This window comes from Nocardia sp. NPDC055321 (assembly GCF_053645575.1).
In genome coordinates this window covers 230,687-287,052 of sequence record NZ_JBSHMS010000005.1, presented here as the reverse complement: position 1 = coordinate 287,052, position 56,366 = coordinate 230,687, and the positions used below count along the sequence as shown (strand labels likewise).

Below are 56,366 nucleotides of genomic sequence, written 5' to 3'. Positions count from 1 at the left end.
GCAGAACGAGGCCACCTTGCGCAGCGGCTCCTGTAGGTCGTGGGAGGCGACGTACGCGAACTGTTCGAGTTCGACGTTGGAGCGCCGCAACTCCGCCGCCTGCGCGTCCAGGTCGGCGGCCTGGCCCGCCAGCACGAGTTCCTTCACCCGCGCGGATTCGAGCTCGGTGACGATGCGCTCGCGCATGGATTCCACCGCCCCGGCCACGTTCGACACCTCCGCGGGCCCCTGCACGGAGATCCGATGGCCGAAGTCGCCGTCGGCGACCCGGCGCGACGCCTTTTCCAGCGCGGTCAGCGGGCGCACGACCAGCCTCCGCACCAGGATCGTCAGCATCACGGCGGTGATCAGGAAGGCCACGAGCATCCCGGCGAGCGCGGCGTCGCGCTGGCCGCGCTTGTGCACCAGCTCGGCGCGATCGGCCTGCGCGGTGGCGGCGAGATGGGTGTTCTGGGTGGCGAAGTCGGCGCGCAGTTTGTCGAACGCCGCTTGGCCCTGGTTGATGATCGCGATGTTCACCGGCCGCGGCGAGCCGGGTGTCACCGCGGCGACACGGGGTTCGGCGTAGTCACGCCGCCAGGCCGTCGCGGATCGTTCCACGGCATCGAGGTCGGCGAGCAACTCTGGCTTGTCCCGCAACAGATTTCGCAGCCGCTCGGTCGCCCGCGTCTGCTCCTGGGTGCCGAGGGTGAAGGGCTCGAGGAAGGTCGGGTCCGCGCCCAGGATGTAGCCGCGGACCCCGGTCTGCTGATTCACCAGCGCGCCCTGGAGTCGATAGGCTTCGGTGACCGCCGGCTGGATCTGCTTGTTGAGCCGGTCCGATACCCGCGCTGTGTGCGAGGTGGCGACAGCCGACAGCGCCGCGCCGGTGCCCACGACCAACACCATCGCCAGCAGCACCAGCCCGAACCACGACTGCACCCTCCAACGCCGAATTCGGTTCGCGGGTGTCGCGGGTGTGGTCATTGGCTGCTCTTCTCGTGCCGAGGCTGGTCAGGCAAGAGGTACAGGACTCGACCGCCATACGCCAATCCCCGGGGTGCCCCCCCCGGCCGACGCGGTCTCGGGTCCATACTCACGGACGCTGAGACCGAGTCGGGGCGCAGCCTCAGCCGTGCCGGAGCACGGTCAACGTCGCCATGAGTTTGTCCACCGCGGCGGTGCGGGCGAAGCTTGTCAGTTCCAGCACCGCCGGAAGCCTCCGATGCGCCACGGATTTGGCATAGGTGAACTCCTTCAGACCGTCCGGGCCGTGAATCCGGCCGAATCCGGAATCGCCCACCCCGCCGAAGGGCAGTGCGGGCACCGCGGCGAACAGATAGACCAGGTTCACCCCGGTCATGCCCGAGCGGATGCGACGCGCCAATTCCTGACCGCGCCGCTTGGCGAACACCGCGGAGCCGAGACCGTAGCGCGAGGCATTGGTCAGCTCGATCGCCGCGTCCATATCGCGAACCTTGTTGACCGCCAGCGTGGGACCGAAAGTCTCCTCGACCATAGCGGGTGCGTCCTCGGGAACGTCGACGAGAATGGTGGGCTGAACCACGCGGTCACCGACCGCGTGCTGCCCGCCGATGATCGCACGCGCGCCCCGGCGCAGTGCGTCCGCGATGTGATCGGCGACCACCCGCGGCTGGCTGGGCATGGTCATCGGCCCGATCGCGGCTTCCGGATCGCTACCCGCACGCAGGTTTTCGGCCTGTGCGGTCAAAATGGCGAGAAAGTCGTCGTAGACCCGTTCGTGCACGTAGACACGTTCGGTTCCGATGCAGGCCTGCCCGGCGTTGGAGAGCCCGCCCCAGAGTGCCGCCGCCGCGGCGGCTTCCAGGTCCGCGTCCGCGTCGACCAGCAACACGTCCTTGCCACCCGCCTCGACCAGCACCGGGGTGAGCGTGTCCGCGCAGGCGCTCAGCACCTTCTTGGCGGTGGCCGTCGAGCCCGTGAACGCGATCTTGTCGACTCCCGAACGGCACAGTGCCGCACCGGTTTCGCCCAATCCTGTCACCAGTTGCAGAACGGGGTGCTCGGGAACCACCTGCGCGAACGCGTCCACCAGCCACGCGCCGACGCCCGGCGTGTACTCGCTCGGCTTGAACACCACGGTGTTGCCCGCGGCCAGCGCGTAGGCGATCGATCCCATCGGGGTGAACACCGGGAAGTTCCACGGGCCGATGACACCGATCACGCCCAACGGCAGATACTCCACCGAGGCGCCGAGGTCCACGGCCATGAGACCCGTCGAAACTCGCTTACGCCCCAGTACTTTCCGCGCGTTCTTCGCCGCCCATGCCAGATGATCCAGGGCCATGACGATCTCGAGCTGTGCGTCCGAGGTCGGCTTGCCGGTCTCGGCGTGACTGAGCTCGGCGAGCTGGGGCAGTCGGCGCGCGATGATGCCGCGCCACCGGTCCAAGCGCTCGGCGCGTTCGGCGAAGCTCAGCCCGGCCCACCAGGCCGCCGCCGCGCGCGCCCGGGCAACGGTGTCCCCGACCTGCTCCGCGGAGTGCACCACGTGGGTGCCCACGCGGTCTCCGGTTGCCGGATCGAGTGAATCGAAGGTTGCGACGGCCTCGGTGCTCACGAATTCTCCCTGTGCTTCTCGGATTTCGGTCTCGGAGTTCACGAGCGGTCACCCCGGATCAGGTCCGCGGCCTTCTCGCCGATCATCACGGTCGCGGCATTGGTATTGCCCCGCGGCACGACCGGCATGACCGAGGCGTCCGCGATGCGAAGCCCGTCGATGCCGTGTACCCGCAGGCGCGGGTCGACCACCGACATCTCGCCGTTGCCCATCGCACAGGTCGACACCGGGTGATACAGCGTCTGGGTGGTGGTCCGAATGTGTTCTGCCAGTTCCGCGTCCGAGGCCGATTCGACCCGTCCGGGCAGAAACGGCCGGTCGAGCAGGCGCGCGAACGAGGGCGCGCGCACGATATCGAAGACGCGGCGGGCGCCCGCGATCACCGCGGCCATGTCGATCGGATCCTCGAAGTAGGCCGGGTCCAATTCCGGCTTCCAGGTCGGGTCCGCGGAGCGCAGGCGCAAACGGCCTCGACTGGCCACGTTCACGAGCGTGACTCCGGCGGTGAACATCTGCCCTATCGGCTCACGGAACCCGTTGTCGTAGAAACCACTGGGGGCGACGTGGATCTGAATATCCGGCGCCACCAAACCGGCACGGGATTCGAAGAACGCGCCGCCCTCGCCCACGTTGGAGGACAGCGGACCGCGCCCGGTCAGCTTCCACTGCATCAGGCGGGCAGGGGTGGAGAAGTCGGCGAGGTCCGAGGTGCCGCGGGTGTGCCAGATGAACGGCGTCACGGGATGATCGTGCAGGTTCTCCCCCACGCCCGGCAGATCCAGTACCGGGTCGATTCCGTGTTCGCGCAGCTGAGCGGCCGGTCCGATGCCCGAAAGCATCAGCAGCTGCGGGGAATTGATCGCACCGCCGGAGAGCACCACCTCGTGGTCCACGAAGACGGTGTGTTCGGCTCCGCGTCGCCGATAGCGCACTCCCACCGCCCGGGTTCCGTCGAGCACCACCCCGGTGACCAGTGCGTGGGTCTCGACCGTCAGATTGGGCCGGTCGAGCACCGGACGCAGATAGCCGTCCGCGGTCGACCAGCGCCGGCCGTTGCGGCAGGTGACCTGATAGCGGCCCGCGCCGCCCTGTTCGGCCCCGTTGAAGTCGGCATTGCGCTTCAACCCGCCCGCCACCGCCGCGTCGATCCACTCGTCGGTCAGCTCGTGGGTGTAGCGCCGATCCTCCACGTGCAGCGGCCCGGTGGAGCCGTGGTAGCTGTCACGCAGACTCGTATTCGTCTCAGCGCGAACGAAGTACGGCAGCACGTCGTCGTATCCCCAGCCGGTCGCGCCGAAATCGTCACGCCAGGAGTCGAAGTCGGCGCGATTGCCGCGGATGTAGATCATGGCGTTCATCGACGAACAGCCGCCGAGCGCCTTCATCCGCGGCCAGAACGCGCGGCGGCCACCCATATGCTTCTGGGCAACGGTCTCGTAGTTCCAGTCCCACTTGGTCTTGAACAACTGGGGGAACGCGGCCGGAATCTTGATCTCGTCGGCGTCGTCCGTCCCGCCCGCCTCGAGCAGCAGCACCGACACCGCCGGATCCTCCGAGAGCCGCGCGGCCAGCACAGCGCCCGCGCTGCCTGCCCCGACGATCACATAATCAAAGCGTCTTTGCCCGCTCACCGTTGTCCTCGCATTCGCCGCCCACGCCGTGATCCCGATCACAGCCCTACCGTCGAAGGCTAAAGCCGCCGGTCAACAGATCGACAGGTCCGGCCGGGCCGCTTTTTTGATATATTCGGCCAGTGCGCATCCTCGTATCGGGGCGCGCGTGAGCGTCCTGACCGCGCTGCGCGCACCCACCAGCGCCCTGCTGGTCACCCGCCTCGCCGCCGAGCAGGGCCTCACCGAATCGGACTGCCTGCGGCACAGCGGCCTGAGCGCCGAACACCTGCGCCGCCCGGGCGCGCTCATCACCGGCGCGCAAGAGATCGCCATCATCACCAATCTCCTCGACGCACTGCCGGACACACCGGGCCTGGGCTTCGCCGCCGGGCTGCGGTATCACGCCACCGCACATGGCATCTGGGGCTACGCCCTCATCTCCAGCCGATCGCTCCGCGACGCCATCGATGTCGGGCTGCGCTTTCTCGAACTGTCCTACTCGTTCTGCCGCATCTCGACCACCGAGTCCGGGCGCGAACTCGCACTGGTGATCACCCCGGAGGTCGACGATCCGCGTGTGGCCCGATTCGTCGCTGAACGCGACATCGGCATCATCGCCACCCTGCATCGTGATATCACCGGCCCGGAGGCCGAAATGCGCGGCGTTCGGCTGCCCTATGCCCGGCCGAATCCCCGAACAGCTCGTGAGATTTCCGAAACCCTCTCCCTCACACCGAATTACGGCCAGGACGGTTATGCGGCAGTATTCGACGCCGCGACGGTCGACGCGCCCCTCCCACAGGCCGACCCTTACACCGCCGCCCTGACCACCGATCAGTGCAGCGACCTACTGAGCCGGCGCCGCGCCCGCACAAGCCTGGCGGGCCAGGTCCGCGAGGTCCTGTTCGCCGGCCGGCGCGGGGCACTGAGCGAGACCGAAACAGCTACCGCCCTACACCTTTCGACCCGAACGCTGCGCCGGCAGCTGGCAGCGGAAGGCCAGTCCTACCGCACACTGCTCGACGAAGGCCGCAGCGCCCTGGCCTTCGAGCTGCTCTCCGGCACCGATCTGCCCACCGCCGCCATCGCGGACCGACTCGGGTACTCCGAGGCTGCGAGCTTCACCCGGGCATTCCAACGCTGGGCCGGGTCCACGCCGCTGCGCTGGCGGCACGCGCAACGGCGGGGAGACATCACGAGCTGATTCATCACCCCGCACAGCCCGCTTCGCAGGCGCCGACGCATCGCGGGCCGCTCTTCTCCTGCGCGGCCGGTCAGGCAACAGGTACAGGACGCCACTCCTCTCTGCCATCCCCGGGGCGCCGCCCGGTCGGCCGACGCTCCGGGGACCCGACCCGCATGCGCGGTACGACCGGTTTCCGCGAGCGCCCACGCCCCTCGCTACGGCGACCACGGGGACCTGGGTTCGTAGAGCACGGACACGCGGATTTCGGGACCGTTCTCCGGGTGACAGGGATGCGCCGGTGTCGGCGACCATGAATCCCGGAGGTGCGCACCGCGTGGACCGCCGACGTTCCGCACCATCCAGCAATCACTCCGCGACACCGCATCGCCCGCGACCGCGATTCGATCATCGGATCGTCCATGGACAGCGACCCAGAGTTCGCGCAGGCGAAGCCCGGCCCGAATGTGGCTTGCGCCGCAGCACGCGGCGAAGACGTTTTGCGACCCTCGTCCGGGGTAAATGTGAACAATGATTGTCGACGATCGACGACAACGACTGTGGTTGCGGCTACTTCGCGGCACACGGTTCCGGCTGGCGGTGTACACCCTGCGAGCTGCGTGGTCCGACCGCCTGTCGGACTGGGCGGCGAGCCTGACCTTCTACAGCATGCTGGCGTTGTTCCCCGCGGTCCTGATCGCGGTGGTCATTCTGGGGATGCTGGGAACCGCGTCCGGGAACCTGGCGTCGGTGCCCGGTCACCTCGGGCCCGACGAGGCCCAGACGGCCCTGACGGAGTCGCTGGAGAAGCTGCAGGCCGCACAGGCGTGGTCGCTGCCCGCGATCATCGTGGGTGTCGCGTCGGCGATCTGGACCGTGTCGAGCTACCTCGGAGCGTTCATCCGCGCGACGAACGATCTCTACGGGGTGCGCGAGAGCCGCTCGGCACGATCGACGCTGGCCCTGCGGCTGGTGCTGACCGGTGTGGTGGTCGGTGCGATCGTCGCGGCCGTCATCGGTTTCGCCCTGACCAACGGGTTCATCACGCGGTGGGGTGAGTTCGGCGCGACCGGCATCACCCTCGGGGAGATCTGGCGGTGGTGCCGGTGGCCCGCGCTGGCCGCCGCGATGAGCGTGGTGCTGGCGATCCTGTATTGGCTGGCGCCCAACGTGACCGGGCAGCGCTTCCGCGCGGTGACCGCGGGCAGCCTGTTCGCGGTCGGCGTCGGGATCATCGGGTCGACGGGCCTGTCGCAATATGTCGCGCACGTCGGGTCGTTCAATCGCCTGTACGGCACGCTGGCCGCCGCGGTGGTCGTGCTCGTGTGGATGTGGTTGGTGAACTTCGCGATTCTGCTCGGCGCGACTCTCGACGCGCAGATCGCCCGGCAACGCCTGCTCGCCGGTTCGGCGCAGCCGGACATAACGGAACCCTCTACGGTTCCCGCACAACCCGCAACGGCTCCGGCGTGAGAGCCGTTGCGGGACAACGGCTCAGCCGAGCTGCTGTTCGAACACCTGTGTGCCGCGGCCGGTAGCCGGATCCACCGTCACCACACGGAGATTCGCGGCGCTCGGGGTGAGGTCCAGCACCATGAAACCGAGTTTGTCCTGGCTCTCGTACAGCGCCTTGGTGCGATTGCGCGCGCCACTGCCGCTGCTGCCGCTGCCGCCCGCACCCGAGGTCTTCGCGGCCGCGCCCGAGACGATCTGGCGGGTGCCCTTGGTGGCGGTGGTCGGCTCGAGCACCTGGAGCGAATGGTCGTGGCCGGACAGGATGAAGTTGACCTTGCCGACGACGTGCTGCTCGAAGAACGTCTTGACCGCGGCGCCGGAGAACGGCGCGGGCAAGCCGTCGTAGCTGCCCGCGTTCCCGTGCCCGCCGTTGCTGAGGTAGGGGTGGTGGGTGCAGACGATCTTCCACTTGGCGGTCGACGCGGCCAGCGCCCCGTCGAGCCAGGCGCGCTGGGCGTTCATGTACGGGCCGTCGATGTTGAACTGTGGGTCGAGCACCGGCGGGATGATGGCCGCGAGCGGGGTGAGGTCCAGGACGAAGAACTCCACGACGGGATCTATGCGCAGCGTGTAGTAGCGGCTCGGCATCCACCAGCGCGGCGAGAACGCGTGGTAGGCGACCTCGAAGTTGCCGCGCGCCAGCCAACTCCCGTCCCCGGGGAACACCGAACTGGTGTCGTGGTTGCCGAGCGCCATGGCCCACGGGAAATCCAGTCCCGCGTTGGGGTTCTCGAACTTTGTCGCGAACTGGACGTCCTGATCGTCGTTGGGCCCGCTGTCGTAGATGTTGTCACCGAGTCCGACCGCCATCGAAAACGGTTCGCGCGCATGGAATTCGCGAGCGGCGTTGGCGACCGCGAGCTGGGTGGCGGACCCGGTGCCCGCGTCGCCGGTGACCAGAATTCGGGCGCCGCCCGGCCCCGGCAGCGGAAACTTGGTGACACCGGCCGCGACCGGCACCGCCTGCGCGGGACTCAGACCCAGTAGTGACGCTCCCGCCACCAGCCCGGCGACCCCGGCCGCGCCGGCCAGCAGTTCGCGGCGACCCATGTTCGGACCGTGGGCGGTGGAGTTGTGTGCTTGCTGCATATCTGGCAGACCCTTGCGACGTTGGAGTTCCTGCTGGTGGAGCGGTTCGACAGCCGGACTGGTCGTGCGTCCAGCGCCGAAAACGAGCCCATAGTATCGAGATGATCTCCGCGTGATCCGCGAATGAACAGATCCGGATCGCAAGTTGAAGCGTTGACATTTCAATTCGCACCCGGCCGGACGCCCGCCCCGGTTACCGTCGGAGCGGCACCCGGGTGCCGCTGACGACAACTGCGACGGAAAAGTACAGATGAAGCAAATGAGTTGGGCCGCAGCAACAGTGGCGATGCTGGCGATACCCGTCGCCACGGCGGCGACGGCGTCGGCCGCGGTCGACAATGTCAACCTGGTCCAGATCTACACCGGCGCCGGCGACTGCGAGGGATCGGGCAATACCTGCACGATCTTCGTGTCGACCAGCGGCGCGGACGCCCTGGCGCCGGTCACGATCACCTTGAACGGACAGCAGGTCGGCACGTTCACCCCGCAGGCCGGGTCCGAGGCCGGCACCGGGCTCGTCGAGCACATCCATCGCACGAAGCTGCCCGAAGGCATCTACAGCCTCACCGCCACGCAGGGGTCGTCGAGCAAGTCGACGACGGTGCAGAACTGCGGCAGGCAGCCGACCGGGAGTTCGACCGCCTCGGCCCAGTGCACGGGGAACAGCGCGCTCGGGGCTTTGCTGATGCCGCTGTTCATACTCAGCGGGTCCGGGAAAGCACAGCTCTGAGTTCTCGTCGAACGCCCTTGGCGGAGTTGCGCACTTGAACGTTCGTCGACCCGACCAGGTCAGACAACCGGCCCGCAGTGCACACCGAAACGCTCGCCCATCGTCTCGAGAGTCCGCCGGTTGTGTTCGCGGTCGCGCCGATGCGTCCGTGCGAAGTGCGCCGTGTCGGCCATGCGCCGGTGCATCGGGTACCACCGGTCGAAATCGAGCCCGCACCGCAGGAACACGGACGCGCCGAGTGCCTCGTAGATCAGGCTCAGGTTGTGGAGGTGCAGCGCCAGGCCGGAGTACGCGAGCGGAGCCGCGGTGCGGGTCCTGGCCCGCATCTCGTCCGCGTCGACCGCGTACAGCGGCACTTCGCGGAGCTTGTCACGGAACATCAAGTGGGTCAGGAAGTATCCGCCGAAGGAGAGGAATCCGAAAGTCGCCGAACGCGTTTGAATCGAGAGCACGGATCCGCTCGGCGACACGTACGGTTCGTAGGGGGTATCGGTGTGCAGTAGGTAGCCGGTGCAGTTCACGATCCAGCTGCCCGGCGGTGTCGTGACGGTGTCGCCGTTGCGGAACTCGAGCTCGACGCCGTTCGCGCTGTCGACCGCGTCCCGCAGGTGACCCATGACCACCGTGTGCAGTCCCGCGCGGATGGTCCGCTGCTCCGCTTCCGACAGCAGTCCGGCGAAGAAGTTGTCCGCCCGCGGGGTCACCGACAGCCCGGCGTGGGCCAGCAGCCAGTCCTGCACCTCGGCTTCGTTGGTGCCGTCGAATTGCCTTGCGATGTCCATGAACAGGCGGTTGGGCATGACACCGCCCCACCACCGGCGTGCGCCCGGCGGCACCATGCGATCGCGATCGAGGAAGACGGTCCCTGGCCCGGCGATCAGGTTGACGTCCCGGTTCGGGCTCGCCGCGATCAGCGCGGCCGCGGTGTCCATGGCGGTCTTGCCGCCGCCGACGATCCAGACGGGTGCGTCGCCGGCGGCGATGTCGCCGGCGCGCACATCGCAATAGTTGGGCGACACCGACCGCACCCGGGCGCTCGACACGGTCAACGGGTCCATCGGCGCGACGTTCACCCCGAAGGCCTTGATCAGCCTGGTGGCCCTTATCTCCAGCGGCAGCCCGTCAGGCCCGGTGCAGCTGACCCGCACGCCGTTCCCGGTCTCCTCGTGCGAGAGGTAGTCACACCCGAAGAACTCCTCGACGCGCACCCGCTGCCCGATGACATCGACGCAGTGCGCGAAATGGTCCAGAACCTCACTCCTGCTGGCGAGGTAGGACCGATCCTCGTGGAGAGTCCACTTGATATCGCCCGCGGTGAACAGCGAGTGCGGCTGATGCAGCCGGACGTACGGGTAGGCGTCGACCCACATGCCACCGGCCCGCGGGTGCCGGTCCACCAGAATGATCGTCTGGTCGCGGCTCAGATATCGGCTCGCGACGAACAGGGCGTTGAGTCCCGCGATCCCGGCGCCGACGACGCACACGTCGCAGGAGTGCGTGGGGATCGGATTCACGTCGGAAGATCTCATGGCAAACTCCCTGCTATCAGTAATGAGACCACCGGGTAGCAGGGCTGTCAACGGCGCGAATCGCCTGTTCAATGGCTGGCGGGATCGTGCGGCGTCGAGGCGGGTTGCAGTGTCCGTGCTCCGCGGTGAACGGGTTTCGAACCCACCCGGATTTGATGCTCAGATGCGCATATAGACCTACAGGCACGCAGGTCGAGGCACTCCCGGCTCGGCGCGCTGCCGACGAATGCGGTGTTCGAGCGCTCACCGCTCGAGATCCCCGATCGTGTCCACGCGATCGCCTACACGGCCATCCTGGTCGTCGTTCTGATCGCGGTGGTCACGACCACGGTGCTGTGACGACGGTGTCGGACCGACCTCCCGCTCGCTGACCCCTCGATCGGCCCGGGCGCGGCGGCGGTGTATGAGTGGCATCCATGACCGACATCTTCCTGTTCTCCTACGGAACCCTGCGGCTGCCCGAGGTCCAGCGCACGATCTTCGGGCGCGAACTCGACGGGCAGTCCGACGAGATCGTCGGGTACGAGCTCGGCGAACTCGTCATCACCGACCCCGCGGTCATCGCCACCAGCGGCAGCGACGTGCATCCGATCCTGCTGCCCGCACCCGACTCTCCCGGGGTCGCGGGAACCGTGTTAACGGTGTCGGAAACGGACCTCGCGGCCGCGGACGCCTACGAGGTCGCGGACTACACGCGGGTGCTGCTGCCGCTGCGGTCCGGCCGCAAGGCGTGGGTGTACGTCCTCGCCTCCGCCGCCGGCGGGCTGTAGCTCAGGGCCACAGCCGCTCTCGCGACCACGCGCCATCCACGAGGCGATAGGACAGGCGATGGTGACGGCGCGCGGGATCACCCTGCCAGAACTCCACCTCGGTCGCCTGCAACGCATACGAGATCCACTGCGCGGGAACATGACCGGGTGAACCCGCGAGAGCGAGCGCGGCGACGGCGAGTGCGTCGTCCAGTTCACTCGGATCGGTCATCGGCCCGCTCTGCCGCCCGGTCAGCGCCATCGCCCGCGAGCCGATCGGCCGTGCACGGAAGTCCGCCTCCGCGACATCCCTTCCGTCGGCGACCACCGGCCCCGACACCCGGACCTGCCGGACCAGCTGTGGCCAGTAGAAGGTCAGGGACGCCACCGGACGCTCGGCGAGCTCGCGGCCCTTGCGGCTCTCGCCGTGCACCGCGAAATGCCAGCCCGTGCTGTCGAGATCCTTCAGGATCAGCACACGGGCCGAGGGAATACCCTGCTCGGTCACCGTGGACAGGGTCATCGCGTGCGGCTCGGTGACACCGGATTCGATTGCGGTCCTGAGCCATTCGACGAAAAGCCCCGCCGGGTCGTCGGGAGCGGCAGACGTATCGAACGGTGGCGCTTCGCCTTTGAGTACCGGAAGCTCGCGCAACAGCTGTCGCACTCCGACCGGCGTCCCCAGAGCCGCTGTCCGAGAATTCCTCACGACCATATAGACATCTCCCCCGGGGCCGGATTCGACCGTCGAGCCGTCCCCACGACGATCATGCTCGCTGTCGCGGCGAAGCGCACCCCGGGCTCGGCGGTCTCCGGCCCGGAGGCAGACGCCACCGCTCCTCCAGGGGTTCGGAGTTCGATAGGTAGCGCGAAGGCCTCAGCACGCAATGATGCTGGTGCGCAACGATAATCGTGACTGATGCATCGGTACCGATCCGTCAGCACCCGATCACCAGCGGTTGCGCGCTTCCTCCGCCCAGCCGACGACATCGGACAGGTCCAGCCACCCGGCGTCCGCGCGCACCCGGCCCGCGAAATGACCGAAGCACTGGTGCGTCTCGCCCGCGACGACGATCAGGTTCGACGTCGCGACCCGCTCGTGGAACGGCCGGAACTCCACCTCGACCCGCTCCCCCGTGATCGACCACGGCGCCAGCCAGTTCGAGGTGTCGTACTCCCAGCGCAGCTCCTCACCGATCTTCTGGACGCGACCGTCGACCATGATCGCGTTCTCGGTGCTGCCCGTCCCCTCGGTCCACTTGCCGCCGAACTGGATTCCCAATCCCGGCCGCCAGCCCGCCGCCCAGTTCCACGTCATCGAGTACGGCCACTTCCCGCGGCCGTGGTCGAGCACCGCGAAAGCCTCCTCGATCGGATACACCTCCGACCCGAGGGTCAGCGTCCCGGACGCGGGCCGCCCGACATCCTTGACGGTGTACTGGAAACGCCGCTCGCTCCATGGCACCACCACACCCAGCGACTCGTGACCGGCCGGCCGCGGCACCCGCACCGAGACCCGCACGCCGCGGGCGCTCGCCTCGACGGCGCTGCCCGCCTCGTCCTCCCGCAGTTCGATCTCGACCCCGCCACCACGCGCGGAGGTCACACCCACGCCGCTGCGCTCGGCCAGCACCGTGCCCCGGGCCAGCGGCACCACCGCGTCCCGCACGGTCTCCTCGCCGGTCTCCCGGTCCAGCACGTAAATCCCGTGCACCCCCGCGTAATCCAGCGAGGACGCAACTATGCCGACGATGTGGCTCGGCGTGACGATCCCCCAGTACTCCCACCGTTTGCACCGCCCCCAGCCCCGCAGGTTGGCCCGGTGCAACGGCTGCCGCGTCCACCCGACCGCCGCCGGGTTCAGCCCGCCGTCGGGTCGACACAGGTCGACCGGCGCGGTGATCTCACGCTCCAACTGTGCCTCCGACCGCTCACGGCGCTGTCACGCGCACGATGTGTGGACACGTCCGCGTGTTCGAGGACCGCGCCCGTCTCGCACAGTACGCGGCGCTACGCCTGGCCCGAGGGCTCGCCCTTCGTCGCCGACGGCACGCGCTCTCACGGGAATCGCGTCGGCTTCGGGGGCTTGGCTTCCGTCGGATGGAAAACGTTGTGCCCGAGAGGGCTTCATGAGGTCCGGCGTGGCTCAACTGGGCTGTAGGCGGCCAAGAAGAGATCGATTGCCGCGTCGGCCGCGTTGGCGGGTGGGGCATCGGCATCGAGGATCCGGGCATTCAGGGGCGCGCCCACGACCAGCCAGGTGAGCTGTTCCGCTGCCGTCCCGGGGTCGGGGATCCGCAGCATTCCGCGCGCGTCCAGTGCACGTAGCGTCGCCGCGAGGTCGGTGAGGTTCCTGCCCCAGCTCTCGTGCAGATAGGTCTGCCCGATCTCGGGTCTGCGGGCGGCCTCGGCGGTGACCAGGCGGCGCATTTCGACCACCACCGGCGAGAGCACGCCCGCCAGCAGCGTTCGCGCCCAGGCGAGCAGGCCCGCGCGGATGTCCTCGGCGGACTCCAGCGCGGTCAGCGCGGGCCGCATCGCGTGGCGACCGGCGGCCGCCCAGTCCTGCACGACCGCGGCGAACAGCCCGGCCTTGGACGGGTGTTCGCGGTAGAGCGACGCCTTGGAAATCCCTGCGCGGGAAGCGATCTCGTCCATCGACGCGCCCGCGAACCCGAATTCCAGGAACACCTCACGGGCCACGGCCAATAGTTCGGTGCCGGATTTCCCGGACGGACGGCCACGGCGTGCACTGCTCATGACGGGCATTTTAGTACTTGACAGTACTCAGAAGGAATTCTATTTTAGTACTACCCAGTACTAAGGAGTGTCGCCATGATCGTCGTAGCCGGCGTGGTAACCGCAGCGATCGTCTCGTTCCTGGTCAGCGCGATGCTGTACGCGGCACCGCCCGTGGCCGCGCTGATCTCGCGAACGAGCACCCCACGGCCCGGAATCGGCGTGCCGGCACAGATCGGATTCGTGATGCTGCGCGGACTCGCCGCGGCCGCGGTACTCGCGACGTTGCTCATCGTCGGTGACCGGCATGGCGTCGGATCCGGGGCCGCGCTGGGCGCCCTGGTCGCGGTCCTGCCGGTGACCATCCTCAGTGGCGCCGTCGTCCACGAGAACGTTCCCATCCCGACCGCGCTGGTTCACATGTCCGACTGGATCCTCAAGCTCGTGATCAGCGGCGCGGTACTCGGACTGTTCATCTGAGCCGAACTCGACAGGAGCATCATGACCACCGCACCTGGACCACTCGACATCACCTTCAACGCCGTCCTCGGAAAGGTTCGGGCGGGCGACACGTGGACGTGTGTGCAACTCCCCGACTCGGCCCGCATATTCGGGACCCGGGGGTTGGTCAAGGTGAAAGGGACGGTGGACGGTGTCGCATTCACCTCCTCGTTCATGGCGCTCGGCGACGGCACCCACAAACTTCCCGTCGCCGCCGCTATTCGACGGCAGATCGGGAAGGGTGACGGGGATGAGGTCACCGTGCGGCTGACCGAGCGATTATCTTGAGCGGCTGTTTATTTCGTGGTTCAGGCGCTCATCAGGGTCGAGCAGACACCGTCCGCGCAATGATGTCCGCAGCGACGCGGTCTGGAACTTCGATGTGCGGGCAATGACCTGCGTCGGCGTACTCGACCAAGTCGACATCGGGTGGATCGCGCCGCAGTTCGGTGGCGATCGCCGCGCCGGAGACCGGATCTCGCATCCCCCACAGGAACGAGAGCGGAACATCGGTGGTGGCCATCGCGGTTTCGAGGCGCTCACGGTTCGCCGCGCGTTCCGGGATGTACCGCAGCAGGCGACGGTGAATGTCCCGGCCAGGAGTGCCGGTGCGCAGTGCTCGGTAGTGCAGCGCCGCGACGGCGGGGTCCAGCGGGTGCGAATCCGAGAACACCTCGCTCCACGACCGAATGAACAGTCGCTCGTTGAGCGCGTATGCGAGCAATTTGCCGATGCCGGGTACGAGGGTCAGCTTCTGAATGGGTCGCGGGCGGTACAGCCGGGCATACAGCCCGTGGTTCAAAAGCACACACCGCGTGATCGTGAATGTCTTGACGGTGCGGGCCACCAACTCGGCGGCGACGATCCCGCCATAGTCGTAAGCGACCACCGACGTGTCCTGGATTTCGAGCTTGGCCAGGAGAGCCTCGACAAGGTCCGCCTGCTCGAAAATGCTGTACCGGTGATCGGCCGGTTTCTCGGTCGCGCCGTAGCCCAGGAAGTCGAAGGCCACGACGGTATGCCGTTGGGCCAACCCCGGTTCCAGCTCCGCCCATTCGAACGACGACGCCGGAAATCCGTGCATCAGCAGTAGCGCGGGCCCGCTGCCCGAGACACGGACGAATACTCGCCGCCGTGCCCCGCGAACAATCAGTTCGATCATCTCGCCGCCGTCGTGCCACCGGCGCAACGCATCTGGTTCGGACACCATCACTGCCTCTCCCACCGCGCACGACACCGTGTCGGGCGCGCCCGTATCGTCACAGTCATGGGTGGTGGGGCGCTTCCAGAAACATGTGGTCGATCGTGACGCCTATGGCATGGGTGCGGGACGGGCACTGCCTCTACCTGGGTCCGCCACCGAGGGGCGACTTCCATTCCACCGCGACCGCGCAACTTGTCGTCGGTGTGGACGCGCCGGTGGTTTTGCAGGCCGACGGACTACCGGATATCGCTGTCGGCAGCGCGGTGATTCCGGCTCGCACGACCCATCGGGTTCATGCGCTTGGCGATTGCGTACTGCTCTGCTATTTCGACCCGGCAGGGAACCGGTCCGCCCGAGATTTCGCGAGTCTGCGGGATATGCACGGGCCCATGGGAATCGGCCACCCGCGGGAAGAATTGTTGATCGACGCGGTTTCCCACAGGGCGGTCGACGTCGATGCCTTGCTGGGGTTGGCGAGCCTGCCGGACGGGCGCCCGATCGACTCGCGAATCCCGTTGGTGGCCGGGCTGATTCGAGCCGATCCCGCGCTGGCTCATCGCGCTGCGGCCCATGCGGCGGATCTGGGTCTGTCGACCTCCCACTTCCTGCGGTTGTTCGGCGAACAGACCTCGACCAGCTACCGCCGATACATCCAGTGGGCTCGGATAGTGCACGCCGCCACCGCGGTATCGCGCGGCTGCGACTTCTCCCGCGCGGCGAGCGATGCCGGGTTCTCGTCGCCTTCGCACTTCAGCGATGTCTTCCGAGCGGTGTTCGGGGTCACCCTCAGTTCGTTGGTGGGGTCGGGTCTTCAGTTCGGGTGATCAGCGTTATGGACTTCGAGGTTCGCCCGTCGACGTGTCGGTCCGCACTCCCGGCCGTCGCGAACCTGCCGAATCGGCCGTGCCGAAGGGGCCGCGATGCCGAGGAGACTGGCGATCCGTACGGTGATCATCCATGGACCTCGGACTCGCCAATCTGATCAATCCTCGCCTCCTGCCTCTGGTTGACGACTCACGCTCGTTCTACGAAAAGCGCACCGCCGGAAGAGGTCCCAATGGCGTGGAGGAGCTGCGCGCGATGCGGGCCGGCGCCGCCAAGCCTGCCGTCGCGAGTCCGCCGCCTGCGGAGGGGCTCGCCACCGCAAACGGACGCACCGTCCCGGTGCGGATCCACACTCCGGTGAACGCCGCGCCGAAAGGCGTGTTCCTGGAACTCCACGGCGGCGGCTTCTACATGGGTTCGGCCGCCGGCAGCGACGTAGCCAACCGCCGCCTCGCCGATGCCCTCGACGTCGCGGTTGTCAGCGTGGACTATCGCCTCGCCCCCGAACATCCCTGGCCGGCCGCTCCGGACGATTGCGAGACCGCCGCACTCTGGCTTGTCGAGAACACGCAGGACCGCTTCGGCACGACGAAGCTCGCCGTCGGCGGGTTCTCTGCCGGTTCGACACTCGCGATGACGACTCTGCTGCGCCTGCGCGATCGCGGGGTAAGCGAATTCACCGGCGCCGTACTGCAGTTCGGGACCTACGACCTGAGCGCCCAGACGCCGGCCGGACGCCTGATCGCCGACGAATACTTCCTCGCGGCCTACGCCGGGTCGGCTCCGGATCGCACGCACCCGGACATCTCACCGATCTACGCCGACCTGTCCGGCCTGCCGCCGGTCCTCATGGTCGTCGGAGACGGCGACATCCTGCTTCACGACAATCTGGCCATGGCTGCACGATTGTCGGCGTCCGGGACGGAGGTGGATCTCCGCGTCTATCCTGGCTCACCCCACGGGTTCACGGGCCACCCGACTCGGATAGCGCAGGCGGCGCTTGATGACATCCATTCGTGGCTCGACGGGCGTCTAAATTCGACGCTCTAGCGGCTGCGGATTACTGTGCTCGAGAGGGCCTGACCGAAATTGATTGTCTGCCGAGGAGTCTCGTTTGCTCGAGCTTCAAGCGAGCGAAGCGGTCCCTTGTGTAGTCGTGTAACTCCTGTGCCGGGAACTTGATGTTCGAGGCATAGCTTCCCAGGTCGCCTTCCGACCAACGAGCGAGCGCGACTTCGTACCCGGACACGTGAGCACAGAGCTCGAGCAGAACGGGGGGCATCTCGGACTCGAGAAGAAGATCTGCTTTGGTGACGACGACTTCGCGCATCGCTTTGATGTTGGGTATGAACACGGTTGTCGCCCACGATCGCCACTCAGCCAGATCCTGCTCGGCGGGCACATCCACGTCACAGATGGGGCAACGGCCATCCGCCAGTGCGAAACCGGCGTGAAAGGCGTCGAACGTGCGTTGATTCGCCTCCATCAGCGCAAGGAGGGGGCCGTAGAACTCGCTCAGCTGCTGGTTGATTCGCGTCAGGCGAGCCTGCCGCTGACCCATGCGAAGGCTGTTCAAGTACGTGGCCAGATAGCCGACGAACGCCAGCCCGACGGTCATTCCCACTTTGACCATAGGAACAATGATAGAAGAGTTCAGCACAGACAATCCTCACGATTTGCACTGCGCCGCAACGATTTCGATCGAGAAGCTGTGCCGCATCGGCCATTGAAGCGGAGTGACCGCGTTTCAGGCCGTGCGGGCTTTGCCCCCTGGTGCGGCATCTGCAGCTGAGACCATGGACACATGAACGAGCACGGCGCCCCGGTCCTGTACGCCCTCGTAACCGGCTCACCGCCCGCACGCGACGTCGGCAAGCTCGTCGCCATCGCTCAGGCCGACGGCTGGGACGTCTGCGTCATCGCCTCGCCGGATGGCAAGCGGTTCATCGATGTCGACGCTCTCACCGTCAAAACCGGCCACCCCGTGTACAGCGAGTACGCGGAGTTCGAGCAGCCCGGACTGCTGCCGGCGGCCGACGCGATGATCGTCGCACCCCTTACCTGTAACTCGCTGGCGAAGTGGGCGGTCAGGATCGTCGCACAACATTATTCGAGGAGTGAGAACTCCTTGCGAGCCGAAGATGCCGAGATCATCTGCACGGGTGCAGTATTCGCACGCAGCTCCGTGATCAACCAGTGGCGCTATATTCGGCGCGACTCGATCTGACGCAACGCGTCCACTACATCCGACGCAATCTCGGTATCCTCAAGATGCCGCTCGATCACAGCACGAGTTCGGTCATCCCCGATCGTGCTCAGTGCATACAACAACCCGCGACGTGAACTCTGCATGTGTTTACCCACAGCAGAATTCAACTCCACCCAATGGTCCAGCGCCCATTCAAACAGTGCTTGGAGCTCAAGTGGATACACCCGCTCCAGCATCTGATAGGCAGACGTGCGGCCGTTTCTGGACCAGCTCTGCGCGGTGTGCAGTCGCAGCAATGCGTCGACGGCAGTAGAGCGAAATTCACCTTGCAATTGGCGCCACACCTCTGGATCGGGGCCAGCCTCAGCCCCGACGAGCAATGGGAAGATGAGCTCATCGATCAGGCGCCATGTGCGGGCAATGTGGTCATCGGCTGCTGATGTGGAAGCAGGAAGGCTATCCTCGATCACCGCCCATCCTCTCATCGCTTCCAGATGTGCGCGTACGCCCTCATGCGAGACAGCGCAATCACTCGGCGGGCTCGCAACGATATGCGCGATCAGCTGCACGTGCGCAGGCTCGGCAACGTCAATATGGTCCGCAATTCGCGCAACGGCCCAGTCCCGCATGATCGAACCGAGAGAATCCTCATTAGCCAGAGCAACTGCGCACAGTTGTATCAACTGCCGCGGTGGGAGCGACCCGATCACTTCCGACACCGGACCGAAAATCGCCTCGTCCTCGAACTGCCGACACAGGATCGATCGAGCCAAGCCGCTGGCATCAGGATTGTCGGGATCGTTCAGGACACTGTCAATCTCCGCCAGGATATCCTCCTCGGTGCCGATCGGCTCGATCGCACCACACGCAGCCAGCGCCTCCACACGCAAGCTCGACAAAGCCCAGTTGCCGCGAGTATCTATCTCTTCGAGCAGCTCGAGCAAGCGCCTCCGCGCCGACTCATCGTCGGCCCGGCGAGCACCCGAGCCTGCCGCCTCCAGCGCCTCCAGTCGCAAGTGATAACCACCGACGGTCCAGGCATCGGAGAAAAGATCTGGCAGGATCTCCGAGTCCTGCTCGCTGACCGGGTTCAGAACAATTAGCGCAGCCGACAAGCGGCACCAGCGAGGTGGCGCCGAAGTAGCGAATCGAAGCAGACACGCACGCGCCGACTGGTCCGAGCGACCCCACATCTGATGACGCACCCCGTACAGCGAGCGCAACACGATGGTTCCCGGCAAGTCTCCCACCACCAGTGTCTCGCTCGATGCACCTATGCCTCCCGCGAGGGACAGTCCAGGGGTACAGGTGCGAGCCACGACGGGCGAGATTGGGTCGGTAACGCCGTCGCGTTCCAAGGCTATGATGGCTTCGGCAACAACGGAATCAGTCGTATCCAGCAACGCGCAAACTTCTTGAACCAAAACACCTTCGAACAAACACCGACCTGCCGCTTGCAGGAGCGCCGTTTGCGTCGCATCGATCGGCGGCCGCTCCCAGTGGCCACCGAACATGGCAGACCTATCCGTGTCGTGCTTGAGAAAGAAGCTCGCCGCAGTGGTGACCGCGGTCAGTGTGCTCAGCACACGTCGAATCTCGCCGAGCACGCGCAGTTCAGTCGCCGGACCATAGCCACCGCAAGCGGCTTTCGCGAGCAGGTCTGCTCGATGGCTGGCGACCAGCGCCTCCACACGCCGTGCAGGGTCAGGTTCAATCTCGAATACCAGGTCACTCAGGTCGGTCAGTGAGGCCAAGTGCAACGCCTCGCCCAACGCGTGTCCATCGTTCGCAGCATAGGTCAGATGCTGCGCAGCCAGGAAACGCGCCAGGCTCTCATGCGTGAAGGACACACGTTGGGGACCAACCCGTAACAGCTTGCTGCGCAGCAGAATATCGACTTCGCTGGCAGTCACAGACCGCCCTAACTCGGCGAAGGTGGCCGATCGTAGTTGGTTGAGGTGCAGGGACAAACGCATCCCTTTGTGCATTGTCACCGCCAACGCCCGCAGTTGATCACGTTCAACCTCAGAGCCACTCAGACGCCGCAGGTAGGTGTCGACGACATCGACCGGCCCGGCATCGGGGGCAAGCTCGCTCGCGCATTGAGATGCCATCGCAAGCTCCCACGCGGTAGTGAACCCCTCAGTGCCGTGCAGTTGCGGCGCACCGTACGACTCAAGTAGGAGATGCCGTTCACGCTCGTCAGGAATCTGACTGATCAATTGCCGAGAACTCTCGATCGGCGGCTGATGCTGATCAGTGACAACCACCGCGCAGGGATGGAGGTTCCGATAGGCACGCACACCTTCGAGCAGCATCCTTTGCTGATCAGCAGTGCATTCCCCGAGGCCGTCTAGAACAACGACGGGAACCTGACCGTGGCGCTGCGCCCAAATGAACAAGTCGTTCCACCGATGAGAGGTAAATCGTGCGACCGCCTTCGCCATCGCGACGCTGAAAGTGTCACCCTCGTAATCCCGACACGAGAGCCACACCGGCACAGCATCGATACGCGTTCGTTGAAGCACCGCGTGCCGCACGGCGTGAGTTTTCCCAGTACCACTGGCTCCGCTCACGGTGACCACGTCCCCCGCAGCTATGCATTCGCCAAGAACATCGACCGCGCTGATATTGTGTCCGGACTCGTCGCACATGCGTAACGGCACCAGACCATGCAAGTCGCGCTCCAGATCCGCATAGAGCCCGCTACGATAACTTGCCAGGGCATTCACGTCCGCCACAGTGGCGTTGGCCTCGTCGCGATTCTGTTGCTCGGCATAGAGTCCCAAACTTTGGGCAACGACCTCCATCTCAGCAGCGTTCCAGCCCGGCGGACAGACACCATTGAGTTCGAGCCTGTCGAGCAGCTCGGCATAGGAGCACATCGAGACATGCCCGAGCGGCTGTATGCGGGACGCTCGTGGGATGTGTGGCTGAAAGCAAACGACGGTATCGATATGACGGAAAAACGCCGACTGCGGCATGGGAAGCTCTGCCGCACGGGCGATTCGCCGCAGGTGATCACTGATGGCGAACGTCGTATCGAGCGCTTGCCGCGATGCATTGCTTACCGTACGAGACTGTCCACCAGGTAGATGCTGCGTCCAATGCCCGTTCGCCGGCCCATCGAGAGGCGACCGCGTGTCCCAGGTCTTCAACTCCACATGAACGAGGCGGTGCCTGGTCCAGATAACGCAGTCCACCTGGCGAGACAGTCGCTCAGGGTCGGCGATAAAATTGGCCAGTACGATCGCTACTACGCCGCGGGCCTCCAGATCAGCACGAAGCCGCCGGAAGAAGCGGGCCTCACCGGGCTCGCGCACAGGTGCGCCAAGAAAGAAGCGTGTCATGTCGCCATTCGACCGGGGTAGCACGACGCTACAGGACTGTTGCGCTAACGGATGACAGTGTCTCACCCACCTATGACATGACGCTCAGATTCCCTCACCAGGAACAACTTTCGCGAACCGTCTGCCGCGATCGGTCCCCGAACCAGCATCAGCCCAGCTGGGAGAAGAGGGCATCCGACTTGCTGACAGCTACATGGGTTCGATGCCCTGCCCGATGGGTGGTAGCCGAGGTGAAGTACTTCGACGCGAGGTCTCAGACGCGGCGTGGCAGCAAGACGAAGAGAGCATCCACACGCTGGCGAGACGGTTCGGGTGGTCGATCGTCCTGAGGCGCGTTCGCTTTCGCACCTGTCTCCCACGCCCGCGACTTCAGGCAGGGTACGACACTCTGGTCCGCAACCGATACCGCGTCGCTTCCATGATCAATCGATTGTTGCCGACACTACGGCATACAACGATCGTCCCTAGCTCTGCCGTCCCGTTTCATCGTCGAATAGCACTGCGTCATACAGCTTTTCGGGGCGGTCGGTTTCCACAGCCGTTGTACCGTCGGATGATATGGGAACTGCGCTTCTGGCAGCGTCATTTGCGATGGCGGGGATCGTGATCGGTCGATTCTGGGATACGCGGACCGAATCGGTGCGCTGGCAACGAGATCAGCGGGCGGCCGGCTACCGCGCCCTGGCTGAACAGTTCCAGCTGGTATGCGAAATGCTGCGGGCGTTGGCACTTACCAATCCGGCCGCCGTGGGTTACACGGACCGAATCGACGAGATTCGCCAGAGCGTGTATCAAGGCTGGGACAGCGCCTACACGGCTGTCTGGCTATACGGATCACCCGACGTGGTCACTGTGGCAGCCGACCTGGACGCCGAGGTGACCCGCCTGTTTTACCGCGTCGGCGAGCAACACCTTGATGTCGCGGAGTGGCAGCAAGCACGAACGGCGGCGCGTGAGGTGTTCGAGAAGTTCATCTTCGCAATTCGCCGCGAAATCCGACTGCCACAGGTGGATGCTCGCTTCTTCTCGTACGTCCACAACCCCGCTGGATCCGGCTAGAACCCCGGGACTCGCTCCAGACTCAGACCGGAAGCGAACTGGTGCGAACCCTCGCCGCCCTGGTTCGACACCTATCGCGGCGCCGGGCCGACCTTCGCGGTGGTGGTCGCACCTTGACGAGCCTCGACACGCGCAACATGCGGTTCGCTAGTGCACGTATCTGGCACGAAAAAGGCTGGCCAGCCACGAAACCGTGTCTGACCAGCCTTTTATCTGTGGTCCCAGCTGGGATCGAACCAGCGAGAATAAGGTTCGCGAATCTGATCGCTATCGGTAGAATATGGCCCTGAACAGCACATATAGGTGTCGCACAACATTGCAGAGGTAGGTACACGTAGGCAGGTTTGGGCTACGCTATTGCACGTATATTGCACGCGCATCGCACAGGATCAGGACACGGAGGGACCATGTCACCGGCAGCGAAGAAGCCCAAAGCTCGCGCCCCGCGGCGAGACTTCGGCCGCATCCGCAAGCTCCCGTCCGGGAGATTCCAGGCCGGATACCTCGGACCGGATCTGCAACTGCACAACGCCGAGAACACCTTCGATACCAAGGCCCGCGCGGAAGGATGGCTTGCGGACGAACGCCGACTCATTGACCTTGACATCTGGAAGCCCCTGAACGCGCGCTCCCCCGAGCCGGCCGAGATCGCCGACGCGATCCTGTTCGGAGAGTTCGCGGAGAAAGTCATCGATACACGGGTCTCACGGCAGGGCAAGCCCTTGGCTCGTAGAACCAAGGACTCCTACCGCTACCTGCTGCGCACACACTTGAATCCGACCTTCGAGCAAACCCCGATCACCGACATCACTCTTGAAATGGTGCGCGACTGGTATGTCGGAGTGTCGCGGATCCGCACCACGGGCCGGAAGGCCAAGCCCGAGACCAAGGCAGCCAGTGACGTTCCCACCGCGCGGGCACGCGCGTACGAAGTCATCCGCATGGTCATGAACGTCGCCGCGGACGACGGCCTCATCGACAAGAACCCCTGTCGGATCAAAGGCGCCACCGCGATCCAACCCGCGCACGACGCGACGGTCCTTCAGCCTCAGGAAATCTCAGCACTGGCCAACGCCATGCCTGCCGAGCTCCGAGCATCGGTGTTACTCGCGGCCTGGTGCGGGCTTCGCCCATCGGAAACGTTCGAACTGAGGCGCCGGAACTTCAACGCCGACTGCTCCATCATGTCCGTCTCCCACGCTGCGACCTATCGTGAACGCCAAATAGTGGTCGACCGCCCCAAAGCCGGATCGACCGGCGAAGTTGTTGTCCCCCAGCACATTCGCTCCGCGATCCGTGCTCACTTAGCGGAGCATGTCGACAACAAGCCGGATTCTCTTCTGTTCCCGGACCCAGACAACGGTGCCACCATGCGCGAGTGGATCTACCGCCGCATCTTCACGAAAGCCTGCGCCCAAATCGGCCGCAAAGGATTCCGTCCCGCGGAGCTCCGGCACACGGGTGGCACTGTCGCGGCGCAGGCAGGCGGCACACTGCCGGAGGTTATGGAACGCCTCCGGCATAAGACACCACAGGCCGCCATGCGGTACCAAAAGATCGCAGCCGGTCGTGCCCAAACACTCGCCGACAACATCTCCAAGCTCGCCCTCGGCCCAAACACCGTACCCGCGCGGAACGAATGAGCCCCCAGCCACCAAAACAGGCGGCCCTGCGTTAACGCGGCTCTACGGTCGGCCGCGCCGCACTCCTGGTGGAGGCTGGCGGTCGTAGCCGTGAAGGAACCCGCCTCCAACGGAGGTAGGGGGTCCATAGAATTTGAGCGTCAACCCGTCTCCTCGAAAAGTACCGACGCTTGCGATCGACGGACTGAACACTGCCGACGGCAGGAGCACGAAGGGCGTGTAGACCGCAGGCGGTGGAAGGAGTTTATCGGGATCGTCGCTCGGGGACTCGACTGCGGGCCCGGCCCCTGATAGGTGGAAGTAGATCCCGATCTCCGGCTCCTCGGGCGCGAGAATCACCGACACAACGTTCTCACCCACCAGTTTTGAAATCGCGCCCGTTTCCCGCACAGCATCAACCATGATCGACCGGAATCGCTCCGGCGACTCGTCTCCCTCCGCTTTGATCCGCTCCCGGGCCCGCTCGATAATTGGTTCGTGTCTATCACCGGCGGCGTTCAGCGCGTAGGCATTCCACGATGGTCTCCGCCCGGGGTCTCCTACGCTGTCCCACCCATTCTTGTTGAATTCAACCTGGAAGGTGATGTGCCGCCACGTCGGCTTGGTGAACTGGAGCCCGGAACCTATCAGAATCAGTTTGTGCTTCTGAGCGGCCGAAGGCAGCCGCTTGAAGGCAGCGTCCACGCCCTCGACAATCCGTCGACCGATCTCCTCGAAATGGATCGATAGAAGCTGGTCACGCCCCCGCATCAGAAACCCGCCATGCGAAAGATCGCTGACACCAGACACGGCCTCAGCAATGAACTGATCCGTTGGGCGACCGTCGAGGTATGCCACTCCTGTGTACCCCAGTACGAGCCAGCAATCAGAACCGACGATGACGATCGTCTTGTTCGCCCGCCTATCGTGCTCAACAACCACGCCGCCGCGTCCGTACGTCACAAGTTGATCGCTTGCGTGAAACGCATGATTCCGAGCCACAGCGGTCAGAAGAAGGGTCACTCAACGATGATAGGAGGACAGGGACGTCCTCCACGGGGCGCGGCCCGGTCAGTACCTGCTCCAGGCGAAGCCTAACGGCCAGCACGCTCGACCAGCCCGAGAGTACGAGCGTAAGTGACCGGTACGAGCCGTTTCGCTCCCCAAACAACTCTCGCATCGAGTTGCGGGAGGACGTACAACTGCCCGCGATCGTGGCCGTCAAGGGCTATGCGCGCTACCTTCGCTGGAGACATCCCGATCCACTTCATCAAGGTCGCCGCCAGCTCGGCGGATCCCGCTGCGATGGCAGGGTTTTCGTTGATCCTGGTCTTGACCAGAGTCGGGCACACCGCGGTGACTGTGATGCCGGTGCCGCTGAGTTCTGCGGCGAGGGTCTCCGACAGGGCGAGTACGCCGGCCTTGCTGACGTTGTAGGCGGCCATCCGTGGGCCAGCGGCGAAGCTCGCGGCGGACCCTACGTTGATGATGCCGCCGGTGCCGAGTTCGTGGAGGCGGGGGACGAAGGTGTGGCAACCATGGATGACGCCCCACAGGTTGATGTTCAGAGTGTGGTGCCAGTCTGATAGCGGTGTTTCGCCGATAGGTGTTCCGCCGGTACCGATTCCGGCGTTGTTGATCACCAGTGCGGTGGGATTGTCGAACCATCGTTCGGCGGCGTCGGCCAGGTCGACGACCGCATCCAGGTTCGATACATCGCAGGGGTGTGCAAGTGCGCGGCCGCCCGCGAGGGTGATGAATGCGGCGGTGTCTTCGGCGCGGCGCGTGTCAATGTCCGAGCAGACGACTCGGCAGCCGCGGCGAGCCAATTCCAGAGCGAACGCGCGCCCGATGCCGCTGCCTGCGCCCGTGACCACAGCATCGATGTCGCGAGTGCGGTGTGCATTGCCGGCGAATGGAAAAAGTCTCATCGAATACCTCAGGTGCTGTGACATGTGCTGGGCCATTGCATATTTCGTTGATCAGCGTGAAGGAAGGGCACCTTCCATGCCGCCGACGTCGGTGATCTGCCACGAAGAGTTCTTGTCCACGGTGACGGTGTAGGTGACAGTCGTTTGCGTGCTGTCCGGAGTTTGCGCACTCGTCGAGGTGACGTTGAGGAAGACGTTGACCTTGTAGATTCCGTTGGTTTCGGAGGCGACCGCGGCGTCGATCGCCGAACTCGTCGAGGTCCATTTCAGAGGTACCAGGAGCTGTTGCAGCTTCGGCGCGGTGGCATCGAACTTATTGGCCAGCTGTGGCGCTGTATTGGCTTTGAGCTTTACCAGCCAGGGATCGACGTCTTGGTAGTTGATGCTCGAGGCGCCGACGGCGTAGTCGGTGGCAACCTGTTCGGCACGCCGCTCGTCGGCGGTGCGGTCGTTTTGGCTGTTCAACTCACTGCGGGCGGACCACAGAAACCCACCGAGAACGCAGGATGTCACTATCAATCCAGCGATGAGCATCCCGAGGATACCGGTGGACCTGTGGAACGAAATGGTCTTCTCTGCTGCCATGTTGTGCTCCAACCTTGTTGCGCCCCAGTACAGCTCGGAGCTATTTCACGTTGATCTGCAGGTGAACGGCTCCGTCTGCGGATGTCGCGTTCAATGCCTGGGCTATCAGGCTGCTCAAGTCGATCGGCGGGATCGCCGCGGTGGTGGTTGCGGCGAGCGGCTGGATGACCGGCGCCAGTTGTTTGATGTCGGGGCCGACTTCGTCGATGTAGGTGGTGAGTTTGTTCAAGAACGGGATGACGCCATCGCCGGTCGTGTAGTCGTCCGGGACGTTGCCGATGACGGCGAACCGGGCGATGGCGTCGACGACTTCGCTGACGCGTACTCCGAACTTGCCCCAGCGAGGGCCGGCCGCATTCAGGGAGGGACCGGTCCATTGCATGTCGGATCCGATGGCCTGCAAATCGGTTAGCAGACCGCGTATTTCGGGGGTCCGGCTCAGTATGGTCGCGGCGAGCAGGTTTGTGGATCGGGACAGGGCAGGCATGACGGTGTCGAGTCCGGACAGCCCGGAGCTCACCGTATGCACCAGCGAGGTAATGGCTTCGGGGTGAAGTTGGTTCATCAGATTGGTGACTGTGCGCGCGACATCGGGGATCGACAGCGGCATCTGGATTGTGGCGGTGTCAATACGCTGGCCGTCGGTGAGGAACGGGCCTCGGGAAGTGGCTGGCCGGAAATGGACGTACGGTTCGCCGAGCGCCGAGAGGTTCTCGATGGTCACGGTGCTGGCGGTGGGGATCCGGTAGTGGTCGTCGATACGCAACTCGACCTGAACGCCGACTGAGGTGGTCTCTACCGAGGTGATTTCACCGACCTTCACTCCGGTGAGCAGTATCGGCGAATGGGGGCTGAGGCCACCGGAGTTGGTGAGCTGCATGGTGGCGTGCGTGTAGTCGGTGAACCAGTCGACGCGCGCAACTCCGAAGGTGAGATGACCGATTCCGGCGGTCAGGATCACCAGGATCGAAGTGATCGTCAGCGCCGAGGTCGGCTTGATCGGCCGCAAGCGAGCCACAGCGCCCTTCATCGGACCGCTCCGACCATGCGCAGTGTCTCCAGGATTCGGTCGATCTGATCGTCCTTGGAGACACCGAGGTCGACGGAGACGATGTTGACAGCAGGGCGCTCGGAGAACGGGATCACTTTGTCCCGCAGCAATGCAACCAAAGCGTTCAGGTTCGACGGGGCGTTCAGATCCAGTGGATGGTTGGTGAAAGCTAGTGGCACAAACGCTTTCGCTGCCGCATCGCCCGCGGTGACGAGCGGGGTGAGCCACTCGAGCGAATGCGCGACTTGACCGAGTGCACCGAACATTCCCAGCGTCGCGACCAGTGAGTTCGTCGAAGCGAGAGCTTGCGCGGCGCCGGCATCGGTGAGCAGCGCCGCGAGCTCGGGCCCGGTGTCGAGAACGACACCGGTGTCGGCCTGCAATCCGTCCAGGAACGCATCAACCTGATCGAGGTTCGCCGCGACGTCGATGAAATTCGCGCCCAGCGCGGTGGATATGCGCGCGGTTTCGGAGGGCTGCTGTGGCAGAACCACATTCACGCGATTGACGATGTCCTGGGCTTGGTTGATCGCGCCGCCACCGACGAAGGTCGCGATGCTGGCCATCGCGTCTTCGATCTGAGGCGCGGGCCGGGTCTGCTGTAGCGGGATCGTGGCATCGGGCTGCAAGGTTCCGGCGCTCGCGGGCGGGGCAGTGCTGAGCGCGATGTACGTGTCGCCCAGGACGGTGGCCTGCCGCAACTGGGCGGTCACATTCGTGGGAAGCCGGACCGATTCCTCGATATCGACCGCGGCGACGACAAAGGCTTCGCGAGTCGGCGAGGGGTCATGCAAGGTGAGGCTGTGCAGTATCCCAATCTGCACACCGTTCGACGCGATCTTCGCGCGAGCAGGCAGGTTGAGGACATTCGCGAATTCGATGTGGATCCGGTACGTCGGCCCCGACACGGTCGTGCCGGGCAACGGAATCGACGACGGATCAAACGCACAGCCGCCAAACAGAAGGGCCGCGGAGGCGATCAGCGCGGAACGTGCGAGTCGGCGGTTCATGGATTACCTGCCAGTCCGAGAACGAGGGGAATGAGAGCAAGTCCGGCGAGTCCGTCCGCGGCCGAGGAGCAGCGCCCGGGCGTGAGGGCGTTGATCGCAGCGCACACGCTCTCTGCCTGCCCTGGTGGAAGAGATAGCCGCGGGAGCGCATAGGTCAGGACGGGGCGACCGGTGCCGGGATCGATGCTCCGATCGAAGGCGCCTGCAATCGGCGGGATCATCCCGACGATGCTTTGCAGCGAGCCGACATTGGCCGCGAGTAGCCGCAGGGCAGGAACGCTCGCGTCCAGGACCTCCCGGATCGGCGCACCGAAAGTGGTGGTGATGTCGTTGAGCAGCGGTATCAGTACTCGCAGCGAATCGACGATCTCGGTGATCGGAACCCACATCTTCTCGTTGACAAATTCCAGGGTGTCCGAGAACGGGAGCAGTAGCGCTTTGATGTCGCCCCACCCGGTGGAGGCACTGTGCGCCAGCGAGCTCAGCGCATCGATCAGTTCTCCGATATGCCCGATCGCGGCGTCGGGTGAGCTCAAAGCGACACCGAGTTGTTTGATGAGCTGGTTGATGCGCGGCCCGGTTCCGGTGGTGGCGGCATCGAGCGCCGAGATCGCTTGGCGGACTTGACCGGACTGAGCAGGGTCTGTGCCTCCGCCGAGTTCGTCGGCGAGCTTGCCCAGCGCGTTAATGGTTTGGGTCATGCTTTTCGGGGTCAGCGTGCGGGTCAGGCAGGTCCGCGAATCCCATTCGGCGCCACCGTGTTCGCTCAGGACCTCGAGATCCCGGTCCGCGACGAGGGTGTGCGAAACGGTCGTCGCACCGGCCTGCCCGCGCAGCGGATGAGCCGCGTCGACCTCGAAATCGACGCGGACCTTCTCCCCCACCGGCTCGATTCCACTTACGCTGCCCACCGGCACACCGGACAATGTGACGTGATTGCCGACGTAGAGCCCGATCGCGTCGGGCATCAACGCGCAATAGGAACGCATCTCCTTGTCGGTATCGAAGATCAGGCTGTAGCCGGCGAGAACCACTGCCGATAGGGCAGTGACGGTGGCGATGGACATGAACCCTCGTGTCGCTAGGAACCGGCGCAGCATCAGCACGCCCTTCCCGGGACCGGGATACACAGCGCGGCGAGGTCGAGGACGGCCGCGGAATGGTCGAGGCCGAGTTCACCGGCGGGGGCGATGAGAGGCTGCAACCGTGCGAGCATGTCGTGAACGCTGGCGGCGGCCTCTCCGAGGCGTCCGCCCAGGCGCTGGAGCTCGGGTAGGGCGGCCCCGAGTTTTCGAGCCATCGGCTCGAGGGTGGTGTCCCACGCCGGGCCGATCGCGGCCAGGCGCGAGAGCGCTTCGTCGGTGATGCGCAGCGCCTCACCGATCTCCGCTTGCTTGTCGATCACCACGGTTTGCAGCAGGTTCAATTTGGCGACCAGCTGCTTGACCATCGACTTCGAGGTGTCGATCGCGGTCAGGTATTCATCAGCCACGGTGAGTGCGCGCGAGACCTGTTCGTTCTGCTTGACCAGGATGCCGGCCAGTGAGTCGATCGCGGTTCCTGCCCGGCGCAGGCTGTCGGGGCTCGCGGCGATCGAGGTGTGCAGGGCTGCCAGGTTACGGCGCAAGGTGTCGCCGTCGATCGTGCGCAGCGGTGTGGCAGCGTCCTGAAATGCCTGTGCGAGGTTATAGGGCAAGCGCACACGCTCGGCGGGAATGGCTTTGTCACCCAGCGCAGTAGCTCCCGCGGAGGTCAGGGCCACGTAGTGACCGCCGACGAGGGTCAGCATCTTGACCTCGAGGGTGCTCTGCTCGCCGACGAACACCTCCTCGCGCACGGTGAACCGCATCCGCACGCGGTCATCGTCCTGCAGTTCGATCGAGTCGACGGTGCCGACCGAGATTCCCGCGATGCGGATATCGTCGCCCGCGCGCACCGAACCGGCCTCATCGAGCATCGCGGTGTACCTCGACTCCCCGATCGGCAGAACGTAGAACAGTGCGCTGGCAATCAGCATGAGCGACACCACGACAGCTCCGACGATGCCCAGCCGCAGATCCGAGCGCGCGGACTGTTCGTCGGTAGGAATCGCGGTGGCTCGGCGCCGGACCGTGTCGAGCAGCATCGTTTTCATCGCTGGCATATCGAGATCCTTTGCCCCTGAAGCAGAATCTGTAGTGGTGCTGGTGCGGCTGCGGCGCCATGGGAGCAGGCCAGGTCTACGCCTGGACCGGTGTCGGGGATGAGCGCGGTGAGCGATTGCACCAGGGCGGGTAGTCGGCCCAGTAGTTCTACGGCCTGCTCCGGATCGGGGAACAGCACGCTGATGAGGTGATCCAGGTCCGGGTTGGCATCGGGTGTGAGCCCGAGGGTCTCGAGCAGACTGTTGATGGGTGTGAGCACGGGTGGCGCGGTCAGCGCGAAGTCGACGACACCGTCGAATTTGGCTTGCAGTGTGGTGAATACGGTGGTGAGTCCACGGATGAGCGTCACCAGGTGGGTCGAGCGGCCGCCGAGTTGGGTGGAGATGTGGTCGAGGTTCGCCATCAGCGTCGAGATGACCGTCTGCCGGTCGGTGACGTAGTCGCCGAGCTTCGCGATCGCGTCGAGAGCCGGCCCGATACCGGTGTCGTTTCCTTCGATGACCGCGAGCATGGACTCGGCGAACTGATTCAGCGCAGTTGGCGAGAACTCCGCCAGCACCGGCTGGAGCCCGTTGAACAGTGCGGTGATGTCGAACGACGGAATGGTGTGCTCGGTACCGATTCTGGCGTCATGCCCCAACGGGGAACCGGGCTGCTTGGGCTGAACGACATCGACATAGCGTTGGCCGGTGAGATTCTGGTAACGCACAGCCAGCGTGCTCGTGTCGTAGAGCTCGTGGTCCCGTTGGACGGTGACACCGACCTCGGCAACGTTTCCGACCAGGTCGATAGTGGCGACTTTTCCGACATGAACTCCGTTCATGCGTACGTCGTCGCCGGTCTTGAGTCCGTTCGCATCGGTGAATACCGCTGTGTAGCTGTGGGTATCGCCGCTCACGGGCCGAGTGATCGCGTGAATGACGCAGGTCAGCAGCAACGCCGCGACAGCAACAAAGGACAGCAGTTTTAATGCCAGAGCGAATGCCGGTCTCATCGCCCACCGCCGAGCCCCGGAGTACTGCCGAGCAGTGGTACCGAGATCGCGGGCATTCCGCGAAGAGTGAGTGCGAGATCCAGGGCCGTACCCGCCGGGGTCTCGGTGAATGCGCTGTTGAGCCGAGCGATCAGTTCCTGCAACTGCGCACTCGACAAGGCAGGGTCAGGCACCGTACGCGCAAGCTGTGTCAATAGTGGAGTCGCCATGTCGGTGTAGTCGGTCCCGTATCGCTGCGCGGTGAACAGCAGCCCGGCCAGACCCGGAAACAGTTCGTTCACAGCGGTTTTGATCGTCACGTCGAACAGAGGCCGCCGCGTCTGAAGGATGTCGATGTTCGTGAGTGTGTCGAGTATCTGCACCGTGCCCGCGATCATCGGGGCACCACCGGCAAGGGTCGAGGCGTACTGGTTCAACAGGAACGACGCCGGCAGCTGCTGGGTGTCTGCGACGGCACGACCGGTAGTGATCATCGCTTCCAGCAAGGGGGTGAATGCTTCCAGATCCGCGGCCAGTGTCGCCAAGGTCTCGGCCAGTTCGGGGGTGAGCACCTCGGTGGTGGTGCGCGACAGCGACCGAATCAAGTTGCCCATGGTGACATCCTGAATTCGCTGGGCCCGATCCCCGGTCAGGTCGATCAACTGGCCGTCGCGCAGCGGTGTCCCACCCACCCACCGTTCGATGCCCAACTCGCTGATACCGAATAGGTTCGATGGCGCGTAGCTGACGTGCAGGCTGTCGGTGACCCCGCGCAGGCGATCGCTGTCCAAGCGCACGGTGACCTGCTGGCGCCCGGCGTCACCGATATCGATGGACTCGACCGAGCCGACTTGGACGCCGTCCAGTCGAACCGGCGTGCCGGCGACGACACCGTCTCCTACTTGTTCGGTGACCAAGACCAGCCGCAAACGCTCATCCTGGTTCATCTGCCCGACCACCGCTGCGGTGCCCACCCCTGCGAGGACCGCGACAGCGGCCAGAACGCCGAGTCGGCGCGCACCGCGTTCGGTGACCCCGACGCCGGGAAATCCGTATTTCGGCATACCCCTACCCCGTGAAACTGATGGATGAGTGAAAGCCCCACATTGCGATGCTGAGCAGCATGTCCAGGGCGATGATGGCGACGAAACTTGCCCGGACCGCTCGCCCCGAAGCGATACCGACTCCTTCGGGTCCACCGGCGGCGAAAAAGCCTTGGTAGCAATGGATCAGGATGACCGCGACACCGAACACAAGCACCTTGACGACCGCGGCGAGGATATCGAACCCGTTGACGAACTGATCGAAGTAGTGGTCGTAGACGCCGTCGGCCTCGCCGTGCAGGGAAACGATGACCGCGCCGCAGGCGTAGTAGCTCAGGATCAGCGCGATCAGGAATGTCGGCACCAAGGCGACGGCGCCCGCGATCACTCTGGTGGTGACAACGAACGGAATCGAGCGCAGACCCAGCGATTCCATCGCGTCGATCTCCTCCGAGATGCGCATGGAGCCGATCTCGGCGGTCATCCGGCAGCCGGCTTGAGCGGCGAATCCGATTCCCGCTGCGATCGGTGCCAACTCCCGGGTGTTGGCGAACGCCGATACCACTCCGCTCACCGGCCCGAGTCCGATCATGTCCAGCGTCGCGAAAGACTCGATGCCCACCGAGGCCCCGATGACGATGCCTAGTACCGCCAACATCGGCACGGTGCCACCGCCGACGATGATCGATCCGCGGCCCCACATCATGTCGGTGGTCGCCCGCATCGTTTCCTGGCGGTACTTGCTCAGCGCCAGCGGAATCGACGACAACGCCTGCCAGATGAAACTCAGCACGAACCCGACGGTGTCGACGGGGGCGAGTAGCTTGCCGCGATTTCGCACCACCCGATACGCCCAGCCCAATCCCCTTGGCGCGTAACTGCTGGCAGTCATCACGCCACCCGGGTCGGCAGAAACATCGTGGTCAGCTGGGTGATGAACAGGTTGACGATCACGACCGCCACCACCGAGAGCACGACCGCGGCGTTGACGCCATCGGCGACACCACGCGGCCCACCTTTCGCCTCGAGCCCGCGCTGGCACGCGATGAGGACGACAAGGAAGCCGAACACGATCGACTTGAGCAGCGAGACCCAGACATCGGCGACAGTGGCGAAGGAGCCGAAGGTCGCCCAGTAACTGCCCGGGGTCACGCCCTGGGCGCTGATCGCGACGGCGTATCCCGCGATGACGCCCACGAAGATGATCAAGACATTGAGCAGCGGAGCGACGATGGTCATCGCCACCATCCGTGGTATCACCAAACGATGAATCGGGTTGATACCCATGACTTTCAGCGCGTCTATCTCTTCGCGGATCGTCCGCGCACCCAGATCAGCGGCGATCGCCGCCGCGCCGGCACCACCCAGCAGAAGTCCGGTCGCCATCGGCGCGCCCTGTTTGATCACCCCGAGCCCGCCTGCGGCGCCCAGCAGCGAATCGGCGCCGAGCTGATGGATCAGGTTGCCGACCTGTAGTGACACGATGACCCCGAAGGGGATCGCCATCAGGATCGCCGGGATCGTGGTTACCGTGATCAGATACCAGCATTGCTGGGCCATTTCCCGCCAGGGGAACCGCATCCGGACGATGTCGCCAACCGCGCCGCTGACGGCCTGTCGGCCGACACGTACACCGCGGCCGAAGGTACGCAAGCCCGCCAGGACCGTGTCGGAGAAGTTCTTCCGAACGATCTGCACGTGGCTGGCTGGAGGGGGCACTTCGGTCTGCGTTGGCATGGACAAATCACCGGATCCGTTCTGCGGGAATGTGTTCCGCTACGCTTCCCGATCTGGTGAATCAGGTCGCGTACAGCGGAAGGTCGACGGCGTCGGATGTCACCGTGCGGGAGCAGCCGCAGTACATGCGGCGCATAGCTTTTCGGTGGTGTGCCGCGCGGCCATTGCCAAGAGAGGCTCCAGACCGCGGGCTACAGCTTTTGCGGCAACGCCTCCGGAGGTTCCGTAGACGAGTTCTATAGCGAGCGCGGTGTGCCGCGTGGCTTGAGCGCGCAGTTGCAGGGTTGCCGTGAATTCGAAGCCGGCCACCGACTCGAGCCCGATGACCCGGTTCTCCTCCCATTCGCTGATGCGTGCTGTGGCACTCAGCGTTTTCGGGCCGAGGTCCACCGCGCCCTCGTAGACCGCGCCGGGACCATAGTCGGTGTTACCCACCGAGCGGACGCGGGTAATTCCGAAAACCCACTCGGTAAGTCGTCGATAATCGGCGACATATTCAAATACTTGATCGACCGGACGCTCGATTACTCCGGTGGTGTGCAGACGTACCATATCGTTTCTTTCTATTCGTGCGCCGTAGTTGCTCACGACCCCCGGGCATGTTTGTCAAGCTATGCCCTGGGGACACTCCGTGTCAACAGGACTTTTTCGTCTATATGTCTCACTGCGCAGGCATGCGGAGTCGACTACACCCTTGGACGCCGGCCCGCGAGCGAGCTCGCGTCGATAGAAAACAGGCGCGGAGCAGTGGTTTTCCGAAGAGGGTAGCTATTCCGAAGGCTAGGCTTTTGCGGCCTGCAAGGTAGCCCCGGTGACGATGGGGACCAGGAAATCGCGGGCGAATTGCGCCATACCGGCGTCATCAGCGAAGGGAATGACCCCCTCCGGGATCAATAGCTGAGTGACGGCGAGGCGGATCATCACTTCTGTTGCCTTTTCCACATGGGCGGTGTCGGGCAACCCGTTTCCCGGCATGGATTCCAAATACTGGAGGATGAATACTCGCGCGACAGCCAACGTGGCGCCACCGCCGTTGGCGGCGTAGCTGTAGACCTCTTCGGGCTCGGTGGCCAGCAGTCGATTGAGTAGCGCATTTTCGCGCAGCTCACGGGCGCTACTGACGACAATCTGCACAACAGCGTCCGCAACACTCTCGCAGTCGGAGATCGCAGCGACGACCCGCGCGAGCACGGCCATCATCTCGCGTGCGCCAACCGCTTCGACGAGACTGTCTTTGCCCGGAAAGCGACGGTAGACCGTCGCTCGGCCCAGCCCGGCACGTTTGGCGATGTCACTCATGCTGGCGCGACGGATGCCGATCAACTCGAACTCGTCCTGCGCGGCGGCCAGAATCTGCTCGGTAATCTCCGCGGAGGTATCGCCGGCCTGCGTCGGCTCGTTCGCGTTGTCCTTGCCGGGCACCTCGCACCGCCTCACTCGCCTGATGGAAAGCAGTGCTTCCACCCACGTCGGTTTTGCCGTGAGACATTACCGTATCTGTGTATCGAGTGTTGAGGTGCGAACCTGCCCGGCGGTGGGTCATCGAGCGAACCGCACGAGTTCACCGGGTGCGCGGTCACCAACCGGCGCATCGTATTCGCCTGTACGCGCGGCGGTTCGGGCGCGTCGAACGAGAGCGCGCAGTGGTGCGCTGACACTGAGCGGAATAGCATCGCGCACGCCTGGGGTACTGGCCATTGCCGCGAACAAGGGCCGGTGGACTGCCCTAATGGCAGCCTTCATCGCCGACGGGTAGGGAGTTTCACCCATCAGACGCATCAGATGGTCGGGGATCAACGCGATACCCGAGGATGCCGCGATCTGCACCGGCACCGCGGCGGGGTGTGGCAGCACCCCGGCCACTCTCGGCGGAAATACCAGATCCGCGACGCCGCGCCCGGCTTCGGTCATCGCCAAGTTCGGACGTTCCGCAGCGAGATAAGCATCGGCGTCGGCCTGACTCCTGGGCATCATGTCCGCGGGAATCCGATTGAGCTCACCCACGATCGAGCTTTCCTCACGCCAGTAGCGATCCCGCTCCGCACGAGTGAGACGGCGCGGACCGTAAGCGTCGTACGCGTCCAGGGTGCACTGTCCATAGGGAATCAACAGCCACAACAGGTTTCGCGGCTCCGACGCCGAATGCACACGATCACCGGTCGGAGCCCACGTTCCGCGCACGTGGTCGTGGATACGGTTCACCACCTCGGCAGCGTGGCGCGCGGTCGCACGGTCCCCGAAGTAGATCGCGAACATGTACTCCGAGGTGAGCACGATCCGCTTCATCGGATCGGTGCGGCCGGTGGTGTTGTCGATTCCGATGGTCGCGTTCCAGGGATTGGCGAAGAAGTACGCGCCCGCTGCGACGACACCCGGCACCACAGTGGGCCCGCTGATGCGCCAGGAGATGGAATCGGGGCCGAAAAAGCCCGCGTCCTCGCAACGTAGTGGCTCTTTGATCATTGGCATGGGGCAAATGTAAATCCGTAAGCCTTCCGAGTCAACGAGACATATTTGTCCGTTCGTCTCGACAACGCAGGTGCGCGGTGTTAGCTTCGAACCGTCCGACCCATCCCGAGGAATGGAGACCCCCGTGCCCGAGATCAGGGTGGCGCTGCACGGGCGAGCGAGTAGGCAGTCGGCGGTCGGAGCGCGACTCGCTGAAGCACTGATAAAGCCTGTGCTGCAACGTATTTCGCTGTCTCCGCGCTCACTTCGCGCTGCGGGATCGATCGACTCCATCGCGGGGTTCACCCGGGCCACGCCCGCCGACATCACCTGCGAGCCAGTCCAGCTCGCAGGCTTCGGCGCGGAGATAGTGCGACCACGCCAAGGCGAGACCTCATTGCGGCACGGCGCGATCCTCTACTTTCATGGGGGCGCATTCGTGTTGGGGGGCCTGAACACTCATCGCCCGGTTGTGGCCGCACTGGCCCGGAGGACCGGTCGGCCGGTGGTGCACCTGGTCTACCGGCAGCTGCCCCACGTGCCGATCACCGGCTCCATCGATGACGGCGTCACCGCCTACAGATGGTTGCTCGACCAGGTCGGCAGTCATGAGCGAGTTGTCTTCGCCGGCGACTCGGCCGGCGGTTTCCTGGTGTTCGCCACCGCGATCCGCGCCCGCGATGCGGGTTTACCGACACCGGCCGCACTGATCGGCATCTCACCCTGGCTGGACCTGGACTGCGCGAGCAAACTCGCACACCCGAACTCGTACACAGACTCCTACCTTCCCGCGAACCTTCTGGACAAGGTGAGCAAGCTCGGCGCGCCACACCGGCGCGATCATTCCTTGTCGCCGGTCGACGCCGACTTGACCGAGTTGCCACCGGCTCTACTACTCGCTTCGACCACCGAAGTCCTGCGGCTGGACGCCGAGCTCATGCATTCGCGTCTCAATGCCGCGGGGACGCCGTGTGCGCTGCACCTCTGGGAAGGGCAGGTCCACGCATTCCCCGCACTGTTTCCCACGATGCCCGAAAGCCGACTCGCTCTAGACGAATGCGCAGCCTTCGCACGAACACACCTGAGCAACAGCGGATTCCACGACCCGCGAAGCGCCTGAAAGCCCGCCGGCCTCGATCGCCATCCACTACACACCGATGCCGCGGACAGCGGCATGGGAGGAGCTACCATGCCCGAACGACCCAGCACCCTCTGCTCCGCCTTTCAACAGACAGCCGCCACAGATCCCTCGGCGATCGCCGTGCGCACACCTGGTGACGCGCAATCGCTGACCTGGCTCGAGTACTCCCGGCAAGTACGGCAGGTCGCCACGGCCATGTCCGGGCTCGGGCTCGGTCGCGGTGACACCGTCGCGCTGATGATGGCGAACCGCGTTGAGTTCTACCCCCTCGAAATCGGCGCCCAGCACATCGGGGCGACATCCTTCTCGGTGTACAACACCCTGGCGCCGGAACAGCTGGCCCACGTGTTCGCCAATGCCGGGAACCGAATGGTGGTGTGCGAGGCCCAATACGTGGATAAAGTCCGCGCCAGCGGAGCGGCGATCGAGTGGATCGTCGTCCTGGACGGGGCAATAGAGGGCACACTCACCGTGGAGCAGTTCCTCGGGCACGCCGACCCCGCCTACGACTTCGAGGCTGGCTGGCGCGCAGTACAACCCGATGATGTCGCGACCTTGATCTACACCTCGGGCACCACCGGCAATCCGAAGGGGGTGGAAACCACCCACGAGAACCTGCTCGCCGAGGCCTACGCGTTCGGCAGCATCTTCGATGTCCGGTTCGGCGATCGGATCACTTCGTTCATGCCCTCCGCACATATCGCGGACAGATTCACCGCGTTGTACCTGCACGAGGTCTACGGAACACAGATCACCGCGGTCGCCGATGCCAAACAGATCGCGGCCGCCTTGACCGACGTGCGGCCGACAATCTGGGGAGCGGTACCGCGGGTGTGGGAAAAACTCAAAGCCGCCATCGAACTCGCGGTGGACAAAGAGCCGGACCCGGACCGCCGGCACGCCCTGCGGTGGGCATTGTCGGTCGCGGCTCAGCGCGCGACAGCCGAGCTTGCGGGCGAGCCGATGTCCGAGAGCCTTCGACAGGAGTGGGAGATCGCCGATGCGGCCGTGCTGTCACAGCTGCGCGCGAACCTCGGGCTCGAGCAGCTGCGCTGGGCCTTGTCCGGAGCCGCGCCGATCCCACCGGAGACACTCGGATTCTTTGCGGGACTAGGGATTCCGATCGCCGAGATCTGGGGTATGTCCGAACTCAGCTGCGTCGCCAGCGCTTCACACCCTCGTGACACCAAACTCGGGACGGTCGGGCGAATGCTCCCCGGCATGGAGCACCGGCTCGCTGACGATGGTGAATTGCTCGTGCGTGGCCCCTTGGTGATGAAGGGATACCGCAACGAGCCGGAGAAAACGGCCGAGGCGATCGACGCGGACGGCTGGCTGCATACCGGAGACGTGTTCACCGTCGACGAAGACGGCTTCTTACGCATCGTCGACCGTAAGAAAGAGCTGATCATCAACTCTGCGGGAAAGAACATGTCGCCGGCCAATATCGAGAACGTCATTAAAGCGGCGACCCCACTGATCGGCGCGATGGCGGTCATCGGCGATGCGCGCGTGTTCAACACAGCGCTGATCGTGCTCGACGCCGAGATCGCCCCCGCCCGGGCACTTGCACGTGGACTCACCGACACCTCGGCCTTGGCGTTGACGACCGATCCCGAGGTGATCGCTGAGATCGCGACCGGAATCACCGCGGGAAATCAGCGCCTGGCACGGGTGGAGCAGATCAAACGTTTCATCGTGCTCCCGACCTTCTGGGAGCCCGGCGGTGAGGAACTCACGTTGACGATGAAGTTGCGCCGCAGAGTGATCGACGCGAAATATCTCGCCGAGATCGAGCAGATGTACCGGCAGCGACCCGAACCATCGGTCCACGTAGTGGCGATCGCGAACGGCACGGTCCCCGCCGAGAGCTGAGCTGACAAACCGGTCTACAGAGAAACGAACCATCGCGACCCGGTGCGGCGTTTGAGCATCGGGTCGCGGGATTCAACCGAATCTTACTGATCGAACATCATGGCAGTCTTCTGCCGACAAGCGAACTAACTTCCACACCTTGTGTAGCACAACGGTATTGCCGATCACTCGGCACCAGCTGGGCGCGCGGGCCAACGGCTGGGTGTCCTGACGAAAAGCGCGACGCAGGCCGAGTCCCTGTGCCGCCGGCTCGACGCGCCGACGCCGACTACGAGCGTTAACTGGTGACATCGCGATTCGGTCGTAGCTTCGTGATGAGATTCGTGGGCAGTTCGACCTGCGACAGCGCGGTCGTCGCGGGACCCTCGAGCACCGAGCCGTCGATCGAGAACCGTGCGCCGTGGCGTGGGCACTTCCAACTCACCGTGCGGTGATCGAAGTCCAGTTCCCAGTCGATGTGCGTGCAGCGAGCCTCTACGGCGTGCAGTACACCGGCCCGGTCGCAGACGACGCCGACACGTTTGGCGTCGACCTCCACAATGGCGTGCTCGCCCGGACTCAACGTTGATGCTGCGCGACCGTTTCTGCTGCCTTGCAGTTGATTTCGAGCGACATGCGCACCTAGAGACAGAGCTCTGACCATGATCTCCGGCAGCTTCATAGTGGCTCCCACACGGTCAGATGATGATCGATCGGCATCGCCCGAGCGTAGGTTCGAACACTCCGAGAGTCAACGAGACGATTTCTTCCTGATGTCTCGACATGCGCGCCCTTTCGGCCTAGCCTCATCCGTACAGCCATCGACGACTGGAGTGTGCGGTGAGTAAGAAAAATGCGACTGAACTGCCCGAACAACCCGACAATCTGGTGGCGATCATCGGCGCGGGCATCAGTGGCATCGGTATGGCGATCTCTTTGCAGCGGGCGGGAATCGGCGATGTCGTGATCTACGAGCGGGCCGACGACATCGGGGGGACGTGGCGCGATAACACCTACCCCGGCGTGGGCGTCGACGTGCCGGCGCAGGGGTACCAGTTCACCTTTGCGCTCAAACCGAACTGGTCGCGGGTATTCGCGAAGGGCGCGGAGGTCAAGTCCTACATCGATGAATGCGCCGACCGATTCGACATCCGACGACAGGTGCGGTTCGGAAACGAGGTCACCGGCCGCGAGTGGGACGAGGACCGGCATCTGTGGCGGTTGAGCATCGGCGGTCAGGTGCGCACCGCGCGGTATGTGATCAGCGCGATGGGGCCTTTCGTTGAGCCCAAGCCAGTGAATATCAAAGGGCTCAACGCTTTTCGCGGTGTCGTGGTGCAGTCGACATCGTGGGATCACGATGTCGATCTGAGCGGGAAGCGGGTCGCGATCATCGGGACGGGAGCGAGTGCCGTTCAGATAATCCCGGAGATCGCGCCGGTGGCTTCCCACCTGGACGTGTACCAGCGAACTCCCATCTGGGTGGCACCCAAGCCCGACTTCCCCACTCCGCCGGGCGTGGAGCAGCTGTTCCGACGTGCGCCCGGGCTTCAGCGACATGTACGCGACGGGGCCGCGCGCGCGATGGAGGTATTCCTCATGGGATTGGCGCTCGAGCACGAGCGCCTCGCGCCGATCCATCGAGCAGGAACTCGGGCGCTGCGCGACATCTGGTATCGAATGCAAGTCCGCGACCCGCACATACGCCGGCAGCTCACGCCGGACTACGACTTCGGGTGCAAACGCCCTGCCACCTCGAACGCGTACCTACGGACCTTCAATCGCGGCAACGTCGATCTCATCACCGACCCTATCGCCCGTCTTACCAGCGACGGGGTCGAAACGAGCACAGGGGCGGTACGGGATATCGACATCCTCGTCCTGGCCACCGGATTCCGGTTGGCGAGTGACCCTGCCGTCTACGCCCGGACCCCTGTGCGTGGCCGCGACGGGTTCGACCTGGCCACGTTCCTCGCGCAGAACCGTGCACGCTCCTACGAGAGCGTCTCCATGCCGGGGCTGCCCAACCACTTCACGATCTTCGGTCCGTACGGATGGGTCGGCGGGACCTGGCACGACCTCGTCGAAACCGCCTCGCACCACATCACCAGGACCATCGATGAATCTTTGCAACGTGGGGCGACTTGTGTGGAGGTCCGCAACTCCGCCGCCGACCGGTGGACTGCTTCCGCGGTCGAGCGCATGTCGCATTCGCTGTGGGCCCAGGGCAATTGCTCGACCGCCAACAGCTACTACTACGACCACCATGGTGATACGGCATTCGTACGCCCGATGTCCACGCGCGATACCTGGCACGCCGCACGCACTTTCGACTTGAACGACTACGAATTCCGGGCCCTCGGGACCAATGGCGACAACCCCGCATCGTCGGTCGAGTCGATCGTGGCCTCACCGCGGTCCCCCGCGTCGGTGTAGACGCCAACCCTCTGCACCGCCTCCTGTGCAGTGGTCGCGGTGAACTTCAGCAACAATCAGGAGCAGTGATGGCAGGCGGATACGACTACATCGTGGTCGGCGCGGGCTCGGGCGGATGCGCGGTCGCGGCACGGCTGAGCGAGGACCGTTCGGCACGGGTCTTGCTGATCGAGGCGGGCGGAACCAATCGCAAGCTGGCGGTGAAGGCACCCCTCGCGTTCGCCACACAGTTTCATTCCCCATTGGACTGGGACTATTGGACCGAACCCGAACCACATCTGGGTGGGCGCCGCATCTTCTCACCGCGAGGCAAGATGCTCGGGGGATCGAGTTCGATGAACGCGATGATCTACATTCGGGGCAACCGCCTGGACTACGACCACTGGTCGGCCTCCGGCGCACCCGGCTGGTCCTACGACGAGGTCCTTCCCTACTTCCGGCGCGCGGAACACAACGACCATCATCGTGACCAGTTCCACGGCATCGACGGCCCGTTGAACGTCACGCGCATCCCCGAGCCCGATCCGGTCAGCCTCGCACTGGTGGACGCGGCGATCGAGTCCTGGAAAATCGCTCCCAACAACGATTTCAACGGCGCCGAGCAGGAAGGCGCTGGTCAGTTCGACGTCACCCAACACCGGGGCATGCGATTCAGCGCCGCCGAGGCGTACCTACGCTCCACCCGCCGGCGCAACCTCACCATCCGCACGAAGACCACGGTCACGAAAATCCTGCTTAGCAAGGACAGAGCCGTAGGTGTCGAGGTGGCCGATCACAAAGGCCGCACCGAACGAATCGAGGCCGCCACTGAAATCATCCTCGCCGGTGGCGCGTTCAATACCCCTGCGCTGCTCCAGTATTCGGGCATCGGCCCGGCCGCGCATCTGCGTGCCGCCGGGGTGGAGCCGATCCTGGACCTGCCTGCGGTCGGTGAGCATCTGATGGAGCATCCGCTGGTTTATCTCACCTACGAATTGACCGGGCATGTCGGGTTGTTCGACGCGCAAGAGCCCCGCCACCTCGCAACATGGCTGCTGCGCCGGCGTGGAAAGCTGGCCAGCAATGTCGCCGAATGCGGCGCGCACCTGCGGACCGATCCCACGATGGCCGCCCCCAACATTCAGGCTCTGTTCGCCCCGGCGTTCTTCTACAACCATGGCGCGATGTCCTGGGACGCGCCGGCGGCAACCATCGGGCTGTCCTACATCGCCCCGCGCAGTCGCGGCACGGTCCGCATCCGAGGGAACGACCCCTCCCGTAAACCGGCCGTGTCCTACAACATGCTGTCCACACAGTCGGAAATGGACGAGATGGTCGACGCGGTCGAACTCGCCCGCACCATCACCTCCGCACCCGGCGCGCGCACCCTGTTGGGCGCTGAGATCACCCCGGGTGCAGGTGTGCGGTCACGAGCGGACATCGCCGACTGGATCCGTACCACGGTCCAGCACACCTACCATCCCACCTGTTCCGCGCGCATCGGCACACCCGCACAGGGTGTGGTGGACTCCCAGCTCCGGGTTCACGGCATCGAAAGACTGCGAGTGGCAGACGCTTCGGTGATGCCGACCATCATCCGGGGCAACACGAACGCAGCCGCCATCATGATCGGTGAGCGTTGCGCAGACTTCACCCGCGCCGCCCGCACCACCTCTCGCAGGTCCGCGACCGCCAGCAAGGAGAATCCGCGATGAGCGCCTCTACCCGTGACGTGCCCGCATCCGTCGATCTGATCGAGGTCGACAATCCGGCCACCGGGGAAATGATCGGCACGATCGAGGATATGAACGCCGCGCAGGTCGCGCAGCTCGTGAGCACCGCACGTGCCGCACAACCCGGCTGGGAGGCGATCGGATTCGCGCAACGCGCCAAACATCTACGGGCGCTTCGTTCATGGTTCGTCGCGCGTCGGGAACAGATCATCGACCTCGTCGTGGCCGAGAACGGAAAGACCCGCGAAGACGCGCTGCTGGCCGAGCTGTATTACGTGGCCGATTCGATGGGCTTCTGGGCCAAGAACGCGGGTAAGTACCTCGCCAAGACCAGCCCTCACAAGCACTCACCGCTCATGCTCGGCAAGAAAGTCATCGTGCGTCATCGGCCGCTCGGCGTGGTCGGAGTTATCGCGCCGTGGAACTACCCGCTCACGCTCGGCATCGGTGATGCATTGCCGGCGTTGATGGCCGGCAACAGCGTGATCGTCAAACCGAGCGAAATTACGCCGCTGGCAGTGCAGTTCGTGATCGAAGGCGCACTCGAAGCCGGATTCCCCGCAGGAGTGCTACAGATCGCGACCGGAGCGGGAGCCACCGGAGCGGCGCTGGTGGATACCGTCGACATGATCCAATTCACCGGGTCCACACGCACCGGCCGCCGTATCGCCGCACGGTGTGGGGAACGGCTGATCCCGTGCTCGGTCGAACTCGGCGGCAAAGATCCCATGATCGTCCTGGCTGACGCCAACCTCGATCGGGCGGTGAACGTCGCCGTCGAATGGGCGCTGCGTAACTCAGGACAGCTGTGTATGTCGGTCGAACGCATCTACGTCGAAGAACCGATCTACGACGAGTTCGTGGTCAAGGTGACCGAGAAGGTCTCCTCGTTGCGGCAAGGTGTGCCAGGGCCATTCGGATCCATCGACATCGGAGCGATCACCTCCGCACCCCAACTCGATATCATCGAACGACACGTCGAGGATGCCGTGCACAAGGGCGCATCCATCCTCGCCGGAGGCCGGCGGGTACCCGGGCACGGGCAATTCTTCGAACCGACGGTGCTGGTCGATGTCGACCACACCATGGCCTGTATGACCGAGGAGACCTTCGGGCCCCTCCTGCCGATCATGAGGGTCAACGACGCGACCGAAGCCGTCCGCCTGGCCAACGACAGCCCATACGGTCTAGGTTCGAGTATCTTCACCCGTGACATCGCCAAAGCCAAACAGCTCGCACGGCAACTAACCGCGGGAAACACCTGGATCAACGACGCGGTGATGAGCTACCTCGTGCAGGAAGCCCCGTTCGCGGGCGCCCGCGAATCCGGGCTGGGCGGGCGGCACGGTGCAGCGGGGATCCACAAATACTGCGATACCCACACCACGCTGATCACCCGATTCGCGCCCGCTCACGAACCAACCATGTTCCCGAACAGCGCGGGACGAACACGACTGTTCGACAAGCTGCTTCGCCTGATGTTCGGACGCTGAGCGAACCTTTTCGGCCCTAGCTTCGGTGACACACAGTCGCCATGCCACGTCACCCTGTCGCTACACTTTACCGCCAAGGTGTCCACGCGTTAGGGTCGGTTCATGTCCGAGGCGAGGCGGCGTGGCACATCCGAGACCGGGAAAGATCCCGGTCTCGTCAACACACTAATACAGCTGATGTCCGGTACCGGGTCACTGCCGCGCCCCACCGAGGCGATGAATCCTCTGATAGACGCGACCGAGCGCGCGGTGATTCGGTACGGCCTGCAACGCACCACCATGTCGAATCTGGCCCGAGAAATGAACGTCGCCCGTACTACGCTATATCGCCAAATCGATTCGGTCGAGGACGCTTTCGTGCTCGCCATCGGCCGCACGGTCTATACGTTTCTCGACGAGCTCGTCGCGGCCGTGCTCAGCGGTCACGCCTGGTCACAGATGTTCATCGATGCCGCGGTGCGGGCGGTGGCGCTGCGGCAGGAGCGACCCCTGCTGCGTCATGTACTCGAGTCCGAGCCAGAATTGCTGGGCGAGTTCATGTCCGACCAGCGCGGCCTGCCACGCCTGATTGCGCGGATGGCCGAACTCGCCGCTCCGGTGCTCGAGACAGCGATGTCCGCGGGCCAGCTGCGGCACACCGACCCGCAGCTCGCGGCCGAGGGTCTGGCCAACACCATCGTGATCTTGATCCTGTGTCCGCCGGCCGGTGATGTGCGCGCGCGGGTCGAGTACATGTTGTCGCCGATGCTCAACGACTCCTACGGAGCTCAGGTGCACTGACACCTGAGCTCCGCCACGTTCACAGTTCCAAGACCAGCCGCGTGCACCCGAGCGCGGCGCGCGAGACGCAGATCATCATCGTGGCGCCCTGCACGCGCTCCGCCTCGGTCAGGACCAGGTCGTGATGCTGGATGATGCCATCCAGGACGGTGGTCTCGCAGGTCCCGCAGATTCCACGTCGACACAGCGACGGCGCGACGACGCCAGCCTCGGTCACTACATCGAGAATGCTCTTGCCCGTGGGGATTTGGACTGTGAAGCCCGATTCGGACAGCTCTACCTCGAAGCTGCCCGCAGGGTTCGCACCGTGCGGGGCGTGCGCTACCCCACCGGCAATCTCCCGTAGGTGAGGTCGGCGCGCTGACCGGCGGAAACCGAAAATGCCCATCGTGCGGTCAGTTGATCTGTGCGAACTGTCCGTCGGTGCTGGTGTCGTGACCGGCGAAGGTAGGCGCGTCCGACAGGGCCGCGTCCCGCTTGGCGATGGCCATCTCGAGCAGCATCACGGTCTTGTTCAACGCCCGGTCACCATGCGCTGCCGCGCGCATACGCCGCTCCCGCGCGCCCGGGAGCTGATCCCGATAGCCCTTCACCCGGGCGTCCGTAGCAGCCAGGCCCCGAGCCAGGGCCGCGAGCATTTTCATTCGGGCTGCACCGATTCCGCCACGGGACCGAAGCATTTCCTTGGTCAGCGTCTCTCCCAGGAGGAAATGCGCGTACCCCATCAGCAACGGTGTCAGCACCTTCTCGGCGACTCTGCCACCGAGTGGGCCGGCGAACAGCTCGGTCAGCTCGGCGATGAACTCCATGAACACTCTGTTCAGCTGCACCGAGAATTCGGTTCCCGGCGTACCACCCAGTGCCGCTACATAATCTGTGAGGATGATGGCATCGCGGAAGTTCCTCGGAATGATGTCCTCGGAGACGCCGAACACGTACAGGATGTAGCCGAAGAACTTGTTGACGTCCTCCAGATCGCTGTCGGTGACCTTGCGTCCGAGATGCTGATCGATGAGCAACGGGCTGAGCCCGAAGGCGCCGATACCGCCGGCCATCGTCGAGTTCGGAATCGGATTTCCCCGTTCGGCATACGCTTCCGGTCCCAGCGACTGCCGGAGGCCATACCGAACCTGCGAGTGCATCAGGCGCACTCGAACGGTGTTCTTGAACGGCTCCGCGAAGCGCTCCATCGATCCCGGCGTCCCGAGGCTGGCGAACCAGGCGGCCGAGTCGCGATTGCGGAACAGCGCGTTCTGCTCGAACCAGCGCGTCGACCCGGTCGCCGAGGACACGTCATAACGCATCGTCGTATAGGCGGTATCGATCAGCGCCATACCGAACTTGCCCAAGAACGACGAATCCGTCCACGCCGCACGACCCCTATCCCACGCCGCGGGATCGTGCCACGACGGCGGGGTGTCCAAATGCTCGAACAGCGCGACCAATTCCTCGGGCGGGTCGGTCAGCGAATCGATGCCTTCCTCGAGGGCCTGATCGAGCCACTTACGTCCCTTCGCCGGCCCGACCCGCCGGAACATGACCACGACCGCATCCATCAGCTCGTCGCCCTGCCACATGTGATCGGACACCAGCCGGGTCATCGGAGTCTCCTGCGGCGTAAGTCGCACATCCATCCATCGCGACCCCAATACCGTGCGCAGCCGCAGCCACGCCGGGGAAGCAACCGCGGACCCCGGGCGAGGTCGAACCGGCTTTCCCGGTCGGTAGTAGTAGTCGTACGGGTGCGCGGCGGTGAGCGCCGAGCCGCTGACATCAGTCATCTGCTCATCCTTCGAACGTCTTTGGTCGATCCGGTAGCTCCAAACAGGGCCGTGGATAGATAGTCGCATTTTCGACGCAATCACGCTACATATGACGTCTCATGTGTAGCGTGAGCAAGGTGGAGCTTCGCCTCAGCACTTCGCGGAACCGCCCGAGCAGCTACCCGAGCCGCACTCCGACCTACAACCAGCGGGACCGAGGGCGGCGTACTGTCTGGATCGTGGAGCGTGCAACGCAATGGAACATCCTCGGCGAGCAACTGGTTGACGAGAATCGGCACATTCGACTCTCCACCGTGGACATCCAACTACCAGATGGCGTGCTCTTCACTCAGTACGTGGCACGGATGCCACCGTGCGCAATGACGTTGGTACTCAACGAGAATCGCGACGTATTGTTGATGTACCGACACCGATTCATCATCGATCGATGGGTGTGGGAACTTCCCGGGGGCTACGTCGACCATGCCGAGGATGTCGCGGTTGCCGCAGCACGCGAGGTGGAAGAGGAAACCGGCTGGCGCCCTCGCACAATGGAGCATCTGGTGACCTACCAGCCGGCCATCGGCACACTCGATCAGCCCCAGCAGATCTACCTCGCCCGAGGCGCGGACCCCACTGACACAAAACCTGATATCAACGAAGCCGAGGACATCCGGTGGATACCACTCGAAGAAGCGGCGGCAATGATTGAGCGCGGCGAAATCATCGGCGCGGCAACAGTAGTCGCGATTTATCGAGCACTCATCGTCGCCATGTGAGCTCGAGTACCTGCTGCCGAAACGCCGAGACCTCCACCAACCGGTGGAGGCACACGGGCACGCGGCCCGGCAGGATGCCGCCTCGTGCGCGACGGCGATGAACGTGGCCGAGCCTGTTTTCGATCGGCTTCGACCATTTGAGAATTCGAACTTGACCGCATGGTCGACCCGCCGGCACCGATCTGCTTACCTCACAAAAGATTCGGTCACGACGACTATTGGTTGCCCTCCTCTGCGCCACCGGCCTTCGCACGGTAGCGCAGGACGACTACATCGCCGAGAGTGATCGAGTCGATGAAACCGAGCCGACGCCGCGACCCACCAGGGAACGCCGCAGGGTTCACGAACCGAGGAGCACCGGCGTCGCCGACCAGCAACGGCGCCAGCACATAATGCAACTCATCGGCCAGGTCGGCTTCCAGGATCGCGGTATGGATGTGTGAGCCGCCCTCGATCATCAACTGAGCGATGCCGCGGTTGCCCAGGTCGTCGAGCAGGGCTTCCCAAAATCCTTCTGTGTCTTCTAGTTCGATGACCTCGGCGATCCCATCGAACGCGCTGCCCATCTTCGCCGCGCCCTCGGCCGTGGTGTAGATCAACGGGCGGCCGGCCTCCACGTGATGATGGAACATCCGTGCGGCCGGGTCGAGATCGCCGGACCTGGTGACGGTCACTTTCAGCAGGTTGGGCGGCTTCCCCGCGGCCACGCGGGCTTGCTGACGCTCTGGACTGCGCAGCATCAAGCGCGGGTTGTCCCGGCGCACTGTTTCCGCTCCGATGAGGATGGCGTCCGATTCCGCGCGCACTTTGTCGACCCGATCGAAATCCGCGTCGTTGGACAGCAGCAGCCGGTCCGGGGACATGTCATCGATGTATCCGTCGAGGCTGACTGCGACGGAGGAAACTACGTACGGTCGGGGCAACTCTCGGCCTTCCAGGTGGAGAACGCGTCGAGGAACTCTCCGACGCCGGGTTGTCTGCTCGCGGGATCGATCATGCCGGACAGGCACTCGACCTTGCTCAGGATGCGGGCCGAGCCGGTTCCCAGGCCGATCCCCAATGCCGCGAGCCCGAGCTCGGCGGCCGGTTCGATCGCACCGTCGGCCATGTGCGCCACCGCCGATCGCGCCATACAGACACCCTTGTCCCGGGGATAGCCGGGCAGCATGTGCGTCATCACGAACTCGAACTGATCTGTGGCAGTGCGATATCGACCGGTCTCGGCCTGGCTGTACGCCTGGAACGCGTCGATGTACGGGATATCGACGAACATGCCCCAGCTCTGATCACACGTCGCTTGCGAGGTGATGCTGCGCGCCTCGTCGTACATCCGATCGCTGCGCGAGGTCTCGCCGGCCAGCGCGTAGGCGTGTGCCTGGAAGGTCACGATCGCGGCCATGAACAACGTATTCGGTGGCGCAGCGCGTTTCGCCGCGTCAGCCAGATCCATCGCACTGACCGAGTCGCGCTGATCGCCCGCGAGCTGGCTCATACGAGCGAGAGCGATGCCCACGTAGAAGTCATCGCCGAGCTGGTGAGACCACCGCAACGCGCGATCGGCCCAGTATTGGGCGTTCTCGAAGTCTCTTTGATCCTGAAATTCCCAGGCTGCGGTCTCGGCAAACATCGCCATCAACCGCAGGATCTCCTGCCCACTTCCCACCCGCGCCGCGTGCAGCTGCTGCAACAGGGCGAGGTCGGCGAGCAGGTGCGGCAACGTCTGCGCCGAGCCGTAGAGATTGTCCGAGTCGATCAGCGACATTCGGCGCTTCTGAAAATGCGCGGCATGATCGACCGGAGCGTTGGCGAACAATCCGGCCATCGCCCGATAGTTGAGATTGCCTGCAGAGGTGCCGATCACGGTCGAGGTCACCGCCGATCCGATCACCCCTGTACCGATCCCGGCGAGGAACTGCCGACGAGGGACAGCCACCAGTACTACCTCCCCGGTGAGAGTGCGCGCGGACACGACGATGTGATCGCCGGCGTCGGCCCTCTCGACCGATTCTGCTGGTGCGCCCTCGGTAACGAGGTCGGCCGGAGTGTGCAGCAACTGCCAGAAGCGCTGCTCTACAACTCCTCCGGCCGCGGCCAGCTTGTCGTCCATGCGCCGCGCGTAGCGAGGCGTCAACTGAATCGTCGCGCCTCGACGCTCCCACTTCTTGACAGCGTCGAGCGAAACCCCCACATGATCGGCGAACGCCTCCTGCGTCATTCGCACGGCAAGACGGAACGCCTTGCATTCGACCCCTGACCATTGCGTGCACGCACTCATCAGATACCCCTGTGCCCCACGGTGCACCGAGAGTACTCGCGCAGTACACCCTCGGTCACTCCAATGCGCACATCGCGCGGAGAAGAGTTGATCCCACCACCGGGCCGAGCCGCGGCCAACCGAGACCATCGAGCATCCCGGAGTACTGGACATGGACTTCCTCCTCGCGATCACGCTCGTATCGCTCGCTGTCCTCACGGCCGCCGGCATCGGTCACATCGTGCACCCCCCTGCTGCTTCGGGGCCGCGGCTCACCGTCGCCGACATCCAAGCCCGCCTGGCCGCAGAGCACCCCGGTACGCACATTCCGATCAGCTGAAGGAGGTAGCGATGGCATTCACCGAACACGAGGTGAAGGTGCTCGGAGCACTCTCACTCCTGGAACCGATCCAGACCATGACCGTGCGGCAACTCGGCGCAACGACCGGGCTTTCCGAGTCCTCGATCCGCCGGGCCCTGATGCGCCTGTGCCGAAGCGGACTCGTCCTGGGCACACCGCAGGGACCCGCGCGCTGGCGCTCGACCGAACGCGGCCGACGAGCGCTCACCCAGCCCGCCTACCACGGCTACCTCGAGGCACGATCATGACCGAATTCGTGATCGGATTCCTGCGGCGCGAGGTTTCGGGTGCGGCGTGGCAGCAGGACCAAGCGAGTATCCACGCACTGGCAGAACGGTTCGGGTGGTCGATCGTCCTGATGTACTACGGCGACCCGAACCTCCCGGGCGCCGTTATCAATCGCTTGATGAACTACGCGTACAACGAATCCGTCAGCGCTGTGATCGCACCGAGTTTCGATCATTTCGAAGACGGCGACATTTCGGCTCTGGTCAAGTTCGCCGACGTTATCTGCGCGGACACCGGATGCGGGTACACGGTAGCAAAACACGGCGATGCGACGGGCACTCTGAAAGCCCTCACAATAGGAGTCGAGTAGCTTCGAGGCACGTTCAGCGGGGCGCGGCGACGCATGGCCCGACAGCGATGCGTCGTCACGAACCGGCGGAATCCGGCATGCGGACCCGCCTGCGAGTCGAGCTGAGACGCTCACCCGAACACCGTGCGGCGAACCCTGAACCCAACCCACAGCGATCTTCTCCGTCGATGCACAATGTCGCTCGGTCTTCCTATTTCACCAAACAGATTGCCCTGACTGTAAGTTCAACGATCGGCCGCAAAGAATTCCACACGGCCGAGCTCCGCCACACCGGCGGCACCGTCGCCGCTCATGCCGCCGGCACCCTGCCCGAGGTACTGGAACGCCTCCGCCACAAGACACCACAGGCAGCCAGGCGCTACCAGAAGATCGCAGCCGGCCGCGCCCGAACACTCGCGGACAATGTCTCAAGGCTCGCGCTGGGACCACACTCCTCGACGCCTCTACATGGCGAGTGACCTTCCACAAACCATCAAAATATCCGCTTCCTCGAGCGAAAACCCCTGTCGGCGAGCGTCAACGCATCAAATTCCTTACACCACCGCCGGCTCGTACTGCTTAGACTTCCGAAACGATCGTCAAGATAGGCAGCGGTTGGTCAAAGCCGCTAACGGGTACACCCGCTACGCCGTCTTCGATGCCTCAGCCAGCGCGCTAATCGCCGTCCACGACCTCGGGCACAGCGATTCTTCGACGACTTTCCTCTGCTCGGGATGTTCCGTAACGCAGATGATGATGCCGCTATCATGGCTCTGCAAATCATTTGCCACTACGACGACGTGGCGGCGCATGCAATGACAGCCGCCATAGAGAAAGGCGCGCCATGGCGCTAGCAGCGGAATCCCATCGACGATCTCTGCCTACCCGCCGATGGTTCGGAATCGCGCTCGCCGCCGCCATCTGCCTGACCTCCGGTGGGCTCGCGTACGCACACCCGCCTACTCCGTCGGCGAAGCCGGTATGGCTGTGCAAGCCCGAATTGAGCGCGGACCCCTGCGATCTGCCGTTGCGGACCACCGATCTGGGGACCGGGGCGGTATCCGATCCACCCCCGGTCGCCGAACAGGACAAGCCCGTCGACTGCTTCTATCTGTATCCGACGGTGAGCAATCAGGTCGCGTTGAACCAGGACCCGGTGGCCCAGCCCGAAGTGCGCTCGATCGCCGAGTTCCAGGCTGCCCGCTTCTCGAATCAGTGCCGGGTTTTCGCACCCGTCTACCGCCAGGTGACTCTAACGGCGCTGCCGCTGGAACTGGCCACCGGCGTCGGCCTCATTCAGCTCGCCTACCAGGACGTCGTCGATGCATGGAACGACTACCTCGCCAATGACAATCATGGTCGAGGCGTGATCATCATCAGCCATTCTCAGGGAACCCTGATGGCGCGCAAGTTGATTCGCGAACAGGTCGACCCTGACCCACAGCTGCGATCGCTGTTGGTCGGCGCGTTCCTGATGGGCGGCAACGTCACCACCGCCCGCGGCAGCACCGCCGGCGGCGACTTTGCCACAATTCCCCTCTGTACCGGGCGCGGCGAATACGGTTGCGTGGTCGCCTATTCGGTCGCGCAGAACGATCCACTGCTATCTCTGTTCGGCAATGCGGACCTGAGCTTGATCTCCATGCGCTGGGGCCTGCCCCACGGGCCCGGATATCAGGTGGCGTGCACTGACCCCGCCATCCTCAGCGGCGACGACACTCCCCAGCCCGTGACCGTGCCGTCCGCACCGTACGCGTTCGGAATCATCTCGATCCTGTTGGGCTACACCACTTTCCCCGGCACCCTACCGACGTCGGATTCGGCCTGGACCTCGACCGCATCCCGTGGAACCGGGAGCTGCCAGGAACGCGACGGCTACAACTTCTACAAAGTGAGTATGCGGGGTACCGACCATCTCAACGAGATCCCCCTGTTCGAATCCCATCTGGTCGACATCAACTTCGGCTACGACCGCCTCGTGTCCATCGCTGAGCAGCAGATCCATGCCTGGCAGACACGTCGCTGACCGATGGCGGCCGGCGCGCAAATCACTTCGCGCGCAACGCACCGTCCAGACCCCCGACGTCGGCGATCTTCCAGTCGGTGTCGCGGTCGACAGTCACGGTGTAGGTCACCGTGGTCTGACCGCCCTGCGGTGACTGCGCGTTGGTGGAGGTGACGTTGACGAAGACCTCCACCTGATAGCGGCCACCGGTCTCGGAAGTGACACGGGCCGCGATGGGCTGGGCGGTCGAAACCCACTGCAGCGGGCCGAGCACCTCCTGCAAGGTGGGCGCGGTAGCGTCGAATTTGCCGGCCAGTTCCGGGACAGTATTGGCCTTGAGTCTGGTGAGCCACGCCGCACCGTCCTGATAATTCACCGTGGCCGCGCCCACCGCGTAGTCGGTGGCAACCTGTTCGGCGCGACGCTGATCCGCCTCACTTGCCGTCCGGTCGGACAGTTCACCGCGGGCTGATACCAGCAGCACGCTCAACACCACTATGGCGACGACCGCAGCCAGGGCGGCCGTCGCGGCGAACACCGTCGACAGTCGGATCGACAGGGTTCGTGTGGCCTTGTCCGCGGTGCCCGAGTGCGCGGGCACGGAGTCGACCGGCACGGTCCCGCCGGTGTTTGGATCAGCCGTGGAAAGTGCTGCGGAGCTGTCGGTTTCGGTCTTCATACTGACTCCTTGGTCGTCGGCTACTTGACCCGCACACGAATGTGCAGCGCGCCCTCGGGTTCGGTGGCGGCCAGCGCCTGGGTGATGAGTGCGCTGAGATCCAGTCGCGGGTTGGGATTCGCCGCGCCGTCTGCCAACGGCCGCAGCACGGGCACGAGCTGTTTCAGGTCCGGACCCAGCTGCGCGAACCGCTCGGTGAGGGTGTCCAGGAACGGGACCAGTCCGTTGTCCCGCAGGTACATTCGCGGGGTGTCGCCGGTGTTCATCAGCCGCCCGATGGCGGCGGCGATCTGATCGACCCGCTCACCGAACTGGATGAAGTTCGGTGCGGCTTCGGTCATGGCGGGGCCGGCCCACGCCATATCGGGGACGATCGATTGCAGATCGGTCAGCATCGGGCCGATCCGCGGCGAGCGGGACATGATGGCGGCGGCCAGCAATTCCGAGGCCCGGGTCAGCTCGGGCATGACGGGCTCGGTACCGGCCAGGGCGGTGCCGAAGGTGCCGACCAGCGAACGCATGGCGGCGGGGTCGAGCTGGGCCAGCACCTGCGAAACCTGGCCGGCCACCTGGGGAATGGACGGCGGCGTGCGCACCGTCCGGGCATCGAGCCGTTGCCCGTCGGACAGATAGGGACCGCGGTCGTCGGCGGGAGTGAACTCGACATACGGCTCCCCCAGCGCCGAGAGGCTTTCGATCACCGCCGGGCTGGACACCGGTATCGGATGGGTGTACTCGAGGCGCAGCACCACTTCCACCCCGGCCACCCCGCGCGCGACCGAAGCCACCGCGCCGACCTCGACACCGCGCAGCAGCACGGGCGAACTCGGTTGCAGGCCGGCGGCATTCGGCAGTGTGAGGGTAACCGTGAAGGTTTTCGCGAACGGCTCCGCACGGACCACCCCGAAGGCCAGGTAGGCGGCGCCGAGCACGGTGACGGCCAGGATTCCGGCCAGCGACAACCAGGCGGAGGGCTTCATCGAACGGCTCCGATCATGCGCAGCGACTGCAGGATTCGATCGATCTGCTCTTCGCCGGACGGACCGTGCACGCGCACACCGCGCACATTCACGGCCGGTCCGTGCTCGACCCAGGGGATGATCCTGTCCCGC

General features: G+C 64.7%; 56 protein-coding genes (2 of these 56 running past the window's edge). 23 read left to right on the top strand and 33 right to left on the bottom strand.

The window, feature by feature from the left end:
• The 3 genes from ACWIGI_RS10465 to ACWIGI_RS10455 form a co-directional block, all read right to left on the bottom strand.
• On the bottom strand, positions 1-966 hold the 5' portion of the coding sequence (locus ACWIGI_RS10465) for a sensor histidine kinase (RefSeq protein ID WP_454202077.1). It extends 651 nt beyond the left edge of the window; 966 of the gene's 1,617 nt are visible here — the first part of the coding sequence; its start codon is at positions 964-966; the stop codon falls past the left edge of the window.
• Positions 967-1,108: 142 nt separating this feature from the next.
• Positions 1,109-2,581, bottom strand: a complete 1,473-nt coding sequence (locus tag ACWIGI_RS10460; RefSeq protein ID WP_454202076.1) for an aldehyde dehydrogenase family protein — start codon at positions 2,579-2,581, stop codon at positions 1,109-1,111.
• Between the two features lie 38 nt (positions 2,582-2,619).
• Positions 2,620-4,185: a GMC family oxidoreductase gene (locus tag ACWIGI_RS10455; RefSeq protein WP_454202075.1), complete on the bottom strand. Its 1,566-nt coding sequence runs from the start codon at positions 4,183-4,185 to the stop codon at positions 2,620-2,622.
• Between the two features lie 175 nt (positions 4,186-4,360).
• On the opposite strand from ACWIGI_RS10455, the gene ACWIGI_RS10450 reads away from it, so the two are divergent.
• Together ACWIGI_RS10450 and ACWIGI_RS10445 are read left to right on the top strand one after the other, a co-directional pair.
• Positions 4,361-5,398 carry an AraC family transcriptional regulator gene (locus ACWIGI_RS10450; RefSeq protein WP_454202074.1) on the top strand — a complete coding sequence of 346 codons (1,038 nt, stop codon included), beginning with the start codon at positions 4,361-4,363 and terminating at the stop codon, positions 5,396-5,398.
• 510 nt (positions 5,399-5,908) lie between these two features.
• On the top strand, positions 5,909-6,850 hold the full coding sequence (locus ACWIGI_RS10445; protein WP_454202073.1) for a YihY/virulence factor BrkB family protein: 942 nt from the start codon (positions 5,909-5,911) through the stop codon (positions 6,848-6,850).
• Between the two features lie 21 nt (positions 6,851-6,871).
• On the opposite strand, the gene ACWIGI_RS10440 is transcribed toward ACWIGI_RS10445, so the two are convergent.
• The gene (locus tag ACWIGI_RS10440; RefSeq protein WP_454202072.1) at positions 6,872-7,981 is read right to left on the bottom strand and encodes a metallophosphoesterase; all 1,110 of its coding nucleotides are present in this window, start codon (positions 7,979-7,981) and stop codon (positions 6,872-6,874) included.
• A gap of 259 nt (positions 7,982-8,240) precedes the next feature.
• Here ACWIGI_RS10440 and ACWIGI_RS10435 point away from each other — a divergent pair, with 259 nt between their 5' ends.
• On the top strand, positions 8,241-8,711 hold the full coding sequence (locus ACWIGI_RS10435) for a hypothetical protein (protein WP_454202071.1): 471 nt from the start codon (positions 8,241-8,243) through the stop codon (positions 8,709-8,711).
• A gap of 59 nt (positions 8,712-8,770) precedes the next feature.
• On the opposite strand, the gene ACWIGI_RS10430 is transcribed toward ACWIGI_RS10435, so the two are convergent.
• Complete coding sequence (locus ACWIGI_RS10430) at positions 8,771-10,240, bottom strand: potassium transporter (protein ID WP_454202070.1); 1,470 nt, start codon at positions 10,238-10,240, stop codon at positions 8,771-8,773.
• A gap of 416 nt (positions 10,241-10,656) precedes the next feature.
• Between ACWIGI_RS10430 and ACWIGI_RS10425 the strand changes: the two genes are divergently transcribed.
• A complete protein-coding gene (locus tag ACWIGI_RS10425; protein WP_454202069.1) occupies positions 10,657-11,010 on the top strand; it encodes a gamma-glutamylcyclotransferase family protein in 354 nt (117 codons plus the stop codon).
• Position 11,011: 1 nt separating this feature from the next.
• Here ACWIGI_RS10425 and ACWIGI_RS10420 read toward each other — a convergent pair whose 3' ends face one another.
• The 3 genes from ACWIGI_RS10420 to ACWIGI_RS10410 form a co-directional block, all read right to left on the bottom strand.
• Positions 11,012-11,704, bottom strand: coding sequence for a pyridoxine/pyridoxamine 5'-phosphate oxidase (locus tag ACWIGI_RS10420; protein WP_454202068.1), 693 nt, complete (start codon positions 11,702-11,704; stop codon positions 11,012-11,014).
• A 234-nt stretch (positions 11,705-11,938) separates the two neighbouring features.
• Positions 11,939-12,904 carry a DUF2804 domain-containing protein gene (locus ACWIGI_RS10415; protein WP_454202067.1) on the bottom strand — a complete coding sequence of 322 codons (966 nt, stop codon included), beginning with the start codon at positions 12,902-12,904 and terminating at the stop codon, positions 11,939-11,941.
• A gap of 212 nt (positions 12,905-13,116) precedes the next feature.
• Entirely contained in the window at positions 13,117-13,749 is a 633-nt protein-coding gene (locus ACWIGI_RS10410; protein ID WP_454202066.1) for a TetR/AcrR family transcriptional regulator, read from the bottom strand.
• A gap of 75 nt (positions 13,750-13,824) precedes the next feature.
• On the opposite strand from ACWIGI_RS10410, the gene ACWIGI_RS10405 reads away from it, so the two are divergent.
• Together ACWIGI_RS10405 and ACWIGI_RS10400 are read left to right on the top strand one after the other, a co-directional pair.
• Positions 13,825-14,208 (top strand): DUF1761 family protein, encoded by a 384-nt coding sequence (locus ACWIGI_RS10405; RefSeq protein WP_454202065.1) that lies wholly within the window; start codon positions 13,825-13,827, stop codon positions 14,206-14,208.
• 21 nt (positions 14,209-14,229) lie between these two features.
• Positions 14,230-14,517 (top strand): DUF1905 domain-containing protein, encoded by a 288-nt coding sequence (locus ACWIGI_RS10400; RefSeq protein ID WP_379000291.1) that lies wholly within the window; start codon positions 14,230-14,232, stop codon positions 14,515-14,517.
• Between the two features lie 31 nt (positions 14,518-14,548).
• On the opposite strand, the gene ACWIGI_RS10395 is transcribed toward ACWIGI_RS10400, so the two are convergent.
• Complete coding sequence (locus ACWIGI_RS10395) at positions 14,549-15,436, bottom strand: alpha/beta fold hydrolase (RefSeq protein WP_454202064.1); 888 nt, start codon at positions 15,434-15,436, stop codon at positions 14,549-14,551.
• Between the two features lie 86 nt (positions 15,437-15,522).
• On the opposite strand from ACWIGI_RS10395, the gene ACWIGI_RS10390 reads away from it, so the two are divergent.
• Positions 15,523-16,257: a helix-turn-helix transcriptional regulator gene (locus ACWIGI_RS10390; protein WP_454202063.1), complete on the top strand. Its 735-nt coding sequence runs from the start codon at positions 15,523-15,525 to the stop codon at positions 16,255-16,257.
• 133 nt (positions 16,258-16,390) lie between these two features.
• A complete protein-coding gene (locus ACWIGI_RS10385; protein ID WP_454202062.1) occupies positions 16,391-17,308 on the top strand; it encodes an alpha/beta hydrolase in 918 nt (305 codons plus the stop codon).
• Positions 17,309-17,318: 10 nt separating this feature from the next.
• Here the strand turns inward: ACWIGI_RS10385 and ACWIGI_RS10380 are convergent, their stop codons facing one another.
• On the bottom strand, positions 17,319-17,891 hold the full coding sequence (locus tag ACWIGI_RS10380; protein ID WP_454202061.1) for a hypothetical protein: 573 nt from the start codon (positions 17,889-17,891) through the stop codon (positions 17,319-17,321).
• Between the two features lie 171 nt (positions 17,892-18,062).
• Here ACWIGI_RS10380 and ACWIGI_RS10375 point away from each other — a divergent pair, with 171 nt between their 5' ends.
• On the top strand, positions 18,063-18,485 hold the full coding sequence (locus ACWIGI_RS10375; protein WP_454202060.1) for a flavoprotein: 423 nt from the start codon (positions 18,063-18,065) through the stop codon (positions 18,483-18,485).
• Here ACWIGI_RS10375 and ACWIGI_RS10370 read toward each other — a convergent pair.
• Positions 18,461-21,817 (bottom strand): NERD domain-containing protein, encoded by a 3,357-nt coding sequence (locus tag ACWIGI_RS10370; protein ID WP_454202059.1) that lies wholly within the window; start codon positions 21,815-21,817, stop codon positions 18,461-18,463. The two genes, ACWIGI_RS10375 and ACWIGI_RS10370, sit on opposite strands and share 25 nt — an antisense overlap.
• Positions 21,818-22,375: 558 nt before the next feature.
• On the opposite strand from ACWIGI_RS10370, the gene ACWIGI_RS10365 reads away from it, so the two are divergent.
• Positions 22,376-22,876, top strand: coding sequence for a hypothetical protein (locus ACWIGI_RS10365; RefSeq protein WP_454202058.1), 501 nt, complete (start codon positions 22,376-22,378; stop codon positions 22,874-22,876).
• A gap of 407 nt (positions 22,877-23,283) precedes the next feature.
• Positions 23,284-24,519 carry a site-specific integrase gene (locus ACWIGI_RS10360; RefSeq protein WP_454202057.1) on the top strand — a complete coding sequence of 412 codons (1,236 nt, stop codon included), beginning with the start codon at positions 23,284-23,286 and terminating at the stop codon, positions 24,517-24,519.
• A 42-nt stretch (positions 24,520-24,561) separates the two neighbouring features.
• On the opposite strand, the gene ACWIGI_RS10355 is transcribed toward ACWIGI_RS10360, so the two are convergent.
• The 14 genes from ACWIGI_RS10355 to ACWIGI_RS10290 all read right to left on the bottom strand — a co-directional run bounded on the left by ACWIGI_RS10355 (position 24,562) and on the right by ACWIGI_RS10290 (position 37,441).
• On the bottom strand, positions 24,562-25,521 hold the full coding sequence (locus ACWIGI_RS10355; protein WP_454202056.1) for a hypothetical protein: 960 nt from the start codon (positions 25,519-25,521) through the stop codon (positions 24,562-24,564).
• 71 nt (positions 25,522-25,592) lie between these two features.
• Entirely contained in the window at positions 25,593-26,429 is an 837-nt protein-coding gene (locus ACWIGI_RS10350) for an SDR family NAD(P)-dependent oxidoreductase (protein ID WP_454202269.1), read from the bottom strand.
• 51 nt (positions 26,430-26,480) lie between these two features.
• Complete coding sequence (locus ACWIGI_RS10345; RefSeq protein ID WP_454202055.1) at positions 26,481-27,014, bottom strand: hypothetical protein; 534 nt, start codon at positions 27,012-27,014, stop codon at positions 26,481-26,483.
• A 40-nt stretch (positions 27,015-27,054) separates the two neighbouring features.
• Positions 27,055-28,044 carry an MlaD family protein gene (locus tag ACWIGI_RS10340; protein WP_454202054.1) on the bottom strand — a complete coding sequence of 330 codons (990 nt, stop codon included), beginning with the start codon at positions 28,042-28,044 and terminating at the stop codon, positions 27,055-27,057.
• Complete coding sequence (locus ACWIGI_RS10335) at positions 28,041-29,075, bottom strand: MlaD family protein (protein WP_454202053.1); 1,035 nt, start codon at positions 29,073-29,075, stop codon at positions 28,041-28,043. The genes ACWIGI_RS10340 and ACWIGI_RS10335 overlap by 4 nt, the downstream gene beginning before the upstream one ends.
• Positions 29,072-30,142: an MlaD family protein gene (locus ACWIGI_RS10330; protein ID WP_454202052.1), complete on the bottom strand. Its 1,071-nt coding sequence runs from the start codon at positions 30,140-30,142 to the stop codon at positions 29,072-29,074. Before ACWIGI_RS10330 ends, ACWIGI_RS10335 begins: the two co-directional genes overlap by 4 nt.
• 32 nt (positions 30,143-30,174) lie before the next feature.
• On the bottom strand, positions 30,175-31,218 hold the full coding sequence (locus ACWIGI_RS10325; RefSeq protein WP_454202051.1) for an MlaD family protein: 1,044 nt from the start codon (positions 31,216-31,218) through the stop codon (positions 30,175-30,177).
• The gene (locus ACWIGI_RS10320) at positions 31,206-32,213 is read right to left on the bottom strand and encodes an MlaD family protein (protein WP_454202050.1); all 1,008 of its coding nucleotides are present in this window, start codon (positions 32,211-32,213) and stop codon (positions 31,206-31,208) included. Before ACWIGI_RS10320 ends, ACWIGI_RS10325 begins: the two co-directional genes overlap by 13 nt.
• Complete coding sequence (locus ACWIGI_RS10315; protein WP_454202049.1) at positions 32,210-33,166, bottom strand: MlaD family protein; 957 nt, start codon at positions 33,164-33,166, stop codon at positions 32,210-32,212. The genes ACWIGI_RS10320 and ACWIGI_RS10315 overlap by 4 nt, the downstream gene beginning before the upstream one ends.
• 94 nt (positions 33,167-33,260) lie before the next feature.
• Positions 33,261-34,127, bottom strand: a complete 867-nt coding sequence (locus ACWIGI_RS10310; protein WP_454202048.1) for an ABC transporter permease — start codon at positions 34,125-34,127, stop codon at positions 33,261-33,263.
• Positions 34,127-34,972, bottom strand: a complete 846-nt coding sequence (locus ACWIGI_RS10305; protein ID WP_454202047.1) for an MlaE family ABC transporter permease — start codon at positions 34,970-34,972, stop codon at positions 34,127-34,129. The genes ACWIGI_RS10310 and ACWIGI_RS10305 overlap by 1 nt, the downstream gene beginning before the upstream one ends.
• 99 nt (positions 34,973-35,071) lie before the next feature.
• Positions 35,072-35,560, bottom strand: a complete 489-nt coding sequence (locus ACWIGI_RS10300) for an SRPBCC family protein (protein ID WP_454202046.1) — start codon at positions 35,558-35,560, stop codon at positions 35,072-35,074.
• A 192-nt stretch (positions 35,561-35,752) separates the two neighbouring features.
• Positions 35,753-36,394, bottom strand: coding sequence for a TetR/AcrR family transcriptional regulator (locus ACWIGI_RS10295; protein WP_454202045.1), 642 nt, complete (start codon positions 36,392-36,394; stop codon positions 35,753-35,755).
• Positions 36,395-36,511: 117 nt separating this feature from the next.
• Positions 36,512-37,441 (bottom strand): oxygenase MpaB family protein, encoded by a 930-nt coding sequence (locus ACWIGI_RS10290; RefSeq protein WP_454202044.1) that lies wholly within the window; start codon positions 37,439-37,441, stop codon positions 36,512-36,514.
• Between the two features lie 139 nt (positions 37,442-37,580).
• Between ACWIGI_RS10290 and ACWIGI_RS10285 the strand changes: the two genes are divergently transcribed.
• Together ACWIGI_RS10285 and fadD11 are read left to right on the top strand one after the other, a co-directional pair.
• Positions 37,581-38,540 carry an alpha/beta hydrolase gene (locus ACWIGI_RS10285; protein ID WP_454202043.1) on the top strand — a complete coding sequence of 320 codons (960 nt, stop codon included), beginning with the start codon at positions 37,581-37,583 and terminating at the stop codon, positions 38,538-38,540.
• A 54-nt stretch (positions 38,541-38,594) separates the two neighbouring features.
• On the top strand, positions 38,595-40,436 hold the full coding sequence (gene fadD11, locus ACWIGI_RS10280; protein ID WP_454202042.1) for a fatty acid--CoA ligase FadD11: 1,842 nt from the start codon (positions 38,595-38,597) through the stop codon (positions 40,434-40,436).
• A 277-nt stretch (positions 40,437-40,713) separates the two neighbouring features.
• Here the strand turns inward: fadD11 and ACWIGI_RS10275 are convergent, their stop codons facing one another.
• A complete protein-coding gene (locus ACWIGI_RS10275) occupies positions 40,714-41,097 on the bottom strand; it encodes a Rieske 2Fe-2S domain-containing protein (RefSeq protein WP_454202041.1) in 384 nt (127 codons plus the stop codon).
• A gap of 206 nt (positions 41,098-41,303) precedes the next feature.
• On the opposite strand from ACWIGI_RS10275, the gene ACWIGI_RS10270 reads away from it, so the two are divergent.
• The 4 genes from ACWIGI_RS10270 (at position 41,304) to ACWIGI_RS10255 (ending at position 46,836) form a co-directional block, all read left to right on the top strand.
• The gene (locus ACWIGI_RS10270) at positions 41,304-42,851 is read left to right on the top strand and encodes a flavin-containing monooxygenase (protein ID WP_454202040.1); all 1,548 of its coding nucleotides are present in this window, start codon (positions 41,304-41,306) and stop codon (positions 42,849-42,851) included.
• Positions 42,852-42,943: 92 nt separating this feature from the next.
• On the top strand, positions 42,944-44,545 hold the full coding sequence (locus tag ACWIGI_RS10265) for a GMC family oxidoreductase (protein WP_454202039.1): 1,602 nt from the start codon (positions 42,944-42,946) through the stop codon (positions 44,543-44,545).
• Positions 44,542-46,056, top strand: a complete 1,515-nt coding sequence (locus ACWIGI_RS10260; protein ID WP_454202038.1) for an aldehyde dehydrogenase family protein — start codon at positions 44,542-44,544, stop codon at positions 46,054-46,056. Before ACWIGI_RS10265 ends, ACWIGI_RS10260 begins: the two co-directional genes overlap by 4 nt.
• Positions 46,057-46,158: 102 nt before the next feature.
• Positions 46,159-46,836 (top strand): TetR/AcrR family transcriptional regulator, encoded by a 678-nt coding sequence (locus tag ACWIGI_RS10255; protein WP_454202037.1) that lies wholly within the window; start codon positions 46,159-46,161, stop codon positions 46,834-46,836.
• Positions 46,837-46,855: 19 nt separating this feature from the next.
• Here the strand turns inward: ACWIGI_RS10255 and ACWIGI_RS10250 are convergent, their stop codons facing one another.
• Together ACWIGI_RS10250 and ACWIGI_RS10245 are read right to left on the bottom strand one after the other, a co-directional pair.
• Positions 46,856-47,224: a 2Fe-2S iron-sulfur cluster-binding protein gene (locus tag ACWIGI_RS10250; RefSeq protein ID WP_454202036.1), complete on the bottom strand. Its 369-nt coding sequence runs from the start codon at positions 47,222-47,224 to the stop codon at positions 46,856-46,858.
• Positions 47,225-47,231: 7 nt separating this feature from the next.
• Positions 47,232-48,437, bottom strand: a complete 1,206-nt coding sequence (locus tag ACWIGI_RS10245; RefSeq protein ID WP_454202035.1) for an oxygenase MpaB family protein — start codon at positions 48,435-48,437, stop codon at positions 47,232-47,234.
• Between the two features lie 401 nt (positions 48,438-48,838).
• Between ACWIGI_RS10245 and ACWIGI_RS10240 the strand changes: the two genes are divergently transcribed.
• Positions 48,839-49,378 (top strand): NUDIX hydrolase, encoded by a 540-nt coding sequence (locus ACWIGI_RS10240; protein WP_454202034.1) that lies wholly within the window; start codon positions 48,839-48,841, stop codon positions 49,376-49,378.
• Positions 49,379-49,593: 215 nt separating this feature from the next.
• Here ACWIGI_RS10240 and ACWIGI_RS10235 read toward each other — a convergent pair whose 3' ends face one another.
• Positions 49,594-50,241 carry a RibD family protein gene (locus ACWIGI_RS10235; RefSeq protein ID WP_454202033.1) on the bottom strand — a complete coding sequence of 216 codons (648 nt, stop codon included), beginning with the start codon at positions 50,239-50,241 and terminating at the stop codon, positions 49,594-49,596.
• A gap of 41 nt (positions 50,242-50,282) precedes the next feature.
• Positions 50,283-51,653, bottom strand: coding sequence for a helix-turn-helix domain-containing protein (locus ACWIGI_RS10230; RefSeq protein WP_454202032.1), 1,371 nt, complete (start codon positions 51,651-51,653; stop codon positions 50,283-50,285).
• Positions 51,654-51,804: 151 nt separating this feature from the next.
• On the opposite strand from ACWIGI_RS10230, the gene ACWIGI_RS10225 reads away from it, so the two are divergent.
• The 5 genes from ACWIGI_RS10225 to ACWIGI_RS10205 all read left to right on the top strand — a co-directional run bounded on the left by ACWIGI_RS10225 (position 51,805) and on the right by ACWIGI_RS10205 (position 54,596).
• Positions 51,805-51,972 (top strand): hypothetical protein, encoded by a 168-nt coding sequence (locus ACWIGI_RS10225; protein ID WP_454202031.1) that lies wholly within the window; start codon positions 51,805-51,807, stop codon positions 51,970-51,972.
• Between the two features lie 11 nt (positions 51,973-51,983).
• A complete protein-coding gene (locus ACWIGI_RS10220) occupies positions 51,984-52,241 on the top strand; it encodes a hypothetical protein (RefSeq protein WP_454202030.1) in 258 nt (85 codons plus the stop codon).
• Positions 52,238-52,591, top strand: coding sequence for a hypothetical protein (locus ACWIGI_RS10215; RefSeq protein ID WP_454202029.1), 354 nt, complete (start codon positions 52,238-52,240; stop codon positions 52,589-52,591). Before ACWIGI_RS10220 ends, ACWIGI_RS10215 begins: the two co-directional genes overlap by 4 nt.
• A 167-nt stretch (positions 52,592-52,758) precedes the next feature.
• Positions 52,759-53,049 carry a hypothetical protein gene (locus tag ACWIGI_RS10210; RefSeq protein WP_454202028.1) on the top strand — a complete coding sequence of 97 codons (291 nt, stop codon included), beginning with the start codon at positions 52,759-52,761 and terminating at the stop codon, positions 53,047-53,049.
• A 365-nt stretch (positions 53,050-53,414) separates the two neighbouring features.
• Positions 53,415-54,596, top strand: coding sequence for a DUF3089 domain-containing protein (locus tag ACWIGI_RS10205; RefSeq protein ID WP_454202027.1), 1,182 nt, complete (start codon positions 53,415-53,417; stop codon positions 54,594-54,596).
• A gap of 22 nt (positions 54,597-54,618) precedes the next feature.
• On the opposite strand, the gene ACWIGI_RS10200 is transcribed toward ACWIGI_RS10205, so the two are convergent.
• The 3 genes in view from ACWIGI_RS10200 to ACWIGI_RS10190 are tightly spaced (at most 20 nt apart) and all read right to left on the bottom strand, a layout consistent with a single transcriptional unit that may run on beyond the window.
• A complete protein-coding gene (locus ACWIGI_RS10200) occupies positions 54,619-55,254 on the bottom strand; it encodes a hypothetical protein (RefSeq protein ID WP_454202026.1) in 636 nt (211 codons plus the stop codon).
• A gap of 20 nt (positions 55,255-55,274) precedes the next feature.
• Positions 55,275-56,234: an MlaD family protein gene (locus tag ACWIGI_RS10195; protein WP_454202025.1), complete on the bottom strand. Its 960-nt coding sequence runs from the start codon at positions 56,232-56,234 to the stop codon at positions 55,275-55,277.
• On the bottom strand, positions 56,231-56,366 hold the 3' portion of the coding sequence (locus ACWIGI_RS10190; protein WP_454202024.1) for an MlaD family protein. 917 nt of this gene lie beyond the right edge of the window; only the last 136 of its 1,053 coding nucleotides appear in the window; the start codon falls outside the window, past its right edge; the stop codon is at positions 56,231-56,233. Before ACWIGI_RS10190 ends, ACWIGI_RS10195 begins: the two co-directional genes overlap by 4 nt.

Excerpts from the sequence above, each read along its gene's own strand:
- ACWIGI_RS10230 (WP_454202032.1), bottom strand. The coding sequence starts at position 51,653 with ATGAGTGCGTGCACGCAATGGTCAGGGGTCGAATGCAAGGCGTTCCGT.
- ACWIGI_RS10335 (WP_454202053.1), bottom strand. The coding sequence starts at position 29,075 with ATGAACCGCCGACTCGCACGTTCCGCGCTGATCGCCTCCGCGGCCCTT.
- ACWIGI_RS10200 (WP_454202026.1), bottom strand. The coding sequence starts at position 55,254 with ATGAAGACCGAAACCGACAGCTCCGCAGCACTTTCCACGGCTGATCCA.
- ACWIGI_RS10330 (WP_454202052.1), bottom strand. The coding sequence starts at position 30,142 with ATGTCCATCGCCACCGTCACTGCCCTATCGGCAGTGGTTCTCGCCGGC.
- ACWIGI_RS10340 (WP_454202054.1), bottom strand. The coding sequence starts at position 28,044 with ATGAAGGGCGCTGTGGCTCGCTTGCGGCCGATCAAGCCGACCTCGGCG.
- ACWIGI_RS10255 (WP_454202037.1), top strand. The coding sequence starts at position 46,159 with ATGTCCGAGGCGAGGCGGCGTGGCACATCCGAGACCGGGAAAGATCCC.
- ACWIGI_RS10410 (WP_454202066.1), bottom strand. The coding sequence starts at position 13,749 with ATGAGCAGTGCACGCCGTGGCCGTCCGTCCGGGAAATCCGGCACCGAA.
- ACWIGI_RS10245 (WP_454202035.1), bottom strand. The coding sequence starts at position 48,437 with ATGACCCGGCTGGTGTCCGATCACATGTGGCAGGGCGACGAGCTGATG.
- ACWIGI_RS10195 (WP_454202025.1), bottom strand. The coding sequence starts at position 56,234 with ATGAAGCCCTCCGCCTGGTTGTCGCTGGCCGGAATCCTGGCCGTCACC.
- ACWIGI_RS10385 (WP_454202062.1), top strand. The coding sequence starts at position 16,391 with ATGGACCTCGGACTCGCCAATCTGATCAATCCTCGCCTCCTGCCTCTG.
- ACWIGI_RS10365 (WP_454202058.1), top strand. The coding sequence starts at position 22,376 with ATGGGAACTGCGCTTCTGGCAGCGTCATTTGCGATGGCGGGGATCGTG.
- ACWIGI_RS10260 (WP_454202038.1), top strand. The coding sequence starts at position 44,542 with ATGAGCGCCTCTACCCGTGACGTGCCCGCATCCGTCGATCTGATCGAG.
- ACWIGI_RS10210 (WP_454202028.1), top strand. The coding sequence starts at position 52,759 with ATGCACAATGTCGCTCGGTCTTCCTATTTCACCAAACAGATTGCCCTG.
- ACWIGI_RS10275 (WP_454202041.1), bottom strand. The coding sequence starts at position 41,097 with ATGAAGCTGCCGGAGATCATGGTCAGAGCTCTGTCTCTAGGTGCGCAT.
- ACWIGI_RS10375 (WP_454202060.1), top strand. The coding sequence starts at position 18,063 with ATGAACGAGCACGGCGCCCCGGTCCTGTACGCCCTCGTAACCGGCTCA.
- ACWIGI_RS10390 (WP_454202063.1), top strand. The coding sequence starts at position 15,523 with ATGTGGTCGATCGTGACGCCTATGGCATGGGTGCGGGACGGGCACTGC.
- ACWIGI_RS10225 (WP_454202031.1), top strand. The coding sequence starts at position 51,805 with ATGGACTTCCTCCTCGCGATCACGCTCGTATCGCTCGCTGTCCTCACG.
- ACWIGI_RS10310 (WP_454202048.1), bottom strand. The coding sequence starts at position 34,127 with ATGACTGCCAGCAGTTACGCGCCAAGGGGATTGGGCTGGGCGTATCGG.
- ACWIGI_RS10215 (WP_454202029.1), top strand. The coding sequence starts at position 52,238 with ATGACCGAATTCGTGATCGGATTCCTGCGGCGCGAGGTTTCGGGTGCG.
- ACWIGI_RS10440 (WP_454202072.1), bottom strand. The coding sequence starts at position 7,981 with ATGCAGCAAGCACACAACTCCACCGCCCACGGTCCGAACATGGGTCGC.
- ACWIGI_RS10205 (WP_454202027.1), top strand. The coding sequence starts at position 53,415 with ATGGCGCTAGCAGCGGAATCCCATCGACGATCTCTGCCTACCCGCCGA.
- ACWIGI_RS10400 (WP_379000291.1), top strand. The coding sequence starts at position 14,230 with ATGACCACCGCACCTGGACCACTCGACATCACCTTCAACGCCGTCCTC.
- ACWIGI_RS10405 (WP_454202065.1), top strand. The coding sequence starts at position 13,825 with ATGATCGTCGTAGCCGGCGTGGTAACCGCAGCGATCGTCTCGTTCCTG.
- ACWIGI_RS10420 (WP_454202068.1), bottom strand. The coding sequence starts at position 11,704 with ATGGTCGTGAGGAATTCTCGGACAGCGGCTCTGGGGACGCCGGTCGGA.
- ACWIGI_RS10435 (WP_454202071.1), top strand. The coding sequence starts at position 8,241 with ATGAGTTGGGCCGCAGCAACAGTGGCGATGCTGGCGATACCCGTCGCC.
- ACWIGI_RS10250 (WP_454202036.1), bottom strand. The coding sequence starts at position 47,224 with ATGGGCATTTTCGGTTTCCGCCGGTCAGCGCGCCGACCTCACCTACGG.
- ACWIGI_RS10380 (WP_454202061.1), bottom strand. The coding sequence starts at position 17,891 with ATGGTCAAAGTGGGAATGACCGTCGGGCTGGCGTTCGTCGGCTATCTG.
- ACWIGI_RS10445 (WP_454202073.1), top strand. The coding sequence starts at position 5,909 with ATGATTGTCGACGATCGACGACAACGACTGTGGTTGCGGCTACTTCGC.
- ACWIGI_RS10220 (WP_454202030.1), top strand. The coding sequence starts at position 51,984 with ATGGCATTCACCGAACACGAGGTGAAGGTGCTCGGAGCACTCTCACTC.
- ACWIGI_RS10350 (WP_454202269.1), bottom strand. The coding sequence starts at position 26,429 with ATGAGACTTTTTCCATTCGCCGGCAATGCACACCGCACTCGCGACATC.
- ACWIGI_RS10325 (WP_454202051.1), bottom strand. The coding sequence starts at position 31,218 with ATGCCAGCGATGAAAACGATGCTGCTCGACACGGTCCGGCGCCGAGCC.
- ACWIGI_RS10235 (WP_454202033.1), bottom strand. The coding sequence starts at position 50,241 with ATGTCCCCGGACCGGCTGCTGCTGTCCAACGACGCGGATTTCGATCGG.
- ACWIGI_RS10425 (WP_454202069.1), top strand. The coding sequence starts at position 10,657 with ATGACCGACATCTTCCTGTTCTCCTACGGAACCCTGCGGCTGCCCGAG.
- ACWIGI_RS10430 (WP_454202070.1), bottom strand. The coding sequence starts at position 10,240 with ATGAGATCTTCCGACGTGAATCCGATCCCCACGCACTCCTGCGACGTG.
- ACWIGI_RS10360 (WP_454202057.1), top strand. The coding sequence starts at position 23,284 with ATGTCACCGGCAGCGAAGAAGCCCAAAGCTCGCGCCCCGCGGCGAGAC.
- ACWIGI_RS10345 (WP_454202055.1), bottom strand. The coding sequence starts at position 27,014 with ATGGCAGCAGAGAAGACCATTTCGTTCCACAGGTCCACCGGTATCCTC.
- fadD11 (WP_454202042.1), top strand. The coding sequence starts at position 38,595 with ATGGGAGGAGCTACCATGCCCGAACGACCCAGCACCCTCTGCTCCGCC.
- ACWIGI_RS10290 (WP_454202044.1), bottom strand. The coding sequence starts at position 37,441 with ATGCCAATGATCAAAGAGCCACTACGTTGCGAGGACGCGGGCTTTTTC.
- ACWIGI_RS10320 (WP_454202050.1), bottom strand. The coding sequence starts at position 32,213 with ATGAGACCGGCATTCGCTCTGGCATTAAAACTGCTGTCCTTTGTTGCT.
- ACWIGI_RS10370 (WP_454202059.1), bottom strand. The coding sequence starts at position 21,817 with ATGACACGCTTCTTTCTTGGCGCACCTGTGCGCGAGCCCGGTGAGGCC.
- ACWIGI_RS10305 (WP_454202047.1), bottom strand. The coding sequence starts at position 34,972 with ATGCCAACGCAGACCGAAGTGCCCCCTCCAGCCAGCCACGTGCAGATC.